The organism is Pseudomonas farsensis, assembly GCF_014268805.2.
GTDB lineage: Bacteria > Pseudomonadota > Gammaproteobacteria > Pseudomonadales > Pseudomonadaceae > Aquipseudomonas > Aquipseudomonas farsensis.
The window spans coordinates 516,688-564,869 of sequence record NZ_JABWRF020000004.1; the positions used below are offsets into that span (position 1 = coordinate 516,688).

General features: G+C 63.6%; 44 protein-coding genes and 1 pseudogene (1 of these 45 running past the window's edge). 28 read left to right on the forward strand and 17 right to left on the reverse strand.

Annotated elements, in window-relative coordinates:
- Nucleotides 1–726 carry the 5' portion of a catalase family peroxidase gene (locus tag HU719_RS21980; RefSeq protein ID WP_186534568.1) on the reverse strand. Its footprint begins 321 nt before the window's first position, so the window shows 726 of its 1,047 coding nt (coding positions 1–726); the start codon lies at nucleotides 724–726; its stop codon lies beyond the left edge, outside the window.
- 128 nt (nucleotides 727–854) lie between these two features.
- On the opposite strand from HU719_RS21980, the gene HU719_RS21985 reads away from it, so the two are divergent.
- Together HU719_RS21985 and HU719_RS21990 are read left to right on the forward strand one after the other, a co-directional pair.
- Nucleotides 855–1,373 carry a sigma-70 family RNA polymerase sigma factor gene (locus HU719_RS21985; RefSeq protein ID WP_186516448.1) on the forward strand — a complete coding sequence of 173 codons (519 nt, stop codon included), beginning with the start codon at nucleotides 855–857 and terminating at the stop codon, nucleotides 1,371–1,373.
- Entirely contained in the window at nucleotides 1,370–2,122 is a 753-nt protein-coding gene (locus HU719_RS21990; RefSeq protein WP_186534569.1) for an anti-sigma factor family protein, read from the forward strand. The genes HU719_RS21985 and HU719_RS21990 overlap by 4 nt, the downstream gene beginning before the upstream one ends.
- A gap of 383 nt (nucleotides 2,123–2,505) precedes the next feature.
- Here the strand turns inward: HU719_RS21990 and HU719_RS21995 are convergent, their stop codons facing one another.
- Nucleotides 2,506–3,354 carry a shikimate dehydrogenase gene (locus HU719_RS21995; RefSeq protein WP_186536938.1) on the reverse strand — a complete coding sequence of 283 codons (849 nt, stop codon included), beginning with the start codon at nucleotides 3,352–3,354 and terminating at the stop codon, nucleotides 2,506–2,508.
- Nucleotides 3,351–3,800 carry a type II 3-dehydroquinate dehydratase gene (aroQ, locus tag HU719_RS22000; RefSeq protein WP_186536937.1) on the reverse strand — a complete coding sequence of 150 codons (450 nt, stop codon included), beginning with the start codon at nucleotides 3,798–3,800 and terminating at the stop codon, nucleotides 3,351–3,353. The genes HU719_RS21995 and aroQ overlap by 4 nt, the downstream gene beginning before the upstream one ends.
- 228 nt (nucleotides 3,801–4,028) lie before the next feature.
- Between aroQ and HU719_RS22005 the strand changes: the two genes are divergently transcribed.
- The 3 genes from HU719_RS22005 to HU719_RS22015 are packed head-to-tail and all read left to right on the forward strand — an operon-like array spanning nucleotide 4,029 to nucleotide 9,651.
- Nucleotides 4,029–5,231 (forward strand): TolC family protein, encoded by a 1,203-nt coding sequence (locus HU719_RS22005; protein ID WP_186536936.1) that lies wholly within the window; start codon nucleotides 4,029–4,031, stop codon nucleotides 5,229–5,231.
- A 41-nt stretch (nucleotides 5,232–5,272) separates the two neighbouring features.
- Nucleotides 5,273–6,481 (forward strand): efflux RND transporter periplasmic adaptor subunit, encoded by a 1,209-nt coding sequence (locus tag HU719_RS22010; protein WP_186536935.1) that lies wholly within the window; start codon nucleotides 5,273–5,275, stop codon nucleotides 6,479–6,481.
- 14 nt (nucleotides 6,482–6,495) lie between these two features.
- Entirely contained in the window at nucleotides 6,496–9,651 is a 3,156-nt protein-coding gene (locus HU719_RS22015) for a CusA/CzcA family heavy metal efflux RND transporter (protein WP_186536934.1), read from the forward strand.
- A gap of 6 nt (nucleotides 9,652–9,657) precedes the next feature.
- On the opposite strand, the gene mrdA is transcribed toward HU719_RS22015, so the two are convergent.
- Together mrdA and HU719_RS22025 are read right to left on the reverse strand one after the other, a co-directional pair.
- On the reverse strand, nucleotides 9,658–11,550 hold the full coding sequence (gene mrdA / locus HU719_RS22020; RefSeq protein WP_186536933.1) for a penicillin-binding protein 2: 1,893 nt from the start codon (nucleotides 11,548–11,550) through the stop codon (nucleotides 9,658–9,660).
- A 183-nt stretch (nucleotides 11,551–11,733) separates the two neighbouring features.
- Complete coding sequence (locus tag HU719_RS22025) at nucleotides 11,734–12,681, reverse strand: endonuclease (RefSeq protein ID WP_186536932.1); 948 nt, start codon at nucleotides 12,679–12,681, stop codon at nucleotides 11,734–11,736.
- Between the two features lie 291 nt (nucleotides 12,682–12,972).
- Between HU719_RS22025 and HU719_RS22030 the strand changes: the two genes are divergently transcribed.
- The 12 genes from HU719_RS22030 to HU719_RS22085 all read left to right on the forward strand — a co-directional run bounded on the left by HU719_RS22030 (nucleotide 12,973) and on the right by HU719_RS22085 (nucleotide 24,011).
- On the forward strand, nucleotides 12,973–13,971 hold the full coding sequence (locus HU719_RS22030) for an ATP-grasp domain-containing protein (RefSeq protein WP_186521172.1): 999 nt from the start codon (nucleotides 12,973–12,975) through the stop codon (nucleotides 13,969–13,971).
- Between the two features lie 70 nt (nucleotides 13,972–14,041).
- Nucleotides 14,042–15,169: a trypsin-like peptidase domain-containing protein gene (locus tag HU719_RS22035; RefSeq protein ID WP_186521173.1), complete on the forward strand. Its 1,128-nt coding sequence runs from the start codon at nucleotides 14,042–14,044 to the stop codon at nucleotides 15,167–15,169.
- A gap of 68 nt (nucleotides 15,170–15,237) precedes the next feature.
- Entirely contained in the window at nucleotides 15,238–16,374 is a 1,137-nt protein-coding gene (locus tag HU719_RS22040; protein WP_186521174.1) for a phosphoribosyltransferase domain-containing protein, read from the forward strand.
- The gene (locus tag HU719_RS22045; RefSeq protein WP_186536931.1) at nucleotides 16,364–17,122 is read left to right on the forward strand and encodes an HAD family hydrolase; all 759 of its coding nucleotides are present in this window, start codon (nucleotides 16,364–16,366) and stop codon (nucleotides 17,120–17,122) included. The genes HU719_RS22040 and HU719_RS22045 overlap by 11 nt, the downstream gene beginning before the upstream one ends.
- Nucleotides 17,115–18,206, forward strand: a complete 1,092-nt coding sequence (locus HU719_RS22050) for a cysteine protease StiP domain-containing protein (protein WP_186536930.1) — start codon at nucleotides 17,115–17,117, stop codon at nucleotides 18,204–18,206. The genes HU719_RS22045 and HU719_RS22050 overlap by 8 nt, the downstream gene beginning before the upstream one ends.
- On the forward strand, nucleotides 18,206–19,150 hold the full coding sequence (locus tag HU719_RS22055; RefSeq protein ID WP_186521177.1) for an HpcH/HpaI aldolase/citrate lyase family protein: 945 nt from the start codon (nucleotides 18,206–18,208) through the stop codon (nucleotides 19,148–19,150). The genes HU719_RS22050 and HU719_RS22055 overlap by 1 nt, the downstream gene beginning before the upstream one ends.
- The gene (locus tag HU719_RS22060) at nucleotides 19,147–19,902 is read left to right on the forward strand and encodes an HAD-IB family hydrolase (protein WP_186521178.1); all 756 of its coding nucleotides are present in this window, start codon (nucleotides 19,147–19,149) and stop codon (nucleotides 19,900–19,902) included. Before HU719_RS22055 ends, HU719_RS22060 begins: the two co-directional genes overlap by 4 nt.
- Before the next feature lie 2 nt (nucleotides 19,903–19,904).
- A complete protein-coding gene (locus HU719_RS22065) occupies nucleotides 19,905–20,492 on the forward strand; it encodes a TerD family protein (RefSeq protein ID WP_186521179.1) in 588 nt (195 codons plus the stop codon).
- On the forward strand, nucleotides 20,489–21,670 hold the full coding sequence (locus HU719_RS22070; protein ID WP_186521180.1) for a TerD family protein: 1,182 nt from the start codon (nucleotides 20,489–20,491) through the stop codon (nucleotides 21,668–21,670). Before HU719_RS22065 ends, HU719_RS22070 begins: the two co-directional genes overlap by 4 nt.
- Before the next feature lie 93 nt (nucleotides 21,671–21,763).
- The gene (locus tag HU719_RS22075) at nucleotides 21,764–22,798 is read left to right on the forward strand and encodes a TerC/Alx family metal homeostasis membrane protein (protein ID WP_186521181.1); all 1,035 of its coding nucleotides are present in this window, start codon (nucleotides 21,764–21,766) and stop codon (nucleotides 22,796–22,798) included.
- Nucleotides 22,799–22,828: 30 nt separating this feature from the next.
- Nucleotides 22,829–23,404: a TerD family protein gene (locus HU719_RS22080; RefSeq protein ID WP_186521182.1), complete on the forward strand. Its 576-nt coding sequence runs from the start codon at nucleotides 22,829–22,831 to the stop codon at nucleotides 23,402–23,404.
- A 28-nt stretch (nucleotides 23,405–23,432) separates the two neighbouring features.
- Nucleotides 23,433–24,011, forward strand: a complete 579-nt coding sequence (locus tag HU719_RS22085; RefSeq protein ID WP_186521183.1) for a TerD family protein — start codon at nucleotides 23,433–23,435, stop codon at nucleotides 24,009–24,011.
- 89 nt (nucleotides 24,012–24,100) lie between these two features.
- On the opposite strand, the gene HU719_RS22090 is transcribed toward HU719_RS22085, so the two are convergent.
- Entirely contained in the window at nucleotides 24,101–25,348 is a 1,248-nt protein-coding gene (locus HU719_RS22090; protein ID WP_186536929.1) for a VWA domain-containing protein, read from the reverse strand.
- A 76-nt stretch (nucleotides 25,349–25,424) separates the two neighbouring features.
- A complete protein-coding gene (locus tag HU719_RS22095; RefSeq protein ID WP_186536928.1) occupies nucleotides 25,425–25,970 on the reverse strand; it encodes a DUF1523 family protein in 546 nt (181 codons plus the stop codon).
- Nucleotides 25,971–26,305: 335 nt separating this feature from the next.
- Here HU719_RS22095 and HU719_RS22100 point away from each other — a divergent pair, with 335 nt between their 5' ends.
- Nucleotides 26,306–27,550, forward strand: a complete 1,245-nt coding sequence (locus tag HU719_RS22100) for a TerD family protein (RefSeq protein ID WP_186521186.1) — start codon at nucleotides 26,306–26,308, stop codon at nucleotides 27,548–27,550.
- 159 nt (nucleotides 27,551–27,709) lie between these two features.
- Here HU719_RS22100 and HU719_RS22105 read toward each other — a convergent pair whose 3' ends face one another.
- A complete protein-coding gene (locus tag HU719_RS22105; protein ID WP_186536927.1) occupies nucleotides 27,710–28,510 on the reverse strand; it encodes an AraC family transcriptional regulator in 801 nt (266 codons plus the stop codon).
- Between the two features lie 82 nt (nucleotides 28,511–28,592).
- Between HU719_RS22105 and HU719_RS22110 the strand changes: the two genes are divergently transcribed.
- The gene (locus HU719_RS22110; protein WP_186521188.1) at nucleotides 28,593–29,600 is read left to right on the forward strand and encodes a bile acid:sodium symporter family protein; all 1,008 of its coding nucleotides are present in this window, start codon (nucleotides 28,593–28,595) and stop codon (nucleotides 29,598–29,600) included.
- Between the two features lie 503 nt (nucleotides 29,601–30,103).
- Nucleotides 30,104–32,932 carry an HD domain-containing phosphohydrolase gene (locus tag HU719_RS22115; RefSeq protein WP_186537338.1) on the forward strand — a complete coding sequence of 943 codons (2,829 nt, stop codon included), beginning with the start codon at nucleotides 30,104–30,106 and terminating at the stop codon, nucleotides 32,930–32,932.
- Between the two features lie 14 nt (nucleotides 32,933–32,946).
- Here the strand turns inward: HU719_RS22115 and HU719_RS22120 are convergent.
- Nucleotides 32,947–33,375 (reverse strand): annotated as a pseudogene (locus HU719_RS22120) (multidrug/biocide efflux PACE transporter); the annotation flags it as partial.
- A gap of 92 nt (nucleotides 33,376–33,467) precedes the next feature.
- Here HU719_RS22120 and HU719_RS22125 point away from each other — a divergent pair.
- A complete protein-coding gene (locus HU719_RS22125; protein WP_186537340.1) occupies nucleotides 33,468–34,322 on the forward strand; it encodes a LysR family transcriptional regulator in 855 nt (284 codons plus the stop codon).
- A 190-nt stretch (nucleotides 34,323–34,512) separates the two neighbouring features.
- On the opposite strand, the gene HU719_RS22130 is transcribed toward HU719_RS22125, so the two are convergent.
- Nucleotides 34,513–35,097: a TetR/AcrR family transcriptional regulator gene (locus HU719_RS22130; protein ID WP_186537341.1), complete on the reverse strand. Its 585-nt coding sequence runs from the start codon at nucleotides 35,095–35,097 to the stop codon at nucleotides 34,513–34,515.
- Between the two features lie 134 nt (nucleotides 35,098–35,231).
- Here HU719_RS22130 and HU719_RS22135 point away from each other — a divergent pair, with 134 nt between their 5' ends.
- A complete protein-coding gene (locus tag HU719_RS22135) occupies nucleotides 35,232–36,419 on the forward strand; it encodes an MFS transporter (protein WP_186537342.1) in 1,188 nt (395 codons plus the stop codon).
- On the opposite strand, the gene HU719_RS22140 is transcribed toward HU719_RS22135, so the two are convergent.
- The 3 genes from HU719_RS22140 to HU719_RS22150 form a co-directional block, all read right to left on the reverse strand.
- Nucleotides 36,416–37,642: an MFS transporter gene (locus HU719_RS22140; protein WP_186537343.1), complete on the reverse strand. Its 1,227-nt coding sequence runs from the start codon at nucleotides 37,640–37,642 to the stop codon at nucleotides 36,416–36,418. The two genes, HU719_RS22135 and HU719_RS22140, sit on opposite strands and share 4 nt — an antisense overlap.
- A 262-nt stretch (nucleotides 37,643–37,904) precedes the next feature.
- Nucleotides 37,905–38,930, reverse strand: a complete 1,026-nt coding sequence (locus tag HU719_RS22145; protein ID WP_202883371.1) for an LLM class oxidoreductase — start codon at nucleotides 38,928–38,930, stop codon at nucleotides 37,905–37,907.
- A gap of 22 nt (nucleotides 38,931–38,952) precedes the next feature.
- Entirely contained in the window at nucleotides 38,953–39,588 is a 636-nt protein-coding gene (locus HU719_RS22150; protein WP_186537345.1) for a glutathione S-transferase family protein, read from the reverse strand.
- 122 nt (nucleotides 39,589–39,710) lie between these two features.
- Here HU719_RS22150 and HU719_RS22155 point away from each other — a divergent pair, with 122 nt between their 5' ends.
- Both HU719_RS22155 and HU719_RS22160 read left to right on the forward strand, forming a co-directional pair.
- The gene (locus HU719_RS22155; RefSeq protein ID WP_186537346.1) at nucleotides 39,711–40,601 is read left to right on the forward strand and encodes a LysR substrate-binding domain-containing protein; all 891 of its coding nucleotides are present in this window, start codon (nucleotides 39,711–39,713) and stop codon (nucleotides 40,599–40,601) included.
- A 78-nt stretch (nucleotides 40,602–40,679) separates the two neighbouring features.
- The gene (locus tag HU719_RS22160) at nucleotides 40,680–41,222 is read left to right on the forward strand and encodes an AAA family ATPase (protein WP_186537347.1); all 543 of its coding nucleotides are present in this window, start codon (nucleotides 40,680–40,682) and stop codon (nucleotides 41,220–41,222) included.
- 10 nt (nucleotides 41,223–41,232) lie between these two features.
- Here the strand turns inward: HU719_RS22160 and HU719_RS22165 are convergent, their stop codons facing one another.
- Complete coding sequence (locus tag HU719_RS22165) at nucleotides 41,233–42,573, reverse strand: DUF7256 domain-containing protein (protein ID WP_186537348.1); 1,341 nt, start codon at nucleotides 42,571–42,573, stop codon at nucleotides 41,233–41,235.
- A gap of 132 nt (nucleotides 42,574–42,705) precedes the next feature.
- Nucleotides 42,706–43,215, reverse strand: a complete 510-nt coding sequence (locus tag HU719_RS22170; RefSeq protein WP_186522955.1) for a ProQ/FinO family protein — start codon at nucleotides 43,213–43,215, stop codon at nucleotides 42,706–42,708.
- A 453-nt stretch (nucleotides 43,216–43,668) separates the two neighbouring features.
- On the opposite strand from HU719_RS22170, the gene HU719_RS22175 reads away from it, so the two are divergent.
- A complete protein-coding gene (locus HU719_RS22175; protein ID WP_186536567.1) occupies nucleotides 43,669–44,124 on the forward strand; it encodes a methyltransferase family protein in 456 nt (151 codons plus the stop codon).
- On the opposite strand, the gene HU719_RS22180 is transcribed toward HU719_RS22175, so the two are convergent.
- The gene (locus HU719_RS22180; protein ID WP_186536568.1) at nucleotides 44,121–45,017 is read right to left on the reverse strand and encodes a LysR family transcriptional regulator; all 897 of its coding nucleotides are present in this window, start codon (nucleotides 45,015–45,017) and stop codon (nucleotides 44,121–44,123) included. The genes HU719_RS22175 and HU719_RS22180 overlap by 4 nt on opposite strands.
- Nucleotides 45,018–45,169: 152 nt before the next feature.
- Here HU719_RS22180 and HU719_RS22185 point away from each other — a divergent pair, with 152 nt between their 5' ends.
- Nucleotides 45,170–46,372, forward strand: coding sequence for an MFS transporter (locus tag HU719_RS22185; RefSeq protein ID WP_186536569.1), 1,203 nt, complete (start codon nucleotides 45,170–45,172; stop codon nucleotides 46,370–46,372).
- Nucleotides 46,373–46,394: 22 nt separating this feature from the next.
- On the opposite strand, the gene HU719_RS22190 is transcribed toward HU719_RS22185, so the two are convergent.
- On the reverse strand, nucleotides 46,395–46,793 hold the full coding sequence (locus HU719_RS22190; RefSeq protein ID WP_202883368.1) for a lysozyme inhibitor LprI family protein: 399 nt from the start codon (nucleotides 46,791–46,793) through the stop codon (nucleotides 46,395–46,397).
- A gap of 169 nt (nucleotides 46,794–46,962) precedes the next feature.
- Between HU719_RS22190 and HU719_RS22195 the strand changes: the two genes are divergently transcribed.
- A complete protein-coding gene (locus tag HU719_RS22195; protein WP_186536570.1) occupies nucleotides 46,963–47,511 on the forward strand; it encodes a chalcone isomerase family protein in 549 nt (182 codons plus the stop codon).
- Nucleotides 47,512–47,513: 2 nt separating this feature from the next.
- Nucleotides 47,514–48,038 (forward strand): DUF3833 domain-containing protein, encoded by a 525-nt coding sequence (locus HU719_RS22200; protein WP_186520702.1) that lies wholly within the window; start codon nucleotides 47,514–47,516, stop codon nucleotides 48,036–48,038.
- Nucleotides 48,039–48,182: the final 144 nt, after the last annotated feature.

The window sequence follows — 48,182 nt, forward strand, 5'->3', positions numbered from 1 at the left end:
CTGAAGCAGCAGCTTGTCGTCCACCTGGGCGGGCAGGGCAGTGAACGGGGTTTGCGGCTCCAGCGTCCAGCGCACTGGCTGGGCCTGGCCGTTGGCGTCGATCAGGCGGAAGGCGTTGATGCTGTTGTAGGCGGTGCTGGCAAAGCTGTCGCTGGGTTTGTAAGCCGCGGCCCATTGGCGAAACGCCGCACTTTCAGGGTGGGCTGCAAAAAACGCTTGCAGCCTGGCTGGGTCGGGTTTGCCGGTGGCCGGGTCTGGCGTGGCGGCCAGCACTTGCGCGTAGAACGCCTCGGGGGTGCTGACGGCCAGTACCGGAGGGTTGTTCATGCCGGTGCGCCACACTTGGCCATCGTCGCTGCTCAGTTGCAGCGCCAGGCTGCGTACCGGCACGGCGGTATCGGGGGCGAAGGGGTTGGCGCCGCCGATGGCGAAACGGCCAAACACGGGCACCTTCTTCTGGCTGAACACCCGCGCGCTGGAAAGCGCTGCAGCCTGGCCACTGCTTTCAAAGTAGCCGCTCACACACAGGCCTTTGGCGTGGTTCTTGCGATAGCCGGGGTGGTGCCCGGCCTGGGCCTCGAAGGTGTCGATGATGCGCTGCGGGGTAAGCTTGCTGGCGCCGACCCAGCCAGCGGCATAGGCAAAGCCTGCGCCCAGCGCCGCAACGGCGGCAGCGATGGCGGCCAGGCGCAGGGCCTTGGCGGAGCCGTTCAGGGGAGCGTTCATCAGGTCATCCATCATGCGGGTTGTGAGCCAGTACGACGGGTGGGCAATGGGTTTATTCCACCGCCATGGAATAGATTGCCTGCCGGTGCGTCTGTGCCTTTACACTGACTGCCCACCGGGGCCTGAACATGCATGATCTGGACGACCACCATTGGCGTGAGCTGCTGCAGCGGCTGCGCCGCTTCGCCTTGTGGCTGTGCCGCGACCCCGGCAGCGCCGACGACCTGGTGCAGGCCACGGTCGAGCGGGCGTTGAGCCGTTGGCGTCAGCAGCACAGCGAAGACGGCCTGCGCCCGTGGCTGTTCACCATCCTGTATCGGCTCTACCTGGACGGCAAACGCCGCGAGCGCCTGCACGCACGCTGGCTCAGCCTGTTTGGCCGTAGCCAGGCCGAGGAGCCGATCGGCGATAACGTCGAGAGCATCGTGCTGGCCCAGGTTGACTTGCAGGCGTTTGCGCGGCTGTCCACCGAACAGCGTGCGTTGCTGTTGCTGGTCAGCGTCGAAGGCCTGAGCTACAAGGAAGCCGCCGAGACCCTCGGCATCCCCATCGGCACAGTGATGTCACGCCTGTCGCGCGCGCGCGCCGCCCTGCGTGACCTGACAGAAGGCAACCCCGCGCCACCGGCCTTGCGGAGACTCAAATGACCCAGCTGATCCCCACTGAAGACGAACTTCACGCCTTCGTCGACGACCGTTTGCCGGCTGCGCGCCGGGCCCAGGTCCAGGCCTGGCTTGCGGCCAACCCGCAGGAAGCGGCGCGCCTGGCTGCCTGGAGCGCCGATGCCCGGCGCCTGCGCGCAGCATTGGCGGGGTTGGCCGAGGAACCCGTGGACCCCGGGCTTGAACTTGCGCCGTTGCGCAGGCGTTTGCGTCAGCGTCGCCAGCGCCGGCTGGCCAGTGCGGCGCTGCTGCTCTTGGCGGTCGGGCTGGGCGGGCTGGGGGGCTGGCAGGCGCGGGAGGTTACCTTGGCCGCACGCGAGTTGCCGATGGCCGATGCGGTACAGGCCCACCGGTTGTTTGCCGACACCCGCGCGCTGGACATCCAGGCCAACGACCCGGCGCGGTTGCAGGCGTGGTTGGGTCAGCATTTCAATCGTGTGGGGCGGTTGCCTGATTTGAGCGGCTATGGCTTGCAGCCGGTGGGGGCACGGTTGCTGAGCAATGAAGCGGGGCCTGCTGCCTTGTTGGTGTTCGAGGACCGCGAGGGGTTGCGCATCAGTGTGTTCCTGCGCTCGCCGGGGCAGCACTTTGAGCGCATGCCCACTGGGCAGCGCACCGATGGGCAGTTGGAGGCGCGGTATTGGTCCCATGGGGACTACAATTTTGCCCTGGTCAGTGGGGCGGATGATGCGCGCGGGGAGCCCCTGCGCCAGGCGTTGAACGTGAGTTTGTGAGGTTGGTAGAGCACCCGTCAAACATCGCTATCACGGGCTGGCGCGGTGTTTGTGGGTTTTGTACAACCCTGTTCTGGCCTCATCGCAGGCTGTCGCCAGCTCTCATGGAACAAACGCTAACTATCTGATTTACATGGATAACGTGGGAGCGGGCTTGCCCCGCGATAGCAATAGCACTGCCAACATCGCATCGCGGGGCAAGCCCGCTCCCACGGTGCCCAGTTCTCTGCGCGACAGCGCAGCCCGGAAGGGCTGGGTGATCTCCTACAGAAATCTGTGCCAGGCCTCAATATTGCAGCTGTGCACCGGCCCTGTGGGAGCTGGCGCTAGCCTGCGATGAGGCCAGCAGCCCGACCCGCCCACCCCACGCGCTGCACCCTATCTCACGCAAAACTCGCAAAATGCGCCTGCATCCGCTCGGCATCGGCCTGTCGCCCGCTGAACAGCTCGAATGCCTTGACCGCCTGAAACACCGCCATGGTCCCCCCATCCAGGGTCTTGCAGCCCAACGCCCGGGCCCGGCGCAGCAATTCTGTCTCCAACGGGAAATAGATAATCTCTGCCACCCACAACCGCGCATGCAACAGGTTAGCTGGCAGCGGCATGCCCGGCAGCTTGGCCATGCCCACGGGCGTGGTGTTGACCAGCCCGTCGGCCTCGGCCAGTACATTAGCCAGATCAGTGCCCAGCGACGCGCGACCTGCGCCGAAACGTTGCGCCAGGTTTTCTACCAAGGCCTGGCCGCGGGCCTGATCCACCTCGAACAACACCAAGTGCTCAACCCCGTCCGCCAGCAGCGCATGGGCCACCGCAGAGCCGGCACCGCCGGCGCCAAGCTGCACCACAAGGTGTTTGCTCACCCCCGGCAAGCCCCTGCGCAAGCCCTCGGCAAAGCCCAGGCAGTCAGTGTTGTGGCCTACCCGCTTGCCATCGCGCAGCACCACGGTGTTGACCGCGCCAATGCCACGGGCTTCTTCCGACAGCTCGTCGAGCAGCGGCAGGATCGCCTGTTTGAACGGGAAGGTGATGTTCAGCCCGGTAAAACCGGTCTGCTCGGCGGCGTCCAGCAATTGCGCCAGGGCGCTGTCATCGACCCCCAGTTGGTCGGCGTCGATCAGCCTGTACAGATAACGCAGCCTCTGGGCGTCACCCTCATGTTCATGCAGGGCAGGGGTGCGCGAGGCCTGGATGCCGCGACCGATCAGGCCTGCGAGAATGCCTGGAGTATTCATGCCTGGCCCACCTTGAGGTGTTCGGCGAACCAGTTCAGGGCCATGCGATACCCTTGGCTGCCAAGCCCGCAGATCACCCCCACCGCAATGCTGGAGACGAACGATACGTGGCGGAACGGTTCGCGCTTGTGCACGTTGGACAGGTGCACTTCGATTACCGGCAGCTCCGCCGCGACCAGTGCATCGCGAATGGCCACAGAGGTGTGGGTCCAGGCCGCAGGGTTGATCACGATGCCATGGCAGCGGCCACGGGCGCCGTGGATCCAGTCGAGCAGCTCGCCTTCGTGGTTGGTCTGGCGAAACTCCAACTGCAAGCCCTGCGCTTGGGCGATGTCGGCGCACAGGCGGGCGAGGTCGGCGAGGGTTTCGTGGCCGTACTGGGCGGGTTCACGGGTACCCAACAGGTTCAGGTTGGGGCCGTTGAGCACGAGAATTCGGGGTGTCATGGCGGTGTATCGCTTTGTTGTTTTTGGTTGACCCGAGTTTTGTACCATCCGGTTAGTTTCGTCAAATCCTTGCGTCAGGATATTGGGCGATTATCGAACCATCCCCGCCATTGTTCGCCTGGGTGCTGCATTACAGAATTGTAATTTCACTGCCACCACCTCGATAACCGCGCCTGCCTAGAGTCCCTCGCCAACGCTTTGAGCTGTTTGTCGACGAGGACTTTCGCCGTGCCCATCCCCCGCAAGATCGCCTTGCTGTGCCTGCTGCTGGCAGGCAACGCTGGCGCCGAAACGCTGAGCCTGGCCCAGGCGCTCGACGCCGCTTACGCGCAGAACCCGGAACTGGCCGCTGTGGGCCGCGAAATCGGCATCGCCGAGGGCGAGCGCCGACAGGCCGGGCTGCTGCCGAACCCAGAACTGTCCTGGGAGCTCGAGGACACCCGGCGCAGTACCAGCACCACCACCGTCATGCTCAGCCAGGCGCTGGAGCTCGGCGGCAAGCGCGGTGCGCGCGTAGAGCTTGCCCAAGCTGGCCAGTCGATTGCCCAACTGCAACTGGAGCGCCAGCGAAACGCGCTGCGCGCAGAGGTGATCCAGGCCTACCACGGCGCGTTGCGCGCGCAGACTGCACTGGAGCTGGCGCAGCAATCCCAGGCCCTGACCGAGCGCGGTGTGCGGGTAGCTGAAGGGCGGGTCAAGGCGGGCCAGTCGTCACCGGTCGAGGCCACCCGCGCGCAGGTGCAACTGGCCCAGGCCCAAGCCGCGGTGCGCCGTGCCCAAAGCGGACGCAGCGTGGCCTGGCAGACGTTGGCGCGGTTGACCGGCAACACTGAAAGCCGCGTCGAGCAACTCGATGCCGCCAGCCTGTCGCCGGGCCCGGCGCCGCGTGTCGAGCAACTGCTGGCGCGGGTCGAACAAAGCGCCGACTGGCGCCTGGCCGCCGCGCAGATCGAACAGGGCGATGCCAGCCTGGGTTCGGCCCGCGCGCAGCGCATCCCCAATCTCACCGTCAGCGTTGGCAGCCAGTACAGCCGCGAGGACCGCGAGCGGGTCAACGTGGTTGGTTTGTCGATGCCGCTGCCGTTGTTCGACCGCAACCAGGGCAATGTGCTGGCTGCTGCCCGCCGTGCCGACCAGGCTCGCGACCTGTACACGGCCGTCTCGTTGCGCCTGCACAGTGAAACCCGCAGTGCCGCCGAGCAATGGGCCAGCGCCATGCAGGACGTGCAGGCCTATGACCGCACCATCCTGCCCTCGGCGCAGCAAGCCGTGGACACCGCCACCCGTGGCTTCGAGATGGGCAAGTTCGCCTTCCTCGACGTGCTCGACGCCCAGCGCACCTTGATCGAGGCACGCGGGCTGTACCTGGACGCCCTGGCCCAGGCCAGCGACGCCCGCGCCCAGGTTGAACGCATTTACGGCGAACTCTGAGCCGCTACCCAGCCCCCGACGACTTTCCTGCAGGAGCCCCCATGACCACCCCCCGCAAACTTGCGATCCTCGCCGCAGCCCTGGCAACCCTTGGCCTTGGCGGCCTGGCCTGGACCGGCACTGTCGGCGAGGCCCGCAGCAGTGCCCAGCACGATGATCATGGCGAGGAGGGCCACGGCGAAGAAAGCCATGGCCACGATGAAGAAAAAGCCGAAGGCCACGAAGACGAAGAAGGCCAAGTGCACCTGAGCGGCGAGCAGATCAAAGCCGCCGGGGTGCAATTGGTTACCGCCGGCCCCCAGGCGCTCGGCAGCGCGATCAGTTTTCCGGGCGAGATCCGCTTCGATGAGGACCGCACGGCCCACGTCGTGCCCCGCGTCCCTGGCGTGGTCGAATCGGTGCACGCCGAGCTTGGCCAGGCGGTCAAGCGTGGCCAGGTGCTGGCAGTGATTGCCAGCCAGCAGATTTCCGACCTGCGCAGCGAGCAACAGGCCGCCCAGCGGCGCCTGGAGTTGGCGCGGTTGACCTTCGAGCGTGAAAAGCAACTGTGGCAGGAGCGCATCAGCGCCGAACAGGACTACCTGCAAGCGCGCCAAGGCTTGCAGGAGGCCGAAATTGCCGCCGCCAATGCCCGGCAGAAGGTCGCCGCCGTGGCCCCGGCTGGCCAGGGCAACCGTTTCGAGCTGCGTGCACCTTTCGATGCCGTGGTGGTTGAAAAGCACCTGAGCCTGGGTGAGGTGGTGAGTGAGACCAGCAACGCCTTCACCCTGTCTGACCTGAGCCGGGTCTGGGCGACTTTTGCCGTGGCCCCCCGCGACCTCGACAAGGTGGTCAGTGGCCGCGATGTCACCGTCAGCGCCCCTGACCTCAACGCCCAGGTGCAAGGCAAGGTCAATTACGTCGGCAGCCTGCTGGGCGAGCAGAACCGTGCCGCCACTGTGCGTGCAACCTTGGCCAACCCCAATGGCGCCTGGCGCCCCGGCCTTTTCGTCAATATCGCAGTCACCGTCGAGCGCTTCGATGCCGCCGTAGTAGTGCCCGAAAGCGCGCTGCAAACCTGGGAAGAGCAGACCGTGGTATTCGCCCGCACCGAAGAAGGCTTCCAGGCCCGCCCTGTACAGACCGGCCGGCGTGACGCCGGGCAGGTGGAAATCAGCCAGGGCCTGGGCGCTGGCAGCGTGGTTGCCGGCGCCGGCAGCTTCATCCTCAAGTCCGAGCTGGGCAAAGGCTCGGCTGAACACAGCCACTGACGGGAACGCCTGACATGTTCGAACGCCTGATCCAGTTTGCCATCGAGCAACGCCTGGTGGTCATGCTCGCCGTGGTGCTGATGGCCGCCGTGGGTATCCACAGCTACCAGAAACTGCCCATCGATGCGGTCCCCGACATCACCAACGTGCAGGTACAGATCAATACCGCAGCGCCCGGCTACTCGCCCCTGGAGACCGAGCAGCGCATCACCTATGCCATCGAAACCGCCATGGCTGGCCTGCCTGACCTCAAGCAGACCCGTTCGCTGTCGCGCTCGGGGCTGTCGCAGGTGACGGTGATTTTCGATGACAGCGTCGATATCTTCTTCGCCCGGCAGTTGGTCAACGAGCGCCTGCAAGTGGCCCGCGAGCAACTGCCCGAGGGCATTGAAGCGGCCATGGGGCCAATCTCTACAGGCCTGGGCGAGATCTCCCTGTGGACCGTCGAGGCCCAGGACGGTGCCCTGAAAGACGATGGCACCGCCTACAGCGCCACCGACCTGCGGGTGATCCAGGACTGGATCATCAAACCGCAATTACGCAACGTGCCGGGTGTGGCTGAGGTCAACAGTATCGGCGGCCATGCCAAGCAGTACCTGATCGCGCCCGACCCCAAGCGCCTTGCCGCCTACAAGCTGACTCTCAACGACCTTGTCGGGGCGCTCGAGCGCAACAACGCCAACGTCGGTGCCGGTTACATCGAACGCAACGGCGAACAGTTGCTGATCCGTGCGCCAGGGCAGGTGGCCTCGGCTGACGATATCGCCAACATTGTCATTGCCAGCGTCGAGGGTGCGCCGATCCGCGTCAGCCATGTCGCGCAGGTCGGCCTTGGCCAGGAGATGCGCTCAGGCGCTGCGACCGAAAACGGCCGCGAAGTGGTGCTGGGTACGGTATTCATGCTGATCGGTGAAAACAGCCGCAGCGTGTCCCAGGCCGTGGCGGCCAAGCTTGAAGAGATCAACCGCAGCCTGCCCAAGGGCGTTGTCGCCGTTACCGTCTACGACCGCACCAACCTGGTCGAAAAAGCCATCGGCACGGTGAAGAAGAACCTCATCGAAGGCGCGATTCTGGTTATTGCCGTATTGTTCCTGTTCCTGGGCAATATCCGTGCGGCGCTGATTACCGCCATGGTCATCCCGCTATCGATGCTGTTCACCTTCACCGGCATGTTCAGCAACAAGGTCAGCGCCAACCTGATGAGCCTGGGCGCGCTGGACTTCGGCATCATCGTCGACGGTGCCGTGGTGATCGTCGAGAACGCCATCCGCCGCTTGGCCCACGCCCAGCAACGCCATGGCCGCATGCTGACCCGCAGCGAGCGCTTCCATGAAGTGTTCGCCGCCGCCCGCGAGGCGCGCCGGCCGCTGATCTACGGGCAGTTGATCATCATGGTGGTGTACCTGCCGATCTTTGCCCTCACCGGGGTCGAGGGCAAGATGTTCCACCCCATGGCCTTCACTGTGGTGCTGGCGCTGCTGGGCGCGATGATTCTGTCGGTGACGTTCGTGCCGGCGGCGCTGGCGCTGTTCGTGACCGGCAAGGTCAAGGAAGAAGAGGGCGTGGTGATGCGCACCGCGCGCCGTCGCTATGCACCGGTGCTTGAGTGGGTGCTGGGCCGGCGCAACCTGGCATTTGCCGCTGCGGCCACCGTGGTGGTGCTGTCGGGTGTGCTGGGCAGCCGCATGGGCAGCGAGTTCATCCCAAGCCTCAGCGAGGGCGACTTTGCCTTGCAGGCACTGCGCGTACCCGGCACCAGCTTGTCGCAGTCGGTGGACATGCAGCAGCGCCTCGAACAAGCCATCATTGAGCAGGTGCCAGAGGTCGAGCGGGTGTTCGCGCGTACCGGCACGGCTGAAATCGCCTCCGACCCGATGCCGCCGAATATCTCCGATGCCTATGTAATGCTCAAGGAGCGTAAGCACTGGCCAGACCCAGACAAACCTCGTGAGGCGCTGATCGCCGAAGTGCAACGCGCCGCAGCCGGCGTGCCGGGCAGCAACTACGAGCTGTCGCAGCCGATCCAGTTGCGCTTCAACGAGCTGATTTCCGGGGTGCGCAGCGATGTCGCGGTGAAGGTCTTCGGTGACGACATGGCCGTGCTCAACCGCACCGCGGCACAGATCGCCGCGCGCCTGCAGCAAGTACCGGGCGCCTCGGAGGTCAAGGTCGAGCAAACCACCGGCCTGCCGGTGCTGACCATCGACATTGACCGCGACAAGGCCGCCCGGTATGGCTTGAACGTGGGTGATGTGCAGGACGCCATCGCCATCGCCGTTGGCGGGCGCACCGCTGGCACGCTGTATGAAGGCGACCGCCGTTTCGACATGGTGGTGCGCCTGGCCGAACCGCTGCGCACCGATGTCGACGGGCTGTCCAGTCTGCTGATTCCAGTACCGGCCAATACTGCCAACGGCGCCGGGCAGATCGGCTTCATTGCGCTGGGCCAGGTGGCGACACTGAATCTGGAGCTTGGCCCCAACCAGGTCAGCCGTGAGGACGGCAAGCGCGTGGTGGTGGTCAGCGCCAACGTGCGTGGCCGTGACCTCGGTTCGTTCGTGCAGCAAGCGTCGCAGGCGCTGATCGACCAGGTGCCGATTCCGCCGGGTTACTGGACCCGCTGGGGTGGCCAGTTCGAGCAACTGCAATCGGCGGCCGAGCGCTTGCAGGTGGTGGTGCCGGTGTCGTTGCTGTTGGTCATGGCGCTGCTGCTGCTGATGTTCAACAACCTCAAGGATGGCCTGTTGGTGTTCACCGCTATTCCGTTCGCCCTCACCGGTGGCGTATTGGCGCTGTGGCTACGCGACATCCCGCTGTCGATTTCGGCTGGGGTGGGCTTTATCGCGCTGTCTGGGGTTGCCGTGCTCAACGGCCTGGTGATGATCGCCTTCATACGCAACCTGCGCGAAGAAGGCCGCGGCCTGCGCGCTGCGGTAGAAGAGGGCGCCTTGACCCGCTTGCGCCCGGTGCTGATGACCGCGTTGGTGGCATCCTTGGGCTTCATCCCCATGGCCCTTGCGACCGGCACCGGCGCCGAGGTGCAACGGCCCCTGGCGACCGTGGTGATCGGCGGCATCCTGTCGTCCACGGCGCTGACGCTTTTGGTGTTGCCGGCGTTGTACCAATGGGCGCACAGGCGCGAGGAAGACGCCGAAGCAGAGGCGGGCTAGCTGCCCTCAGCTGTGCGGCACCTGGTGCGTGGCCGGGGTGGCGGCATATTGCCCTTTGAGGTGGCCTTGGTCATCGAGCAGGTAGGCATCCATGATTTCGCGCACCACGGGGCCGGCGACACGACCGCCGGCCTCGCCGTTTTCGATCATCACCGCCACCACCATGGCCGGATGATCAGCCGGGGCGAAGCCGACGAACAGCGCGTTGTCACGGTGCCGCTCCAGGGTCTTGTTGCGGTTGTAGCGCTCGCCCTGCTTGATCGCCACCACCTGCGCGGTGCCGCTCTTGCCGGCAATGCGGTACTGCGCGCCGGCGGCTGCGGCGCGGGCAATGCCGCGCGGGTCGTGCATGACCATCTGCATGCCCTGGCTGACTTGGTCCCATGCCCGTTTGTCGTGCAGCACGATGTCCGGCATCGGGTTGGGGTCCTGCGGCTGCTCGCCGCCAATGGTCATCGCCAGGTGTGGCCTGTGCCAGGCGCCCTTGCTGGCCAGCAGGCTGGTGGCCTGGGCCAGTTGCAGCGGGGTGACCTGCATGTAGCCTTGGCCAATGCCGAGGATCAGCGTTTCGCCCGGGAACCACGCCTGGCGCCGCGTGGCGCGCTTCCAGGCCTGTGATGGCATCAGCCCGGCGGCTTCCTCGAACATGTCCAGCGAGACCTTCTGGCCCAGGCCGAACTCGGCCATGTAGTCATGCAGGCGGTCGATACCGAGCTTATGCGCGAGGTCATAGAAGTAGGTGTCGTTGGAACGCATGATGGCGGTGTACATGTCTACCCAGCCATCGCCGCTGTGGTTCCAGTTGCGGTATTTGTGGTCGTAGTTGGGCAGCTCGTAGTAGCCGGGGTCGAACACTCGGCTGGCGGGGTTGATCACGCCGCTGTCGAGCCCAGCGATGGCCACTTCCGGCTTGACCGTCGAGCCCGGCGCGTACAGCCCGCGCAGCACGCGGTTGAACAGCGGCCGGTCGATCGAATCGCGCAGCGCTGCGTATTGCTTGAAACTGATGCCCTTGACGAACAGGTTGGGGTCGAAACTGGGGTTGCTGACCATCGCCAGCACGTCGCCGTTGGCCGGGTCCAGCACCACCACGGCGCCGCGCCTGTCACCCAGGGCTTTCTCGGCGGCCTGCTGCAGGTGGGCGTCCAGGCTCAGCACGATATCCTTGCCCGGCACCGGGTCGTGATGGCGCAGCACGCGCATCACCCGGCCCTGGGCGTTGGTTTCGACTTCTTCATAGCCCACATGGCCGTGCAACTGCGCTTCATAGAAACGCTCGATACCGGTCTTGCCGATCGACTGGGTGCCGCGGTATTCGGTGCTGTCGAGCACCTTGGCTTCCTTTTCGTTGATCCGCCCCACATAGCCGACCGAATGGGCGAAATGCTCTGCCAGTGGGTATTCGCGGATGAACTGCGCCTCGACTTCCAGCCCCGGCAGACGGAACTGGTTGACCGCCAGCAGGGCGATCTGCTCCTCGCTCAGGCCAAACATCAGGGTGACCGGCTCGAATGGCTTGCGGGCGCGGCGCAGGTCCTTGTCGAATTGCAGGCGGTCGTCTTCGGACAGGCCCAGAATCTGCGTCAGGCTGTCCAGCACCTGGGCAGCGCTGCCGGCACGCTCGCGGGTCATGGTCAGGTTGAAGCTGGGCTTGTTGTCGGCCAGTACCACGCCATTACGGTCGTAGATCAGGCCGCGTTCCGGCGGAATCGGCAGCACATGCACGCGGTTGTTTTCCGACACAGCCGACTGTTGGTCGTGCTGCACCACCTGCAATACATACAGCCGGCTTACCAGCACAGTCACCAGGCTCAGAACCAGCAAGGCGCAGGCCAGCAACCGGCGGTTGACTAGGCTTTTTTCGGTCTGGTGGTCTTTGAGGGGTATGGGTTGCGGCATCGGTAGCTCGGCGAGATCAGGCGCGGGAGCGGCCGGCTCCCTGCGCGCACAGACAAGGGCCGGGGATGCTACCCAAGCCCTTGCCGGGGCTCAACCTGCCGGCAACGCCGAGGCCGGCCTGAGCCTGCATGGGGCCCGGTATCAGGGCGATACGGGCTACATGAAGATTCGTTCATCCGGCCATTATCGGCAGTTGCCGGCCTTGCGGTAGCCCGCAGCCAGGGCCTGGGCTTCGGAATCGAACGGCACCTGGTTTTTTGCCGCCACCTGGTTGTAGCCCGGGCAGCCGTTGGCCAGGTGGTAGATGTGGCTGTTGCGGTTGCCCAGCACCGCGCCCTGGGCGGCAGCGGGGGCCGGGGCAGGGCTTGGTGCGTTGCTGGCCACGCTGCTGGCGGCACCTGCCGGCTTGTAGCCCGGCGTCCAGCTACGCTCGCCGGTGACGAACGGGTTGCTGTGCCCCATCACCGCGGCGATACGGCGGTCGCGCACCTTTTCCCACTCGGTGACCGGGTACTGCTTGTTCCAGGCCATCAGCAGCTGCTGTTGCTGGCGCGACATGTTCAACTGGTAGCGATCGAACATGTAGAACGTGGTGCGCGCTACCAGGCCTTTCACCGCGTCGCGCGGTTCCGCGGCTTTCTGCACGAAGTCGACCTTGGTCGGGCATTGCCCGTATTGCGCAGGCACGCCGCTGACCATGCCGTAGTTGAAGTTGCTGCGGTCACCGTTGACCTCGCCGACGGCGGGGTAGAGGTTGAACAGGTCGGCTTCCATGGCGCGGAATACCGGGTCCTTGTCGACGCAGGCTTCACGGCCGCCATTTTGCCAGCACTGGCGCTGGTGGCCGAAGGTCCAGGCCGGGACGATGTGTTCCCATTCAGTGCGCTCGGCGCGGTTCTGCTGCTTGCGCGCTTCAAGGCCGCACGAGCCCGGATCGATACGCCCGCCCGACTTGCCGACCCACGTCCATTTGCAGCCGCAGTACAAATCGCCCTGGGCGCTGCTGGCCTGGTCGAGGTAGACCTTCTGCTTGGCGACTACCTTGGCTTCGGTGAAAGTGGCCGGGGGCGTGGCAAAGGCACAGGGCACCAGGCTGAGGAACAACGATGCGGCATACAACAGTCTTTTCATTGGGCGTAGATCAACGTCGGAAAAAACGCGATTATACGCAGGAAAATCATACGGTTGAGGCTGGATTGGCCGCTGTTGAGGGGCGCCACAGGTGCAACGGAATTTTGGCCGCGCCACGCGCTCTCATTCGGAAATATATCCTGTAATACACTTTTTTCCCGTAAACAGTGGGGTGAGCGCCGTTTACAGCGGTGCAGCGCTTGAATCCATTGTTGACCTCGTTACTATCTCCGCTTGGTTCTGGGGCGCGCATCGATGCGTGGCCCCGCCACACTCTCAAGGTATTGCCCCATGATTTGGTTTCTGGAAGGTCAGGCTTCGCAGCGTGATGTAATCCTCGGTGCGCGGGAGGCGCTGCCGGCCGATGTGCAGGTGTTCGCCTCGCATGCCGGAGACCGCCCTGAGATTACCGGCGTCGCCGATGTTGGCCTGCGCGAGCCGCAGGCCACCGAAGAGCGCCTGGCCTGGGTCATCGACACCGCCAAGCGCCACGGCATCCAGCTGGTGGTCGCCGGGCGCAATGGCGCGTTGTACGAACAGCACCGCGCCGACTTCGCCGCTGCCGGCATCACCCTGGTAACGGGGGGACTGAGCATGCGCACCTTCGATCAGGTCGACCACAAGGACCAGTTCACCGCCGAAGCCGAGCGCGCCGGGCTTGCCTGCATTCCGGCCATCACGGTCAACGACGCCGCGCAACTTGAAGCTGCCTATACCCGCCTGGCCAGTGCCGGCGAGGTCTGCATCAAGCCCGCCGTGGGCATTTATGGCCAGGGTTTCTGGCGCTTCAAGGCCAGCGCCGACCCGTTCCGCTGCTTCGCCAACCCCGACGCCCGCGAGGTCGACTTCGCCACCTATCACCGCGCCTACGCGGCGGCAGAGCCGCACAAGCCGATGCTGGTCATGCCTTACCTGCCCGGCACCGAGTGCTCGGTGGACATGGTCTGTGAGGGCGGTGAGGTTGTAGCCTGGGTGGGCCGGCGCAAGGCAGGCGTTCATCAAACGTTCGAGCGCGACTCGGCAGCTACGGCGCTGGCCATTGCTGCGGCGCGGCACTTTGGCTGTGACGGCATCGTCAACGTGCAGACCCGCGACGACGCCCACGGCCAGCCGCATCTGCTCGAAATCAACCCGCGTTATTCCGGTGGCATCGGTTACACCCGCGCTACGGGTATCAACCTGCCGGGCGTGTTTGCCACCCGCCGTCTGGGCCTTGTACCACCCGTCGGCGAATGGCTGGAGGGTGCGCGGGTCAAGGCGATCACGGTAGCCGTGGTGCTTCCCGCTTGATGTCAAAAAGGCCGACATTCTGTTACATTTCGGTTCTTATTGGAGAACCATGTCATTCAGGGAGCGAGACATGCTGACGCCGGGCGCGAACATTGCACTGAGTTCGCCTAAAGCCTCATGGACACTTGAAACCTCACTGCACGAAGCCTTCGGCAATTCCACCGCAGTGGCCCTGATTCCAGTCGATGACAAGCGCTCCCCGAAGGGCAGCGCCGCCCTGTTGCATGCCGAGCAAAGCGCCTGGATGCGCTGGAGCGGTGACCGCAGCAAGATCATCTGCGACCTGCAACTGGACACCTTGCCCGCGGGCAGCGACCGGGTGCTACTTGTGGTGTACCGCTACTCCAATATTGGCCCCATCGACCAACTGGGCACGCTGCGTGTGCGCCTTGAAGGCGGCGCCAGCTATGACCTGGATGTCTCTGGCAATGGCGAAAGCGCGCTGATCTTCGGCGAGTTCTACCTGCGGGCAGGGCAGTGGAAGTTCCGCGCCCTGGCTGAAGGCTCGGCCTATGGCCTGAGCGCACTGGCCCGGCGCATGGGCATCGAAATCGACGACGCCCATCCAGAACGTGCGCCGTCTGGCGGCGGCAACCCGCGTTGCAGCGCTGCAACCGGCACCGGCTTTGCCGTGGCAAGCGGCGCGCTTTTGACCTGCGCCCATGTCATCGAAGGCATGTCCCATATCGAAATCAACTCCTTCACCGGGCGCCACCGTGCAGAGCCGGTGATGGTCGATACCACCAACGACATTGCCCTGCTTCGGGTTGAAGGCGTGCAGCTGCAGCCGGTGCGTTTTGCCAGCCGCGGCGGCAGCTCGCTGGGCGACCCGGTCACCGCCGTAGGCTTTCCCATGGCCGGTTTCGCAGGCGGCGGTGCCCACGTTACCCAAGGCGGCGTTTCGGCGCTGTTCGGGCTGCGCAACGATGCCAGCCTGCTGCAGTTCACCGCCGCCATCCAGCCAGGCTCCAGCGGCAGCCCGCTGTTCGATGCCGGCGGTCGGGTGGTGGGCATGGTCACCTCCACGGTGCCGGATGCGCAAAACATGAACTTTGCGGTCAAGTCGCACCTGCTTTGCGCCTTTCTCGAGGCTTGTCACATCGGCATCGACCACGACGACAGCAACCTCACGCAGACCCCGGCGCAGATCGCCAAGGGCGTGCAGCCGTCGCTGTGGAAGGTCGAAGCACGCAACTGATGCCAGTCATTCATTGAAAACACACGTGCGCAGCGTAGCGTCGACGCGACCTGGCACAGGATTGAAGTATGGAGCAACACCTAGTGGATCAAGCGGTTACCAAACTCAGCGCAACGCTCAAGCGTGGAGTGCTGCAGGTCGATGTCGAACAGGCCTCGATCGCACCGCAGTCGCTGTTCGGCTTTGCCGAGCGGCGCAACCCCAAACGCGCGTTTCTGTTCGTATCGCGCGTGCTCGGCAAGCACATTCCGGTCAAACCCTCGGTCATGGAATTCACCTACCAGGCGCTGGCTGAAAAAATCCCCGCCGACCTGCCGGGCCCCGTGCTGGTTGTCGGCATGGCCGAAACCGCCGTAGGCCTTGGCGCCGGGGTGCACCGTGCCTACGCCCGCAGCCGCCCGGACAGCCTGTATATCGTCAGTACACGCCACCCGGTCGGTGACGCCATCTTTGCCCGCTTCGAAGAAGAGCACAGCCACGCCAGTGCGCACCTTGTGCACGAACCTGTAGACGCCGAACTGGCGCGCATGATGCGTGAAGCGCGGTCGCTGGTGCTGGTCGACGACGAAGCCTCCACTGGCAAGACCTTCGTCAACCTGCACCGTGCGTTGGTCGATGCTGGCCTTGGTCGCATCGAGCGTGTGGTCACCTGCGTGCTGACCGACTGGTCGGCGGGCGCGGTATCGGCGGGCATTGGCCAGCATGCTGACCAAGTGTCGCTGCTCAGCGGTGCCTACCAGTTCATCGAGGATCCCCTGGCGCCGCTGCCGGATATGCCGCAAACCGGCACCGTGGCCGTTGGTTCATGGCCGATAGACCCAAGCAACGACTGGGGGCGGTTGGGCACCCGAGCGGTTGCCGACACCCTTGGGCTGGACATCCAGGCGAACCCGGGCGAGCGCATTGCTGTGATCGGCACCGGCGAGTTCGTCTGGAAGCCGTTCTTGCTGGCCGAGCGCCTGGAGCGCGCAGGCGCCGAGGTGTACTTCAGCTCGACCACCCGTTCACCGATTGCCCTGGGCCACGCCATTGAGCACGCCCTGAGCTTTGCCGACAACTACGGGCTGGGTATCGTCAACTTCCTTTACAACGTGGCGCCCGGTCAGTTCGACCGTGTGCTGATCTGCAGCGAGACAGACGCCCAGGCCATGCCTGTGGAGCTTGTCCAGGAACTGGATGCGCAGGTGATCGTCGATGGCCGCTAATCGCCCGCTGGTACTTATCGACCTGGACGACACGCTGTTCCAGACCGCCCGCAAGATGCCGCCAGGCACGCCGCGCCACCCGGCTTCATACGATGTCGAAGGCGGCGTCAGCGGCTATCAGACCACCGTGCAGAAATCCTTCGTCGAGTGGCTGCTCGCCTGCACCGACGTGGTGCCGGTAACCGCGCGCAGCGCCGAGGCATTCTCCCGCGTACGCCTGGGTTTCAGTGGCGCCGCCATCTGCTCCCACGGTGGCCTGATGCTCAACCCGGATCGCAGCGTCAACCTGCACTGGCACGGTGTCATGGGCCAACTACTCCGCGGCTTCCAGGAGCGCCTGCCGGTGCTCTGCGAAACCGCGCTGCAAATCGGCGAGGAGCACGGCGTGTCGCTGCGGGGCTGGGTCGTGGAAGAGGCTGAACAGCGCCACTACGTAGTCATCAAGCATAACGACGGCAGCGATGCCGACCTGCTGATGGTGCTGGGCAAGCTGCGTGATGCTGGCCTGCTCGAAGGCATGCATACCCACGCCAACGGCAACAACCTGGCGCTGCTGCCCCACGGCCTGTCCAAGGCGGCGGCGGTGCAGCACTATCTGGAACTGGACCGCGCCCAACACGGCGAGCGGCCAGTGCTGGGCTTTGGTGACAGCATCACCGACCTTGGTTTCATGAACCTCTGCCATTTCTGGTCGACGCCGGTGAACAGCCAGCTCGCCAAATGCCTGGACGGGGTGCTGCATGTTTGATCGCCACCTGCTTGAGCAGACCGTCGGCAGCGGCAGTTATCTGCCCGAAGATGTCCAGTTTTTGCTGCGCCCGGTCAGCATCGGCCTGACCGATGTGCTGGAGAAGGAGCGCCTGATCCAGACCCAGCAGAAACACTACTCCGAGATGATCAGCCAGGAAGATGCACCGTCCGCGGCGCACATGGCACTGTTCGAGCGTGCGCTGGCGCAAAATGGCCAGCGCATGGCGGCCGACGTGCAGGCGCTGGCGCTGGCGTTGCACGCGCATTATCAGGGGCCTGAGATCGTGCTGGTGTCCTTCGTGCGTGCCGGGCTGCCGCTGGGTGTGCTGCTGCGCCGCGCATTGAACGGGCTCGGGCGTAAGGCTCATCACTACGGCATCAGCATCGTCCGCGACCGCGGCATCGACAAGGTGGCCCTTGAGGCAATCATCGCTGCCCACGGCGCCGAAAACATTGTCTTCGTCGATGGCTGGACCGGTAAGGGCGCCATCTGCGGCGAAATCGTCCGCAGCCTTGGCGACGACCCGCGTTTCCCAAGCAAACCGCGCCTGGTGGTGCTCGCCGACCCCTGTGGGCGCGCCTGGCTGGCCGCCTCGGCCGAAGACTGGATCATCCCATCGGGCATCCTCGGCGCCACGGTGTCGGGGCTGGTGTCGCGTTCGATCTGGCCCGCCGACGGCGGTCTGCATGGGTGCGTAGTCTATGATCACTTGCGCGCCTGCGACGTGACCCGCTCGTTCATCGAGCAGATCGAAGCCCTGCGCGCCGGCATTACCGCAAGCCCGGCGCAGCCGTGGAGCGACGAGCAGGCTGCGGGCTTGCAGCGTGACGCGCAAGGCGTGGTGCAGAGCCTTGCCGAGCGTTTTGATATCAGCAACTTGAACCGCATCAAGCCGGGCATCGCCGAGGCGACCCGCGCGGTGCTTCGCCGGGTGCCGGACCAAGTGCTGGTGCGCGACCGCAGCGATGCCGATGTGCAACTGCTGATCCACCTGACTGACCGCGCCGGCCTGCAAGTGCAGCAGGTGGGTGATGTGTTGGGGCCGTATCGTGCTGTAACCGTTATTCGAGGGGTTAGCTGATGGAGCGTGTATCGCCCTATGCCCTGGGGGCCACGTTGTACATGCCGGCAACCCGCGCCGACATCCTTGAGGTGATCGCCGGGCACAAACTCCCAGGCCTGCGCTCGCTGGTGATCTGCCTGGAGGACGCGGTGGCTGCCATCGACGTCGACAGCGCCTTGAATTCGCTGCGCGCCGTGCTGCGCGGCATGTTGCTGGAAGGGCGTCGTGCCGACGGGCCGCTGGTGTTCGTGCGCCCTCGCGACAGCGAGATGGCCGCAGCGCTCAACGACTGGCCGGAAATCGCCGCCGTCGATGGTTTCGTCGTGCCCAAACTCACCTTGGCCAGCCTGCCATTGTGGGCGCGCGCGGTCTCGCGTGCGGAACTGCTGCTGATGCCCACGCTCGAAACCAGCGAGGTCTACAACCCGACCGCGATGGCTGAGCTTGGCTGCGCACTGCGCCAGTCGCTCGGCGGCCGCATCCTGGCGTTGCGCATTGGCGGCAACGACCTGATGGGCTGCCTGGGCCTTCGTCGAAACCCATCAACCACCCTGTACCAGACGCCCATGGGCTATGTCATTCCAATGCTCGCCGGGGTGCTGGGTTCGCAGGGGTTCGCGCTTACCGCGCCGGTGTTCGAGCAGCTGGCCACCCCTGGCCTGCTCGATGAGGAGCTACAACTGGATATCGCCCATGGGCTGGTCGGCAAGACCGCCATTCATCCCTCGCAGATCGCGCAGATTCACGACAGTTTCCGCGTCACGCTGGACGACCTGAACTGCGCCAGGCTGATTGTCAGCGAGCAGGCGCCGGCGGTGTTCCGCCACAACGACGCCATGCTCGAGCCTGCCACCCATCACAACTGGGCGGTCAATATCATCGAACGTGCGCGCTGGCACGGCGTGAAGGCGGCCGAGGCCAGCCTTGCCGAGCCGGTGCGGCTTGCGGAGGTGGCTCGATGACCCAGGACATGCTTGAAGCGGGCCCGGCAACGGCGCCAGTGCTGTCGGTGTTTGACTTCGATGGCACGCTCACGCACCACGACAGTTTCGTACCCTTCCTGCTGTTTGCCTTTGGCAAGCGCGGGTTTGCCGCGCGGGTGTGGCGCATGCTGCCGGCATGCGTGCGCTATCTGGGCAAAGGGTTGACCCGTGATGAACTCAAGGCGGTGTTGATCGCAACCTTTCTGGCCGGCACCGACGAGCACTGGATCCGGCAACAGGCCAAGGCCTTCGCCGAGGCGAATTTCAAGCGCCTGATGCGCCCGACGGGTGTCAAATCGGTAGCCGCCGAGGTTGCCAGTGGCGCCCAGGTGACCATTTGTTCGGCTTCGCCGCGCCTGGTGCTGGAGCCATTTGCCCAGCGCCTTGGCATCAAGCTGATCGCCACCGAGCTTGAAGTCGTCGAAGGCCGCTTGACCGGGCAGATCAGCGGCAGCAACTGCCGCTGCGAAGCCAAGGTGCTGCGCCTGGAAGCGGTTTACGGCTCGCTCGATAAATACCGCCTGCGGGCCTGGGGTGATACCCGTGGCGACCACGAATTGCTGGCTGCAGCGCAAGAGCCGCACTGGCGCCATTTCCACCCACGCTGGCAGCGCCGGCGGTTGAATATCGCAAAAATCGGTGCACGCTTGCAGCCAGGCGAAGCGACCACACATTCCGTAACGGGTGTCGATGACGGCACCACGCAGCATAACGATCAAAAAGGAGCGTAACGATGGCACTGACCCTCTCGAAGAACCAGAGCATCTCTCTTGAAAAGACCGGCGGCGCCGGCCTGACCAAGGTTACCCTCGGCCTTGGCTGGGACCCGGAAAAAACCGGTTTCATGGGCAAGCTGTTCGGCCAGGGCGACAGCATCGACCTGGATGCCTCGTGCATTCTGTTCGATGCCAACCTGCAGCCGGTCGACCTTGTCTGGTTCCGCCAACTGCAATCGCGTGACGGCTCGATCCGCCACTCCGGCGACAACCGCACCGGCGAAGGTGACGGCGACGACGAGTCGATCTCGGTAGACCTGAGCGCGCTGCCAGCCAGCGTCACTCACTTGGTGTTCACCGTGAACTCGTTCACCGGCCAGAGCTTCGAGCGGGTCAAGAACGCCTACTGCCGTATCGTCAATGCCGCCAACAAAAGCGAGCTGGCCCGCTTCAACCTGACCGAGCAGGGCAAGCACACCGGCGTGGTCATGGCCAACTTGTCGCGCGGCGCGTCGGGCTGGGAATTCAAGGCTATCGGCCAGACCACCTCGGGCCGCACTGCGGACGACCTGGTCAGCCTGGCAGCCCAGGCGGTGCGTCCATGACCACCCTTGGCCCGGGGGCCAACGCTGCTGTCGGCAGCGGTAACCTGCGGGTCGAGGTGGTCTACACCCCGATTCCTGGCGTCGACCTGGACGTTTCGGCCTTCGCCCTTGCCGCCACTGGCAAGGTGCGCAGCGACAACGACATGTGCTTCTACGGCCAGCCCAGCGTGCTGGGCGGTGCCGTGCAACTGCTCGACTCGGCTGCCGGGCGTGCTGCGTTCAGTATCAACCTGGCGAACCTGGATGCGTCGATCGAGAAAATCGCACTGACGGCCACGCTGTACGAGAACAAGGCCAGCTTCGACCGGGTGTCGAGCCTGAGCGTGAGCGTAAGTGGTGGTATCGAAGCGCAGATCCCCACCGCAGGCATGAAAGAAACCGCGTTGATACTCGGTGAGTTCTATCTGCGCCAGGGCCAGTGGAAGTTCCGCTGCGTCGCCCAGGGCTTTGCCGGTGGCCTTGCGCCGCTGGCGACCCACTTTGGCGTCGACGTTGCCGCGCCGGCTCCTTCAGCGGCGCCTGCTCCAGCACCCGCGCCGGCCCCGGTGGCAACGCCTGCGCCGCCACCTGCGCCAAAGCCGAGTGTCAGCCTGAGCAAGGTGACCCTGGACAAGACCCGGACCTCGATCAGCCTGGAGAAGTCTGCAGGCGGTTTTGGCGAGATTCGCGTCAACCTGAACTGGAACAAGGGCAAGGCCGGCTTCTTTGGCCGTGGCAAATCCATCGACCTGGACGTGGGCTGTCTCTACGAGCTGCAGGATGGCGAAAAAGGCTGTGTGCAGGCGCTGGGCAATGCGTTTGGCGCGTTGAACCACGAGCCGTTCGTGCAGTTGATGGGTGATGACCGCACCGGCGCGGTGGCCGGAGGTGAATGGTTACATATCAATGGCAGCCAGTGGAACCGTATTCGCCGTATTCTGGTCTACGCGTTCATCTACGAAGGCGCGCCGAACTGGCGTGAAACCGACGGCGTGGTGACCATTTTCGTCCCCGGCCAGGCAGAGATCGAAGTGCGCCTGAACGAGGAGGGCGGCAGCCTGGGTTGCTGTGCCATTGCCTTGCTCGAAAACGACAACGGTAGCGTCAAGGTGACCCGTCGTGTGGACTTCCATCGCTCGCAAAAGCCGATGGATGAAGCCTACCGCTGGGGCATGAACTGGGGCCGCGGCTCGAAGTAATCGGGCAGCGGCAGGGAAACCGGGCGGCGTGCCGCCCACTGTGTTGGTGGCCGGGGCTGTCCCCGGCTGGTTTTAACTTTTAGGTAGACAATTGTGGAAGTGACTCATCTCGGTTTCCCCCCGCTGACCATGGCGGTTTTCGTCGGCATCGCCGTTGGCGCATTGCTGCTGGACATGGTTACCCACCGCGGCGACAAGCCGGTATCGCTGATGAAAGCTTCGGTCTGGTCGATCTTCTGGATCGCCATTTCCCTGGCCTTCGCCGGCTTCCTCTATTTCGAGCACGGCGCCCAGGTCGCCAGCCTGTTCGTCACCGGCTATGCGCTGGAGAAAGTGCTGAGCGTCGACAACCTGTTCGTGTTCATGGCCATCTTCGCCTGGTTCAAGGTGCCGGACGGCCTGCGCCACCGTGTGCTGTACTGGGGCATCATCGGCGCCATCGTGTTCCGCGGCGTGTTCGTGGCCATCGGTACCGGCCTGCTGGCCTTTGGCCCATGGGTGGAGGTGGTCTTCGCGATCATCGTTGCCTGGACCGCGGTCATGATGCTCAGAAGCGGCGGTGACGACGAAGAAGAGGAAGACTACTCCAAGCACATGGCTTATCGTTTCGCCAAGAAGCTGTTCCCGGTGTGGCCAAAACTGCACGGCAACAAGTTCTTCGTGCGCCGCAAGGAGCTTGAAGGTGAGCTGCTGAAGCCGGAAAACCAAGGCATGACCCTGGCAGCCAAAGGCGGCCTGTTCGCCACGCCGCTGTTCCTGTGCCTGGTAGTCGCCGAAGTTTCCGATGTATTGTTCGCCTTCGACTCGGTGCCTGCGGTTATCGCAGTCAGCCGTGAACCGCTGATCGTGTACTCGGCCATGCTGTTCGCCATCCTTGGCCTGCGTACCATGTACTTCGTGCTCGAAGCACTGAAACGCTACCTGGTGCACCTGGAGAAAGCGGTTATCGCGCTGCTGTTCTTCATTGCCGTCAAGCTTGGCCTGAACGCCACTGACCACATGTTCCACCACGGCTACACCATTGACCCCAATACCAGCCTCATCATCGTCATGGTGGTACTGGTGATCGGCATTCTGGCCAGCGTCGTCTTCCCGGAAAAGGAAGACAAGTCGGCCGAATCCAACTGATACACAGGCAATTCAACAAGGAGTTATGCAATGGCTTTGTCCCTGCAAAAAGGCGGTAACCTCTCGCTGACCAAAACCGATCCGTCGCTGACCAAGATCATTGTCGGCCTGGGCTGGGACCCACGCGCCACCGACGGCACCGAATTCGACCTGGATGCCAGTGCCTTCCTGCTGGGCGCCGGCGATCAGGTCCGCAGCGAAGCCGATTTCATCTTCTACAATCAGCTGCGCAGCGTTGATGGCTCGGTAGAGCACACCGGCGACAACCGCACCGGCGCCGGCGACGGTGACGACGAGGTGATCAAGGTCGACCTGAGCCGTGTACCTGCCGACGTCCAGAAGATCGTCTTCACCGTGACCATTCACGATGCCGAAGCGCGTAAGCAGAACTTCGGCCAAGTAGGCGGCGCGTTCATTCGTGTCGTCAACGAGGTGAGCAACAGCGAAGTGGTTCGTTACGACCTGGCTGAAGACGCCTCGACCGAAACCGCAATGATTTTTGCCGAGCTGTATCGCAACAATGGCGAGTGGAAGTTCCGCGCTGTCGGCCAGGGTTATGCTGGCGGTCTGCGTGCTGTTGCCACCAGCTTCGGCCTGAAGTTCTAAGTCCCTTACCTAACACAGGAGCGCAACCATGGCTGTAAGCCTGAGCAAAGGCGGTAACGTATCGCTGTCCAAAGAAGCCCCTGGCCTGACCGAGATCGTGGTCGGCCTAGGCTGGGATGCACGCGTTACCGATGGCACCGAGTTCGACCTGGACGCCTCGGTGTTTGTAGTGGGTGAAAACGGCAAGGTCCTGAACGACGCCGGCTTCATCTTCTACAACAACAAGAAGTCTGCCGATGGCGCTATCGAGCACCTGGGCGACAACCGTTCCGGCCAGGGTGATGGCGATGACGAACAAGTCAACGTCAAGCTCACCAGCCTGCCGCAGGACGTCAAGAAGCTGGTCTTCGCCGTGACCATTCACGACGCCGAAGCCCGCAAGCAAAGCTTCGGCCAGGTCAGCAACGCCTACATCCGCGTCGTCAACAAAGCTGACGGCAAGGAACTGGCTCGCTACGACCTGAGCGAAGACGCTTCGACCGAAACCGCGATGATCTTCGGTGAACTGTACCGCAACAACGAAGAGTTCAAGTTCAAGGCTATCGGCCAAGGTTTCGCTGGCGGCCTCAAGCCCCTGGCTGAAGCCCACGGCGTCAGCATCGGCTAAACCCCGCTGTTGAACCAAGCCCCCGTCTGACGTCAGACGGGGGCTTTTTTGTGCGCGGCGCCAAGCAGAAAATTGCCCGCGTTGCGCGGTCAGCCGGTAATGATGCCTTTGTTGCGGGCTTCTTTGAGCCAGGCAGGGAATTCTTCCATCAGGCAGTCATACAGGGCTTCTTCGCTGAGGTCGGACAGGTGGTCCATGGCGAAGAAGTTGCAGTTGTCGACCACACGGCCCGCCATGTCATCGAGCTTTTCCAGGATGCCGTAGTTGCGCCCGCCCAGCCCGACGAACTGCCAGAAGAACGGCTGGCTGGCGGCTTCGACCATAAGCTTGGTGATCGCCCGGTTTTCGTGCACGCCGCCATCGCTGAGGAACAGGATGTACACCGGCAGCTTGCTGCCATTGCGGCGGTAGTGGTCCATGACCATGCGCATGGCCTTTGGCTCGTTGTTGACCCGTGCACCCACCTCCCACTTGCGCCAGCCGCGGTGGTCGGTCTCGATGTAGTTACTGTAGTTGCTTAGGGTTGCCGGCGACAGATGCGCAGGCTTGGCGCCGAAGGCGAACACATCCAGGCTGGCATCGTCATCGAAGGCTACTGCCAGCGGGATCAGGCGGTTCAGTACCTCCTGCACGTAGCCGCCGCTGTACTGGCCATCCATCGAGCCGGAGGCATCCAGCACCACGGCGACCTGCGCTTTTACGTGGGTGAGGTTGTTCTTTTCAAGGCTGATCTGGGCCTTTTTGGCAAGGCTGATCAGGGCCGGGGCTGCGGCGGCGATCTTCTTCTCAAGCGACACGGTGGCCTGTACGGGCGGTGCGGGCGGGGCATCCAGTACTTCGCCACCAAAGTGGCGTACCAGCGCGTCCAGGCCCTCGCTAAAGCCCTGCAGGTTGGCTTGCAGGCGCCATTCACCGTTCTTGCGGTAGATGTCGGCGACCATGATCGCTTTCTCGACGCTGAAGGTGCTGCCGGAAAACGCGCAGTTGGCCCCTGTTGGGTTGCCGGGGGCGGTGATGACGAAGCGGCTGTCGGCGATGTCCTTCATGGCGCCGGCGCCGTCGATGGCAGCGGTGAATACCAGCCGGTCGATGCTGGCCGGCAACGCCGCCAGGTTGATCTCGAACTGCCCGGGGGCGACCAGTTTGACGGCATCGCCTGGCGCGCTGGGTTGGTTGAAAAATACCATGTAGCGGTCGTCGGACAGCTTGGACTGTGCGTCCAGGCCAAAACAGACCATGTCGATGACGTGGCCGGACTGGATGCTGATGCTCAGGTTGGCGCGGTCGGCAATGCCGATGGAGCCCAGCGTCAGGCGCTGACCTTGGGTGATGTTCATGAACTCATGTCCTTATGTGAAAGCCGCCTGGGCGCGGCAGCGAAGGCTGCGCGCCGAGGCTTAGACCTGTTGCGAACTAGGGGCGAGGAGCCAGCGGCTGGTTGCGGCGGCGCAGGGTGCGGCGCACCAGCACCACCAGCACGGCGGCGAGGATCAGCAGCACGCTGAAGAAAATGGTATTGAACACCGGGAACGGCTCGGCTGTGCTGGTGGTGGCCTTGATTTCGGTGACGTTGGGGAACATCGAGAAGATCGTGAAGCGCCAGCCGTAATAGCGGATCAGCGCCAACTGCGAGGGGTCGCGGGAGTAACCCTGAGCGCGGGCCTGGACGTCCGCCGAGTCGAACTTGAAGTACCACGGGAAGCCCCAGCCGGTGTCCTCGTTGCGGTACACGGTGACTTCACGGGTGACCGGGTCTTCGGTGTTGATGAAGTACACGTCGCGGGTCGGGCCATCGGCCGGGTTCTCGGCGCTGATCACGCCATCGGCGTCCATCCGCTTGACCTCAACGCCTGTGACGTGAACCACCTCTTGGCGCGGCAGGTAGTGATGCAGGCATACGCCAAGCACCGCGATGATCAGCAAGCTGATGATGACAATCGAACGTTTCACCCAACGCATCGGGCATTTCTCCGGAAAAAAGGGCAAATATGCCGACAGCCAGCAGCCGCCGCATTGCTGAAGTGTTGCAAGGTGCTTCAGCGGCGTTAAACCGCCGCTCACGGGTGCTTGATGATAGTGCTGGGTGGCCGCCAGGGGAAGCGTCGCAGGCCTGTGGACGGTGTTTGCAGCGGTTGCACTGCGTGAAAAAACTGGCAGAGTAGTGCCGGTTCTGCACGACGCTTTTCAGGCGTGACTCAGTGCTGAAACAAGGTCGGGGTGGATACTCCCGGTTAGCGTGCCTTGCGCCAGGCCAGCGCCCGCGCAAGGCCTTCCCCATGGAAAAGGCGAATACAGTGAACCTCCCTCTCTCCCCCGGCGCCAACACCAACCTCAGCCTGGCCAAAGGCCTGGTGCGCGTGACCCATGCAGCTGGCAATGGCCTGGACGTCAACCTCACGGCGTTCCTGCTCACCGACAGCGCTAAGGTGCGCAACGACGGCGACATGGTGTTCTTCAACGCCCCTGAACACGCCTCTGGCGCGGCTGCGTTCAGCGCGCCGGTTACCGCAGGCGAGCGGGTCACCCATAGCATCAGTTTTGATCTGGACCGCCTGCCAGCGGGCATTGGCAAGATTGCCATCACCCTGACTCAGGATGGCCCGGCGGGTGGCTTTGCCCAGGTCAAGGACCTGCGCGCGCAGGTGCTGGTAGGCGATCAGGTGCTTGACCTGCAACCGGGCAGTTTCGACCAGGAAACCGGCATTACCGTACTGGAGTTATATGTGCGCAACGGCCAGGCCAAGGCGCGGGCGGTGTGGCAGGGCTTTGCTTCCGGGTTGGCCGGGTTGTGTGGGCTGTACGGGGTTGAGGTGGAGGAGGCGCCAGTTGCAGCCCCCCCTCCTGCACCCGCAAAGCCTGTGAACATCGGCAAGTCGTTGATCACCCTCGACAAGCCCGGCACTGCGCACAAGGTGACCCTGGAGAAGGGCGCCTCGGCGCCTAAAGTCATCAAGGTCAGTGCCACTTGGGTGGACAACGGCGACGGCCAGGACAACGACGACCTGGACCTGCGCATCGGTATTCTGCGCCCGGACGGGCGCATGTCGATCATCCAGGCGCCAGACAAGCGCGGTTCGCTGACCGAAGATCCATACGTTTTCCATACCGGTGATGTGGTGGCGGCCAGTGTCTCGGCGCCCGGCATCGAGACGGTGGAGATCAGTACCGAGATTTCCCAGCGCATGGGCGGCAAGGTGGCGTTGGTGTGCAGTGTGTATTCGGCAGTGGACAACGGCGCGGTATCGGTGGCTTCACTCAAACCGAAGATGCGCATGGAGTACGGCGACCAGGTGGTCGAGTGTGCATTCGAGTTCAAAAAGGGCTTTTTCAGCAGTGCGGTCTACACCTATGTGCTGGGCACGGTTGAGATCGACGGCGATGAAATCCGCATCAGCCCGAGTGGCGTGACCTCGCGGGCCGGCTCTGAATCCACGCCTTGGCTGACGCGCAAGGGGGCGGAGTTGGTACTTACCATGGACGGGCCCTATGTGTTCAAGGGCGAGCCCATTGAGGCCAAGGGTAACAAGCGCTATTGGTGACTGGCTGGCACCGGCTTTGCCGGTGTTCGCGACACAAGGCCGCTCCTACCCCCAGCCGCGTACTAGCTTGTACCGTGGTCGGGGTAGGAGCGGCCTTGTGTCACGATGGGCCGCAAAGCGGCCCCAATACCCGAACTCCGATACATACCACGCAAACAGCTACCCACCCGTTACGCTAAAAAAATCCCCAGGCGTCACGCCAAACAGCTCTCGAAACGCCGCGATAAACGCTGAGGTGCTTTGATACCCCGCGCTTAACGCCACCTGGGTCACCGATGCCCCCCGGCCCAGTGCCTCCAGCGCCCCCAGCAGCCGCATGCGCTGGCGCCAGGCTCGGAAGCTCAGGCCGGTCTCGCGCAGCAGTATCCGCCGCAGGGTTTTTTCGCAGGCGCCAAGCGCCTCGCCCCATTCGGCCAGCGTGCGGTTGTCGTCCGGGGCGTCCTGCAAGTTACGGCACAGTTGCAGCACCCGTGGGTCTTGGGGCAGCGGCAGCGACAGGCTGACTTCTCGGGCGGCGCGCAGTTGGTCCACCAGGACCATGGCCAGGCGGCCATCTTCCCCGCTTTCGTCATATTCAGTGGGGCAGCGCGCAAATTGTTTGATCAGCTCATGGGTCAGCGGCGAGATCTCGATCACCCGGCAATGGTTGTGCGCCGCGCCAAACAACTGCGGCGCCAGGTACAGGCTGCGCATTTCAGTACGGGCGAAACTGAATACCTCGTGGTTCATGCCCGGTGGCATCCACACCGCGCGGCGGGGCGGGGCGACGAAACTCTCGCTGGCGGTATGCACATGCAGCACGCCGGAAATGGCATACGACAGCTGCACCCACGGGTGGCTGTGCATGCGCGTGCGTTCGGGCAGGGCCAGTGACTCGGTGCGCACGTACACCGCCCGTGGCAGTGCGGTGAGTGCCGGGACGATGCGCTCCTGCACGTCGTATTGTCCGTTTGTCGACATTTGTTGCCCTCATCGCGTTAGCCGGTTACCGCCAACAAGGCTAAGGTAGCCCGGCAACCAAAACAACACAGGATTCGTGCGTATGGCCCGTTCGCGTTTCATGCCGGACAACTTCACCCTCACCTTGATCGCAGTGGTCGCCATGGCCACGGTGCTACCGGCTCGCGGCCAGGTGGCGGTGGCGTTCGACTGGATCACCAACATTGCCATCGGCCTGCTGTTCTTCCTGCATGGCGCCAAGTTGTCGCGCGAGGCCATTTTTGCCGGCGCCGGGCACTGGCGCCTGCATTTGCTGGTGTTTGTCTGCACCTTCGTACTGTTCCCGCTGATTGGCCTTGCCTTGAAACCAGTACTGCTGCCGCTGGTGGGCGATGAGCTGTACCTGGGCTTCCTGTACCTGTGTGCCCTGCCAGCCACCGTGCAGTCGGCAATCGCCTTTACTTCGCTTGCACGCGGCAACGTGCCGGCTGCTATCTGCAGCGCGGCGGCGTCCAGCCTGATTGGTATCTTCATCACGCCTGCGCTGGTGGCGCTGCTGATGGGCGTCCATGGCGACAGCGGCTCGACCCTTGAGGCGATCCGCAAGATCAGCCTGCAATTGCTCGTCCCATTCGTGGCGGGTCAGATTGCCAGGCGCTGGATCGGCGAGTGGGTAGGGCGTAACAAGAGCTGGCTGAAATTCGTGGATCAGGGCTCGATTTTGCTGGTGGTCTACTCGGCCTTCGGCGCTGCGGTGATTGGCGGGCTGTGGCAGCAGGTGCCGCCGACCATGTTGGCGTGGATCGTGCTGGGCTGCTGTGTGGTGCTGGCGTTGTCGTTGGGTATCACGGCGCTGCTGGGCAAGTGGTTGGGCTTCAGCCTTGAAGACCGCATCACCATCTTGTTCTGCGGCTCGAAAAAGAGCCTGGCGACCGGCGTACCGATGGCTCAGGTGTTGTTTGCCGGCAGCACCATTGGTTTGTTGATCCTGCCGCTGATGATTTTCCACCAGATCCAGTTGATGGTCTGCGCGGCGCTGGCCCAGCGCTATGCACGCCGGCCGGAGGCGCCCGTTTCGCCAGAGCAGGCGTCAGTAGCTGCCGGGAAGTAACGTGGCGTTGGCACCGGCTTCATCGCAGGCTGGCGCCAGCTCCCACAGGCGTTGAGCCAGCCCTCCATATCGCACCTGACGCGGTCCCTGTGGGAGATTCTATGGTTTTGTACAACCCTGTTTTCGCCAGACACATCTCCTTGTGGCGAGCGGGCTTGTCCCGCGTTGGGCTGCGCAGCAGCCCTGAAAACCCAAAGGGCTGCTGAGCAGCCCAACGCGGGACAAGCCCGCTCGCCACAACTCTCTATCATTCCCCACAGGATTGGGTCCAACCACATGGCCTCTGTGGGAGCTGGCGAAGCCTGCGATGAGGGCGGCGCAGGGACCACGCTTTAACCCAGCAACGCTAAAGCTTTCACCCGCGCGGGGCCACTATGTGGCCAGCCGCGCTGCAGGTTCTCCCAGGCTGATTACACTGTTCAAACCGCCACACATGGAGTACCTGGGATGGGCTGCGTGTCGATGGACCTTTTAGCAGTCGATGCTGCCGTGAGCATCCGGCAATGAAACGTGGCATATCACTGCAACTGGTGGTGGCACTGGCCATTGTGCTGGGCATGCTGCTGCTCGGCAGCGTGCTGGCCTGGCAGGGCTATCGCGGGCTGCGCCAGACCTTGGTCACCGCAGCAGGCGATGGCGCCCAGCAGGTCGGCAAAACCATCGAGGAACGCGCCAGGCGCCTGCTCGAGCCGGCCCAGAGCAGCATTCGCCTGCTGGCGTTCAACCCGCCGGCCAGCGACCTGCAACAGCGCCTGCAACGCTTGCCGCAACTGGTCGAAACCCTTAATGCCAACCGCATGCTCAGCGCCGCCTACCTGGGTTACCCCAGTGGCGATTTCATGCTGGTGCGGCGTCTGCGCGACCCGCAACTGCTCGAACGTTTCGCAGCGCCTGCCGGCACCGTCTTTCTGGTGCAAAGCGTAAGTCATGGCGCCGACGGCTCGATACTGGGCGAGTGGCGCTTCTACGACCGTGCACTGAACCTGCTTGCCACTCTGCTCAAGCCCGACTACCGCTACGACCCACGCACCCGGCCCTGGTTCAGCCAGGCCAATGCGCAAGCCGGCACGGTGCTGACCCGACCCTATGTGTTCTTCACCACCGGTGAAATCGGCCTGACCATGGCCCAGCGTAGCGCCGATGGTGCCTCGGTGATCGGCATGGATGTCTCGGTCAACGACCTGGCCAGCGAAAGCCGTGACCTGCGCATCACCCCTGGCACTGAAATCGCGGTGGTGGACGGGCAGGGCAGTGTGGTGGCCTACCCGGAACTTGAGCGGGTGATCGTGCGTGACGGCCGCGCGGTGCGGCTGGCAAATATCAGTGCGCTGGGTATTCCCAGCCTTGCGCAGTTGTACGCCAACCCACCCCAAGGCTCCCGGCCACGGCCCTTTGAAGTGAACGGCCAGCACTGGTACGGCATGCGCGTGCCATTGAACCTGGCCGGGCAGGACCTGCAGGTGCTGATTGCGGTGCCTGCGCACGAACTGCTGGCCGAGGCGCGCAAGGTGCTGCTGGACCAGTTGCTGTGGATTGCGGCGCTGATCGCCGTGCTATTGATGCTCGGTGGCCTGCTTGGCCAGCGCATAGGCCGGCCGCTGCGGCAATTGGCCGACCAGGTGCGGGGCGTTGCCGGGTTCGATTTTGCGCGCCAGGTTGGGGTGGTATCGCGGGTCAGTGAGGTCGGGGAACTTAGCCAGGCGCTCGGGCGCATGTCTGCAACCATTGGCAGCTTCCAGGCCATCACCCTCACGCTGAGCCGCGAGAGCCATCTGGAACGCATGCTCGACGGCGTGCTCGGGCATTTGGTGACGGCTGCCGAGGTGAGTGCGGGCGCGGTTTATCTGCTCGATGACGATCACGCCCAGTTGCGCCTGGCCGCCGCCTGCCATGGCGATGGCTACCCCAGCGAACTTGCCGTTTGCCAAGGCGCGCAACACGATCTGCCGGCGTTGGTCAGCGAGGCGCTGGGGCTGCAAGGGCGCAGCCTTGCTGTGGTGCTCAACGACCGTGACCAGGCCTTGCTCGGCATCCTGATTCTGCAACTGGAAAACGGCGCGGCGGTGGGTGAGCCGTTCCGACGCTTTGTCGAAGAGCTGTCCGGTGCAGCCGCCGTGGCCATCGAAACCCGGCAACTGGCCGAAGCCCAGCAGCGCCTGCTGGACGCCCTGATCAAGCTGCTGGCCGATGCCATCGACGCCAAGAGCCCCTACACGGGTGGGCACTGCGAACGCGTGCCACAACTGGCGCAGATGCTGTTGGACCAGGCAGTGCAGGCCGACAGTGGCCCCTACGCAGGCTTTGCCATGACTGAGGCCGAGCGCTACGAATTCCATGTCGCCGCCTGGCTGCATGACTGCGGCAAGGTCACCAGCCCCGAGTATGTGGTGGACAAGGCCACCAAGCTCGAAACCCTCTACAACCGCATCCACGAAGTGCGCATGCGCTTCGAGGTGCTCGGCCGCGATGCGCAGATCGCCTACTGGCAGGGCGTGGCGGGCGGCGCCGATCAGGCCGCCTTGCAAACCACGTTGCAGCGCTGCCAAGCCCAATTGCAGGCCGACTTTGCCTTTGTCGCCAATGCCAATATTGGCGGCGAGTTCATGGAGCAGGCGGATATCGAGCGCCTGCAGCAGATCGGCCAGCGCTGCTGGCTGCGCCATTTCGATGATCGCCTGGGGCTTTCCCGTGACGAGCAGGCGCGCCTGGCCGAGCTGGCGGTGATGCCATTGCCTGCTACCGAGCTGCTATTGGCCGACCGCCCCGAACACCGCGTGCCGTGGGGCTCGCGCAAGCCGCCGGTTGCGGCGGACGACCCGCGCAATATATGGGGGTTCGACATGCGCCTGCCGGCTTATGCCAGCGATGCCGGCGAGCTGCACAACCTGTCGATTCGGCGCGGCACACTCACTGACGAAGAGCGGTTCAAGATCAACGAACACATCGTGCAAACCATCATCATGCTCAGCTCGCTGCCGTTCCCTCGCCAACTGCGGCGAGTGCCGTCAATTGCTGGCAACCACCACGAGAAGATGGACGGCAGCGGCTACCCCAGGCGCTTGGGTGAAGAGGCGTTGAGCATCCCTGAACGGGTAATGGCGATTGCCGATATCTTCGAGGCCCTGACCGCAGCTGATCGCCCGTACAAGGCACCAAAAACCTTGTCGGAGTCGGTGAAGATCATGGCCTTCATGGCCCGCGACCGGCACATCGACGGCGAGTTGCTGCGGCTGTTCCTCAGCAGTGGCGTCTATCGCCACTATGCCGAGCGGTTTCTGCACCCCGAGCAGATCGACGAGGTGGATGTGGCGTACTGGCTGGGGCAGTTTTGAGCCCCCTCAGGCCCTAGCCTGCGCCGTTGCAGCTGGTAGCGGGCCTTGTCGAAGCCCCAGTTGTAGAGCACCGTGTACGGCAGAATAAATACGAAGAAACCCGCTTCCAGCATGAATGCCTGCACCGCCGATATATCCAGCATCCACATCGCCAGCGGCAGGCACAGGGCGATGATGCCGCCCTCGAAACCCAGCCCATGCAGCAGCCTTGCGCGCCAGGTCCAGGTGTTTCGCTCGCTGTCGATAAAACGGTCGACAAGTGCGTTGTAGAGCATGTTCCAGGCCATTGCCACCAGCGAAATCACCAGCGCCAGGGCGCCAGTGGTTTGCATCGGCTTGTCGAATATCCAGGCCATGATTGGCGCCGACATCACCACGGCACCGATCTCGTAGCCGGTGGCGTGTACCAGCCGCTCAAACAACGACATTGCTTTGTGTTTCATGATTGCACCTGAGGCCATCCAAACGATGCTTCACATGGTCGTTGATTGAATCGATACTGAGCACATAGCAGCCATCGGTTTTATCAATACATATGCGGTACTCTCCCGAATCCCTCGTTGCCTTCACCCAAGCCGCCTGTCTGGGCTCGTTTTCAGCTGCGGCACGCAAGCTGAACAAGAGCCAGTCGACGATCAGTATCGCGATTGCCAACCTGGAGGCCGATATCGGCCTTCAGTTGTTCGACCGCGGCGGCCGCCACCCCGTGCTCAACGAGGCTGGGCGGCTGGTACTGGCGCGGGTCGATGAGATCCTCGCCGCCAGCGAGCGCCTGGATGCCCTGGCCATGCGCCTGACCGCGCAGGTCGAGCCGCTGTTGTCGGTGGTGATGACCGATATCTACAGTTTGGTGTTCTTCGGTGACGTGGCCGCGCGGTTTGCCGATAGATTCCCGGACACCGAGCTGCGCTGCGGGCCCTCGGAAGACGCTGATGTGATCGACCTGATCCAGACCGGCCAGGTGCACCTGGGCATCCTGGTGGCGCAAAAGAGCTACCCCGCTGATGTCGCGGCCGAGCGCCTGGCGGTGCAGGCGCAATTTGCCGTGTACGTGAGCGCCAGCCATCCGCTGGCCGCAACTGGGCAGGCCACACGCCGTGAGCTTGAGGCGCAGCGGCAGCTGTTCATTCGCACCTACGTCGGCGGCGCAGCGCCGTCCAGTAGCCAGGCCTGGTCGGCGCCGGATTACCTGACGTTGATGGAGTTCGCCGCCCGCGGTTTTGGCTGGGCGGTGCTGCCTCGTGAACTGGTGGCACGGTTTGGGCAGGGGCTGGTGGAGCTGAACGTGCGGGGTTATCCGCGTAGCGTCGATATTGACGTGGCCTGGTCGCGGCGCAGCCCGTTGGGGGTGGCGGGGCAATGGTTGGTGGGGGAGGTGATGGGGAGTTAAAACCAACCCGTTCGCATAAAGCCAGAAAACAGGTGTGGGAGATACCTTGGTGCCGCGCTGGCCTGTTCAGACCTCATCGCAGGCTATCGCCAGCTCTCATAGAACAAACGCTAACTAACTGATTTTAATGGAACCGTGGGAGCGGGCTTGCCCCGCGATGAGGCCTTAACAGACCTGCACAAAACGGGCTTCAATGCTCGCGCAACCCCCGCAGCAGCAACCCCAACGCAGCAATCGCCTGCTCAAGCCGCGCCGCCCCATGCTCGCCGTCGGCAATCCATACCGCAGCCTCGGACAAACTGCCATAAACCAGCGCCGCCAAGGCCTCTGGATCGGCCTGGGCAACCACGCCCTGGGCCATCAGTTGCTCAAGCAACCGCCGCAGCGACTCCACACACTGGCGCTGCGCCTCAGGCGTCACACCGCCCAGTACGGCCTTGGCATCCCGTAGAACCAACCGTTGGATATCCGTCTCCAGCGCCATCTCAAGATAGGCTCGGCAGCGCGTGACAAAGCCTTCCCAGGCGCTGGCAGCGGTGTCTGAAATAGCCTGCAAGCGTGCATCCATCTCGGCATCGATCTGCTCGACCACGGCGGCCAGCAGGCCCTTCTTGTCACCAAAGTGGTGATACAGCGCACCACGGGTCAGGCCGGCCTGGGCTGTCAGGTCGTCCATCGAGGTTTCTGCATACCCGCGTTCGCTGAACACCTTGCGGGCGGTGGCGAGCAAAGCGGCTCGGGTTTCTTGCATCTCTGCACGGGTGCGACGAGCCATTGGCTCACTCCTTGGACTGGCAACTTGGCGATTTACATACGGGGCGTATGAATATACGCTGGCATTCATACGCAGCGTATGTATTTTCCATCTCAGCGCAACGTCCTTGCAAGCTGGCAGTTCAGGAGATTCAGATGGCCACCCCTTATCGCGCGCTGTTTCGCGCACCCGGCAGCAAAGCCTTTTGCCTGGCTGGCCTGGTTGCCAGGCTGGCGTTGCCGATGACCGGCATCGGCATCATCACCATGCTGTCGCAGTTGCAGGGCAGCTATAGCCTGGCAGGCAGGGTGGCGGCCACATTCGTGCTCACCTACGCGCTGCTGTCGCCGCAGCTGTCGCGCCTGGTCGATCTATATGGCCAGCGCCGCGTGCTGCCAGTAGCCACGGCCATCAGCGCGCTTGGCTTGCTGCTGCTGGCGGCAGTTTCCTGGTGCAAGGGGCCTGCCTGGGGCCTGTTCATTGGCGCCGTGCTGGCTGGGTTCATGCCCAGCGTGTCAGCCATGGTGCGAGCGCGCTGGACGGTGCTCTATCGCGGCCAGCCGTGCCTGCAGACCGCCTATTCACTGGAGACGGTCCTGGATGAGCTGACCTTTATCGTCGGGCCGCCGCTGGCCGTCGGGCTGGCGGTGGCGGTGTTGGCGCAGGCGGCGGTGCTGGGTGCTGCCGTGTTGTTGCTAATCGGTGTTTGCGCCTTGCTGGTCCAGCGCAGCACCGAGCCTGCTGTCGAGCCTCGGCAAGCCGCCAGTGCGCGCCCAGCCTCGGTGATCGGCCTTGCCAACGTCAGGCTGCTGGCGCTGCTGATGGTTGCGATGGGGGTGATCGTCGGTACCGTAGACATCACCAGCGTAGCGTTCGCCGAGCAGCTTGGCCGCCCGGCTGCTGCCAGCCTGGTGCTGTCGGCTTACGCGGTGGGTTCTTGTGCCTCGGGCCTGCTGTTCGGGGCACTGGTGCTCAAGGCCCCTTTGCCCCAGCAATTGCTCTGGGGCAGCGTGGCCACTGCCTTGACCACCTTGCCGCTGATGCTGGTGGGCAGTATTCCAACGCTGGCCAGCGCAGTGCTGATCGCCGGGGTGTTCTTTGCACCGACCATGATCGTGGCGATGACCGTGATCGAGCGCTTGGTCCCTGAGCAGCAAGTCACCGAGGGCATGACCTGGCTGCTGGCGGGGCTGAATGTCGGCGTAGCGCTGGGTGCAGCGCTATCCGGTCAACTGGTCGATCATGCGGGTGTGCGGGCGGCCTTCAGCCTGACGCTGGGCGGCGGCGGCGCGGTGCTGCTGATGGCGCTGCTGGCGTGTCTGCGCCTGCGCAGGCTTGTTTAGCAGGGCTGGGCGGCAAGGCTGTTGGTGACCTTGCGGCCCAGTACCAGCACCGTGGCAAAGCCGCAGCCGACCAAGGCCGTGGCCAGGCTCAGCAGTACCGCGCTGCCCATCTGGTCGACGATCTGCCCGCCGAAGAACGAGCCCAGCGCGATAATCACCTGGAACAGCGCCACGAACAGCGGCATGCCGCGCTCGACATCCTTGGGCGCGACGATGAACATCCAGATGCTTGCGCAGGCCGGGAAAGCGCCAAAGGCAAAGCCCCACAAGGCGATCAGCATCGCCGCGCCGGTCATGCTGGTTGCGTAGTAGGGGAACAGCGCGGTGCTGATGCCGATCATCAGCGCCACCAGCATCAAGGTATGGCGCACGCTGCGGTTGGCGGCGAAGCCTGCGAAGATATTGCCGATCACCCCGGCAACGCCGTACAGCAGTAACAGCGAGCCGATGGTCGGCCCGTCAAAGCCTGCGCTCTGCTTGAAGAACGGCGCCACGTAGGTATACGCGGCAAAGTGCGCAAGGCCGATCAGCAACACTGCAATCAGCCCGACGCGAGCTTGCGGGTTGATGAACAGCGCGGGCAGGTCACTGACGCGGATGGCCTTGTCCGGGGTCAGCCGCGGCAACAGGAAGATCTGCGCCAGCAACACTGGGATGCCCACCAGGGCTGTGACCAGGAAGGTCATGCGCCAGCCCATCAGGCCACTCAGCCAGGTGCCGACCGGCACACCGAGCACGGTGGCCAGGGTCACGCCGACCATGATGATCGAGGTAGCCTGTGCCACCCCTACGCCGTTGGGCGCAAGGCGGCCGCTGAGGGCGATGGCAGTGGCCCAGAAACCGCCAATGCTGACGCCCAGCAATACCCGCCCGAGCAACAGCAGGTTGAAGTCGCTGGCATAGGCCACGGTCGCGTTGGCGATGATCATGATCAGCGTCAGGCCGATCAGCAGGTAGCGCCGGTCCATCGCACCGATGCCGACCGACAGCAGCGGGGCGGCGAGGGCGGCCATGATGCCGGGCAAGGTGACCATCAGCCCGGCATGCCCGGCACTGATGCCAAGGTCGCGGGCGACGTCGTTGAGTACGCCCACGGGCAGAAATTCGCTGGTAACGAGGGCGAAGGCGCCCACGGCGACCGAAAGAATCGCCAGCCACTGCTGGCTGACGCTCTGTTGATCATGTTGGGGACGGCCGTGTGTGGCCTGGCTGGCGCTTGGCATGGTACTGGGTTCCAAGGAGGGACTGTCGCCTGAAGCAGGCGCAAGAAGCGGGGGAGGAAAGTTGACGGCGATTATAGAGGCCGGTTTTGCCGGCCCGACAGGCGAGCCGTTCGATAGTAATCATCGATGGCATCGATAGAAATGTGCACCTAGAGCCCGATGGCTTGCCCGGTTTGGCCCTTGAGTCGTACGGCGGGGCTGGCTGCCATCAACGCAGGCCAACCCCCTCGGCACGCTGCCAACGCATGCCTTGCCGCGTCCTCTACCAGGCTTGCGCATGCGGCTCTGGCCCTGCCAGCGACGGAAACAGCGGTAACACCTCATCAGCGAGTTCTTGAATGATCTCCATCGGTGCACGTTGCGCCATCTGGATACCCAGCGCCGCGTGGTTGACGCCCGCCGAGCGCCACTCGTTCAGCAAGTCGATCAGGCCGTTTCGGCCAGTGCGTAATACGTAGCCGCCCTGCAGGGGGGTACGCGGGAAGTTCGGATTTTCATCCAGGTCGATCCATTCATTGGTGACATGGGGCCGGAAGCCTTCTGCGGGGATGTTGGCGCGCCACGCCTGGATTTTTTCGGCCAGGCGCCGGGGGCCGAGGCTGTTGTGGGTCGCATCGGGGTAGGTAATCCAGCCATCGGCCTGCTCGCCCAGCCACTGCAAGGACTGGCGAGACGAGCCGGTCACCAGTAGCGGTACGCCGCCGGCAACGGGCTTGGGCAACAGCTCGGCGCCCTCAAGTTGGCCCAGCGGCGAGCTGATCGGCGCCGGTCGCGCGGCCAGCAACTGGCGGAAGTAATCCACGCTTTGCGCAAAACGCTCGCCACGGCTGCCGTGGTCCAGGCCATAGGCTGGAAACTCGACAGGGCGATCACCCGAGGCAATGCCCAGCACCAGGCGCCCACCAGAAAGGCAGTCGAGCGTGGTAGCGGCTTTTGCCAGGTCTATCGGATGGCGCAGGGCGAAGATCGCGCTGCCGGTGGCGAGGCTGATCCGTTGGGTATGGGCGGCCAGGTACGCCAGGTAGGTAAAGGGGTCGAACACCTGGCCTGCATCCCCGAACGCAGGGTCGTACAGCGGCACATCACGCACCCAGGCCGCCGCGAAGCCCAACTGATCGATCTTGCCGACCAGTTCAGCCTGCCTGGCCAGCACGCCCATGTCACCGTCATAGAAGCGCAGCGGCATGAACAAGCCCAAGGTCAACTGACCTTGGCCGAACATGCGTCGATAGCCCGGATGCTGGGCGAAGGCATCGGCGTTGGCGCCTTTGGTATTGAAAGAGGTCATGTCCATTCCTTGGGGGTGGGGCTCAGGGGCCGGTGGCGGGGGCAGGCAGACGAATGCCGCGCTGCACCGCGGGGCGCTGTTCAACTTGCCTGAACCAGCGGGAGAGGTGGGCATGGCCACTGAAGTCAAAGCCCACCAACGCTGCGATATGCAACCAGGCGAAGCTTGCGATATCTGCAATGGAGTAGGTGTCGGCGGCCAGCCAGGAGCGGCCGGCAAGCCGCTGGTCGAGAATGCCGAAAGCGTGTTCGGTCAGGTTGCGGTAACGCTGTTGCGCCGAAGGGTCAGGCTGGGTTTCGAAGCAGTCGAAGTGCACGCGCTGGCCAAGCAGCGGGCCCATGCTGGCGCTGTGATACATCAGCCAGGTAATCGCCTCCCAACGAGCCTGCGGGGCTTGTTCAAGCAACTGGCCGCTGAGCTGCGCCAGGTACAACAGGATCGCCGCTGATTCGAAGAGCACGATATTGGCGCTCTGGTCCACCAGAACCGGTATCCGGCCCGCTGGGTTGAGCGCGAGAAAGTCTGCGTGGTGGTGGTCACCATGGTCGATGTTTACATGGACGAGGCGGTAGGGGAGTCCCATTTCCTCAAGTGCAATGGTGATCTTGAAGCCATTGGGGGAGCTGTCGGTATAAAGGACAAGTGTGGGGTCGTGCATCGGTCACCTCAAAAAAACTAAACCAGTGTTGTACAAGCTCCCGCTATGCTATTGGCCATATAAGGGCCTGACTAACGATCCTTTCAGGCGCTAGGTTTAGTTTTTCTAAGGTTGGTAGCGTTATGGGTGCAGTACTGCCATTGCTCGCACTGCGGGCCTTCTGTGAAACTGCTCGGCTGGGCAGCCTTAAAGCCGCCGCCGAGCGCATGGGCGTGACTGCCGGCGCCGTCAGCCAGCAGATACGCCTGTTGGAGGAGCGCCTGGGCGTGATCCTGTTGACCCGCAACCGCTATGGTGTGCAGCTCACCGAGGCCGGGGAGGTGCTGTACCCGGGCTTGTCGCGTGGTTTTGGGCAGATCGAAAGCGCGCTACTCGACCTTGATGCGCTGACGCGCGCCGCCGCCCTGACCATCACCACCCAACCCTCATTCGCCGCCAGTTGGCTGGTGCCCCGGCTGGCGGCGTTCAAAGCCCTGTACCCCGAGATCGAGGTGCAGGTGCAGGCAACGGCCGAGCTTGTCGACCTGCACCGCAGCCAGGTGGATATCGCGCTGCGTCATGGCCTGGGTGAGTACCCAGGCCTTGAGTCGACGAGGCTGCTGGCGCCGGTGCTGCTGCCGGTTATCAGCCCTCGCTTGCTCGCAGAAGGGCCGGCGCTGCAGGCCCCGCAGGGCTGCCTTGAGTACCCGTTGTTGCAAGATGCCGAGCGTGCCGACTGGACGCTGTGGTTGCAGGCCCATGGTGTTCAGCCCGACAGTCGAAGCCGTCGGGGGCCGAGCTTTGACGAAGATATGCTGTTGTTGCGTGCGGCGGCCGATGGCCAAGGCATCGCGCTGGTCCAGGCGCAACACGCTGAAGATGACCTGCGCAGCGGCAGGTTGGTGGTGGCTGTGGATCGCCCATGGCCGTCACGCTTTGCCTACTACCTGGTTGCGCGCAAGCAGAGCCTGCAGCGGTGGCCCGTTCAGGTGTTTGCCCAATGGCTTGGCACGCAGGTCGCAAGCGAGTCATAGCGTGCTGGTTGACGCAAGCAATCCCTCCCGTACAATCGCGCCCCCCAAAATCAGTACGCATGGCTAGAGGGAGCATCAATGCAACGGGTGATGATTGTGGGTCAGCCTGGCTCTGGAAAAAGCACCTTGGCACGCCAGTTGGGCGAGCGCACGGGCTTGCCGGTGGTGCATATCGACACCATTCATTGGCAACCGGGTTGGGTCGAGCGTAGCCCGGATGAAAAGACGCGGCTTTGCCATGAAGTCGAAGCCCGCGAGCGCTGGATTTTCGAAGGCGGGCATTCAACGACCTGGGATAACCGCCTGGCCCGGGCTGATACGTTGATATGGATCGACCGTTCGGCGCCGCTGCGGTTCTGGCGTGTCTTGCTCAGGACCGCGCTGAACCGTGGCCGTTCGCGGCCGGACTTGCCGAGCGATTGCCCGGATCGGCTGAGTAGGCTGCCGGAGTTCTACGGCTTCATGTGGCGTACCAGAACCTCGGCACGGGCAAAAATGAAGCAACTTGCGGAACAGGCGCCGCGGGGCTGCCGGGTAATCCACCTGCGCTCGAACCACGATGCCGAGGCGTTTCTGGCAAGCATTGGCGCGTCAGCAGACCCGGTTCGGCAACCTCGATAGCGGCCTCTTATCAGCCGCAGGCCCAATCCAGCTCCATCTTCAGCAGATCAAGTTGCGCGTTGCCGCTGCCAAAATTGAACCCGCCAAAATGCTCCTCGAACTCAAGGTAGAAGGGGCTGAACTGCGGGTAGCTTTGTATCGGGAACATGGTGCCGCCCAGGTGATTGCGGCCGTCGAACTGTGACAGGCCAAGCGCATTGCCTTGCTCGGTGAAGGCGGGTATGTAGCCGCTGTCCTTGCAGTCGTCTTCCCATTCACGCGGCGGCTTGCCGACATTCGGGTCACCTTCGCGCAGCTGTGCGCTGATGGCAAAGGCGCTGTCAATTCCTGCTGCCGGGCCATCACCGGGCAACCAGTCAAACGCAGGGGCGCCTGGGTTGCGCACCTTGTCGTAGCCCAAGTACTGGGCGTAGCTCTGTTGCAGCCAACCCGGCGGCGGGCCGAGCAAAGGGTTATCTGCCAGTGCCGGTGGCTGGCAGATATCGCCATTGAACTGCGCCTCGGTCAGCCATATGGCGGCGTACTGCGTGCCGAGGATATCGACCATGTCGAAGCGCATGGGGTGGCGGGCGCGGCGATGCTCCCAGAACGGCAGCAAGGCGGGGTCGCGTACAGGCTCGTCCGACAAGTCGCTGGCGAAGAACGCCTCGACTGCCGCGCTGCTGGACAGCTCTTCGAACTGGTCATCGACGAACATGCTCAGCGCCACGTATTCCTCGCCTTGAACGCGGTACTGCACGGGTATTTTCAGCGTAAAGGCGTGGCGCAGGGGGTAACCGTAGTGCTTGCTCAACGGCCATTGCTGCTGGCTGATGCCTGGCGGCAAGCCCAGGCTCCAGCCGCCCGGCCACTGTACGCCGCAAGCACTTTTGGGCTGTAGGCACTGCGATGCGCGTAGCAAGTCGTAAGCAGTGTTCAGGTGAGGGTCCGCCAGCAGCTTTTCCGGCTCTGGGTAGACGGCATCCGGTTGGCTGAGCTGCAGGGCGCCGATGTGCTGGTCGATTATTCGCACCAGCAGGTCAAAGCCTTCGCTCGTCTGGTCGGCGTATTCGGACCACTCGCCGAGTTCGGGGTGGTGGGGTAACGGGCGCAGGGTTGGGCGTGCCGCCATGGCAGCGGCCAGCGACATGCCGATGTGCAACCCTTCGATCATGACCGTTGGCGCAAGGTTTCTGTTGAAGCTGACTTTGCCGAGCTTGCCGGTGACATCGACCTGCGCGCTGAACCCCTGTCGGTGCGTGCCTGGTACACAGCCGTAGCCGTCCGGGGCTGCCCATTTCTTACCCATCGCAGTGGCGAGGGCCTCGACGGGCAGCAGAGGGCGTAGGGCGGCGATTCGGGCGACTTTCATGGGGCTGCATCCTTGAAATTCAGGCAGCGCTAGGCCTTATGGGTTCATCCATGGAGAGGTTGTGCAGGCGCCGCGATGGGGCCGGGCGGTGCGCCCAGCGCCATCGTTCGGGCTTTTAGCTGCGCGACTGTATTAGTCGCAAGCGGGTTGCGCAGCAGCATCGGCGGCCGGCGCGGCAACACTTGCCTTGGCTTTGGCGCGATTGCGGCGGTCTTGACTGCGCTGGCGCGAGGCCTGTTGCTTGGCGTGCAGCGCTTGTGCCGCAGTGACGCTGCCAACGGGTTGGCCGTTAAGGTCCAGACGCGGCGCGTCTTCTACCATGCTTGCCCAGTAACGGCTGCCGCGGCACCAGGTCGAGATGCCCAGTTTGAGCTGCTCGCGGGTGATGCCGAGCAGTTCGAGGTGTTGCTCGGCATCTTTGAAAATGCCTTCTTTGAGCGGTACCTTGGGCGCCGGGTTGACCGGGAACGCCAGGGGGAAATGCTTCTGCAAAGGCCAGATTGCAGCGACCGCCGGATCTTGCTCACGGGGCTTGGCCTGCGGCGCGGGTTTGCGCTTGGGAGGCTGCGGGCTAACGGCCTTTGCCTGGTCTTTTTCAGCCCGCAGGCGGTCACGTAGCTCAGCTAGTTGTTCAAAACCCATCGTTCAATTCACTGCTTCGAAGTTGTTTGCGTGGCGCAAGGATATGCCATACAGCGCTTCTGAGCAGCTTAAACAGGACGAATCGTTGTAGTTTTCGTGACACGCCGTGACTTGGGGGCGGTGAAAACGGCTTGTGGCCGGCGTGGGCCGGGCCTGGGCCAGCGCCCAAAAACTCACCAGGCCGCTCTCATAGAACAAACGCTAACTGACTGATTTACATCGAAACGTGGGAGCGGGCTTGCCCCGCGATAGCGATAGCACTGCCAACATCGCATCGCGGGGCAAGCCCGCTCCCACGTTGCGCAGTTCTCTGCGCGGCAGTGCAGCACGGAAGGGCTGGGTGATCTCACACGCCGAGTTTTGGGGGGGGCACCCTTCGCTTCAAACAGCTTGACCCTGAAGTGGCTACAGCCCTCACAGTTCCTCAACGTTCATCGCTAAAGGGAATTGACCATGGACAACCGCATCCCTCCGCCGCTGGTCGCTACCTTGTTCGGCCTGCTGATCTGGCTCGCTGCGAGCTCCCTGCCGGGTACCTTGGATCTGGCTGTAGAGTGGCGGACTGGCCTCTCGCTGGTGGTGTTATTCGCGGGCGCAGCAATTTGCCTGGCGGGGCTGATGTCGTTCCGTCGCGCACATACCACGGTCAACCCACTAAAGCCGAAAACCGCCTCGGCGCTGGTCCGCTCGGGCGTCTACCGATACACACGCAACCCCATGTACCTGGGCTTTGCGACAGCCCTGACGGCCTGGTCGATCTATCTCGCCTGGCCGCCAGGGTTGCTGGGGGTGCTGGGCTTCGTGGTCTACATGAACCGCTTTCAGATCGGGCCTGAAGAGCGAGCCCTGGGCGGCCTGTTCGGAGCGGATTTCACGCAGTACTGCAGCCAAGTCAGGCGTTGGCTCTAAAGGTGCCGTTGGGCGAAAACCGTTTCGACCATAAAGTCGATGAACACGCGCAGTTTCGGCGCCAGGTGTTTGCTCGATGGCCACAGTAAGCGGAAGGTCCCTTGATGCTCGGTGTAGTTCTCCAGCACAGGCACCAGCTCATCCCGGGCCATGGCGTGCTTGACCATGAAGTCCGGCAGGCACGCCACGCCAAGGCCTGCTATGGCAACCTCCAGCAGCGCTGACGATGTGTTGCACGTCATTGAGGCAGGTATCAGCACGTCGGGCTCGCCTGCGCGGCCGCGAAGCGGCCAGGGCTCAAGCTTGCCGGACGTGGGGAACTTGTGTTGCAGGCAACTGTGCTGCGCCAGGTCAGCGGGAACCTTGAGCGGGCCGCTGCTGGCAAGGTAGGCGGGCGATGCGACAAGTTGTAGCCGGAAACTGCCAAGCGAACGTGACATCAGCCGCGAATCGGTTTGCTCACCGGTACGCATCACCACATCGAAGCCTTCCTCGATGACATCAACCAGCCGGTCCGAGAAGTCCACGTCCAGGTCGATAGCGGGGTAGCGCTGCATGAACGCCGTCAGCGCCGGCATCACCAGCGTTTGCACCAATGGCAGGCTGACCCGCAGCCGACCTTTCGGCGCTTGCTGGGTTTCGGACAACTCCAGCTCCGCGGCCTCCACCTCGATCAGGATGCGCCGGCAGCGCTCCAGAAACAGCGCGCCCTCGGCGGTCAAGGTAATGCTGCGGGTACTGCGGTGAAACAGGCGTACGCCCAGGCGATCTTCAAGCCTGGATACGCTTTTACCCACCGCCGACGAAGACACCCCAAGCGCGCGCCCAGCTTCAGAAAAACTGCGGGTATCCGCCGCCTGGACAAAAAACTGCAAGCCGCCAAGTGATTCCATGACCCTGCCATTAAAGAATATTTGTCCGATATGTTGCGAACACTAGCATTATTGTCCTGCATCCAGAACGCTCACATCATCCATGCCTCCATTCACCCCGTGCCGGCTCGCGCCAATTGCGCGTCACGTCGGCACCTGAGAAGGCAAAGCGCATGGCCAGTACCCCTTCAACGTTTGCTCTCGAAACACCCCGTACACCGCTACCTTTGTCGTCATTGCTAGCCTTGGCGCTGGCCGGTTTCGTGACCATCCTGACCGAGGCACTGCCGGCCGGGCTGCTGCCTCAGATCAGTGCCAGCCTTGGGGTGTCCGAAGCCATGGCCGGGCAATTGGTGACGGTTTATGCGCTGGGCTCGCTGCTCGCGGCCATCCCGTTGACAACGGTTACCCAAGGCCTGCGCCGGCGGCCTTTGCTGCTGGCGGCTATCGCCGGGTTCATGGTCGCCAATACCGTTACCACACTGTCCAATAGCTTTGTATTGACCATGGCTGCGCGTTTCGTTGCGGGCGTATCGGCTGGCTTGCTGTGGGCGCTGCTCGCCGGCTATGCGGCGCGCATGGTGCCTGAGGCGCAAAAGGGCAAGGCAATCGCGATTGCTATGGTGGGCACGCCATTGGCGCTAGCCCTTGGCGTGCCGGCGGGTACATTTCTGGGCAACGCAATAGGTTGGCGGGCGTGCTTTGCAACCATGAGCCTGCTGGCGCTTGTGCTAATGCTCTGGGTGCGTATCAAGGTGCCGGACTTCGCCGGCCATGCTGCAAACAAGCGGATGCCGCTCAGGCAGGTATTCACCCTGGCGGGTGTGCGCCCGGTGTTGTTGGTGGTGCTGGCCTTCGTGCTTGCGCACAACATTCTGTACACCTACATCGCTCCATTCCTTGCCGCTGCCGGCATGGCCGAACACACAGGTTTGATGCTGCTGGTATTCGGCGTCACTTCCGTGTTGGGGATCTGGATCATTGGCACGTGGGTCGACCGTTACCTGCGTACCTTGACGCTCGGCAGCACGGTGTTGTTCGGCCTGGCGGCGGTATTGCTCGGCGAAGCGGCGCACATGCCGGTGATGGTGTATGTGGCGGTGGCGAGCTGGGGTTTGGCCTTTGGCGGGGCGGCAACCCTTTTTCAGACCGCTATGGCCAACGCGGCACGCCAGGCGGCAGATGTGGCGCAGTCAATGCTGGTCACTGCCTGGAACCTGGCGATTGCCGGTGGCGGCCTGATCGGCGGGGTGGGTGGGTTTGGCGTTACCGCGTTCCCCGCAGTACTGCTGGTTCTACTGGTCACGACACTGTTGGTTGCATGGGCGGCGAGCAAACATGGCTTTCCAGCAGCAGTAAAGGTGCCGGTGGCCTGAGCCGGCCTGCAGTAACGAGGTCTTATTGCCCCGGCACCTGCCCGTAGAACGCCTCCAGCTCCGCCACCCGCGCAATGTTCAGGTTCATCCGGCAGATGCTGAAGTACGGCGTACCAATGGACCGCGACTGGCTGTCACACCAAGCCTCGCGGTATTGCAGCCAGGCTTTCTGCGCGGCTTCGAAGCCGGCTGCATCTTCTTCGCCCAGTTTGCGCAGCGCCAGGTAGGTCTTCTGATACACCCGGTTCATGTCTTTTCTGACTGCATCCGACGCCTGCTCGGCGCAACCCATCACCACGCTGTTATTCAACTGCCCCATCTCTTCGCGGCATTGGCGTTCGATAGCGGCGTAGTCGCTGGCAAATGCTGACGAGGCAGTAGCGGCAAGCAGGGCGAGCAGGTAGAGGCGGGGCGGGCGCATACGGCTGGCTTTCCTTGGCGGTAGAAGGGCGCAGCATGCTAGCGACCTTTGCATCCGCTAGATAGAGCGCGGTCGGACACTGGATGCAGATAGTTTCCGACGGCTGCCCCGCAAAATCTGTACATGCAAATATACTTGTACAACATTCACGGTGTTTCGGTACTCAGCCATGGTCAAGCGCACCTCTCTCATCGCCGTGTTCAGCCTGATCATGCTGCTGGCTCACCTATCACCCGCCATGGCGCAGTGGCAGCCGGCGTTGCCAGGTGCGCGGCAGGTCGGGGCCGGCGAATTCACCTGGTTCGGCATGCGCCTGTACACCGCGCGCTTGTGGAGCGCCAATGCGGTGCAGGGCTGGAAGCAGCCGTTCGCGCTGGAGCTCATCTATCACCGAGCGCTTTCCCGCGACACGCTGGTGAAGGCCAGCCTTGAGGAAATGCGCCGCCTGGCCGAAACGCCGCTGCCGGCGGCTACCGAACAGCGCTGGGCGCAGGCGATGCGCGCCGCGTTCGTCGATGTGCAAGCGGGCATGCGGGTGACCGGGCTCTACCTGCCGGGCCAGGGCTGCCGCTTCTATGTCGACGGTGTGCTGCGCCACGAAGTGGCGGACGCCGCCTTTGCCCGTGCCTTTTTCGCGATCTGGCTCGACCCGCGAGCCCGTGATCCCCAACTGCGCCAGCGCTTGCTCGGGCTGGGTGCAGACAACTCAGGAGGTTGAACATGTACAAGGCTTTGCTGATTATCGGCTGCCTGTTGCTGGGCAGTTGCGGCAACGTGGGGGTGGAGCGCTACGCCGCCGAGCAGCCGACGCTGGACCTGGCGGCGTTCTTCTCGCAACCGGTGCAGGCGTGGGGCATGGTGCAGAAGCGCTCGGGCGAGGTGGTCAAGCGCTTCCATGTGCGCATCGACAGCCGCCGTGAAGGCGAGCGGTTGATCCTTGATGAGCAGTTTGTCTACAGCGACGGCACCCGCCAGCAGCGCACCTGGACGCTGACCCCGGACGGGCCCAAGCGCTGGCGCGGGACGGCCGGCGACGTGATCGGCGAGGCGCGTGGCGAGCTTGCCGGCAATGCGCTGCGCTGGGCATACCAGTTGGACCTGGTGGTGGATGGCCGGCATTGGGCGATAGACCTGGATGATTGGATGTACCTGGTCGATCAAGACACGCTTATCAACCGGTCGAGCATGCGCAAGCTGGGGGTGGAGGTAGGGCAGGTGACGTTGTTCATGCGGCGTATGCCGTAGCGTGTTCCTACAGGTACTTGGTAGCTCTTGATTTTGTGGGAGATCACCCATGCACTGCCGCGCTGAGTACTAGGCACCGTGGGAGATTCTATGGTTTTGGGCAAGTCGCTTTGGTTGTGTAGGAGCGGCCTCGTGCCGCGAAAG

Bases quoted from the DNA above. Each gene is read 5' to 3' on its own strand.
- HU719_RS22175 (WP_186536567.1), top strand. From the start codon at position 43,669: ATGGACAACCGCATCCCTCCGCCGCTGGTCGCTACCTTGTTCGGCCTG.
- HU719_RS22015 (WP_186536934.1), top strand. From the start codon at position 6,496: ATGTTCGAACGCCTGATCCAGTTTGCCATCGAGCAACGCCTGGTGGTC.
- HU719_RS22090 (WP_186536929.1), bottom strand. From the start codon at position 25,348: ATGAACATCACCCAAGGTCAGCGCCTGACGCTGGGCTCCATCGGCATT.
- HU719_RS22055 (WP_186521177.1), top strand. From the start codon at position 18,206: ATGGAGCGTGTATCGCCCTATGCCCTGGGGGCCACGTTGTACATGCCG.
- HU719_RS22130 (WP_186537341.1), bottom strand. From the start codon at position 35,097: ATGGCTCGTCGCACCCGTGCAGAGATGCAAGAAACCCGAGCCGCTTTG.
- HU719_RS22110 (WP_186521188.1), top strand. From the start codon at position 28,593: ATGGCCCGTTCGCGTTTCATGCCGGACAACTTCACCCTCACCTTGATC.
- HU719_RS22195 (WP_186536570.1), top strand. From the start codon at position 46,963: ATGGTCAAGCGCACCTCTCTCATCGCCGTGTTCAGCCTGATCATGCTG.
- HU719_RS22145 (WP_202883371.1), bottom strand. From the start codon at position 38,930: ATGACCTCTTTCAATACCAAAGGCGCCAACGCCGATGCCTTCGCCCAG.
- HU719_RS22040 (WP_186521174.1), top strand. From the start codon at position 15,238: ATGGAGCAACACCTAGTGGATCAAGCGGTTACCAAACTCAGCGCAACG.
- HU719_RS22045 (WP_186536931.1), top strand. From the start codon at position 16,364: ATGGCCGCTAATCGCCCGCTGGTACTTATCGACCTGGACGACACGCTG.
- HU719_RS22125 (WP_186537340.1), top strand. From the start codon at position 33,468: ATGCGGTACTCTCCCGAATCCCTCGTTGCCTTCACCCAAGCCGCCTGT.
- HU719_RS22115 (WP_186537338.1), top strand. From the start codon at position 30,104: ATGAAACGTGGCATATCACTGCAACTGGTGGTGGCACTGGCCATTGTG.
- HU719_RS22060 (WP_186521178.1), top strand. From the start codon at position 19,147: ATGACCCAGGACATGCTTGAAGCGGGCCCGGCAACGGCGCCAGTGCTG.
- HU719_RS22200 (WP_186520702.1), top strand. From the start codon at position 47,514: ATGTACAAGGCTTTGCTGATTATCGGCTGCCTGTTGCTGGGCAGTTGC.
- HU719_RS22155 (WP_186537346.1), top strand. From the start codon at position 39,711: ATGGGTGCAGTACTGCCATTGCTCGCACTGCGGGCCTTCTGTGAAACT.
- HU719_RS22150 (WP_186537345.1), bottom strand. From the start codon at position 39,588: ATGCACGACCCCACACTTGTCCTTTATACCGACAGCTCCCCCAATGGC.
- HU719_RS22190 (WP_202883368.1), bottom strand. From the start codon at position 46,793: ATGCGCCCGCCCCGCCTCTACCTGCTCGCCCTGCTTGCCGCTACTGCC.
- HU719_RS22050 (WP_186536930.1), top strand. From the start codon at position 17,115: ATGTTTGATCGCCACCTGCTTGAGCAGACCGTCGGCAGCGGCAGTTAT.
- HU719_RS22085 (WP_186521183.1), top strand. From the start codon at position 23,433: ATGGCTGTAAGCCTGAGCAAAGGCGGTAACGTATCGCTGTCCAAAGAA.
- HU719_RS22140 (WP_186537343.1), bottom strand. From the start codon at position 37,642: ATGCCAAGCGCCAGCCAGGCCACACACGGCCGTCCCCAACATGATCAA.
- aroQ (WP_186536937.1), bottom strand. From the start codon at position 3,800: ATGACACCCCGAATTCTCGTGCTCAACGGCCCCAACCTGAACCTGTTG.
- mrdA (WP_186536933.1), bottom strand. From the start codon at position 11,550: ATGCCGCAACCCATACCCCTCAAAGACCACCAGACCGAAAAAAGCCTA.
- HU719_RS22170 (WP_186522955.1), bottom strand. From the start codon at position 43,215: ATGGGTTTTGAACAACTAGCTGAGCTACGTGACCGCCTGCGGGCTGAA.
- HU719_RS22065 (WP_186521179.1), top strand. From the start codon at position 19,905: ATGGCACTGACCCTCTCGAAGAACCAGAGCATCTCTCTTGAAAAGACC.
- HU719_RS21995 (WP_186536938.1), bottom strand. From the start codon at position 3,354: ATGAATACTCCAGGCATTCTCGCAGGCCTGATCGGTCGCGGCATCCAG.
- HU719_RS22105 (WP_186536927.1), bottom strand. From the start codon at position 28,510: ATGTCGACAAACGGACAATACGACGTGCAGGAGCGCATCGTCCCGGCA.
- HU719_RS21990 (WP_186534569.1), top strand. From the start codon at position 1,370: ATGACCCAGCTGATCCCCACTGAAGACGAACTTCACGCCTTCGTCGAC.
- HU719_RS22010 (WP_186536935.1), top strand. From the start codon at position 5,273: ATGACCACCCCCCGCAAACTTGCGATCCTCGCCGCAGCCCTGGCAACC.
- HU719_RS22095 (WP_186536928.1), bottom strand. From the start codon at position 25,970: ATGCGTTGGGTGAAACGTTCGATTGTCATCATCAGCTTGCTGATCATC.
- HU719_RS22030 (WP_186521172.1), top strand. From the start codon at position 12,973: ATGATTTGGTTTCTGGAAGGTCAGGCTTCGCAGCGTGATGTAATCCTC.
- HU719_RS22185 (WP_186536569.1), top strand. From the start codon at position 45,170: ATGGCCAGTACCCCTTCAACGTTTGCTCTCGAAACACCCCGTACACCG.
- HU719_RS22080 (WP_186521182.1), top strand. From the start codon at position 22,829: ATGGCTTTGTCCCTGCAAAAAGGCGGTAACCTCTCGCTGACCAAAACC.
- HU719_RS22070 (WP_186521180.1), top strand. From the start codon at position 20,489: ATGACCACCCTTGGCCCGGGGGCCAACGCTGCTGTCGGCAGCGGTAAC.
- HU719_RS22180 (WP_186536568.1), bottom strand. From the start codon at position 45,017: ATGGAATCACTTGGCGGCTTGCAGTTTTTTGTCCAGGCGGCGGATACC.
- HU719_RS22035 (WP_186521173.1), top strand. From the start codon at position 14,042: ATGCTGACGCCGGGCGCGAACATTGCACTGAGTTCGCCTAAAGCCTCA.
- HU719_RS22135 (WP_186537342.1), top strand. From the start codon at position 35,232: ATGGCCACCCCTTATCGCGCGCTGTTTCGCGCACCCGGCAGCAAAGCC.
- HU719_RS22160 (WP_186537347.1), top strand. From the start codon at position 40,680: ATGCAACGGGTGATGATTGTGGGTCAGCCTGGCTCTGGAAAAAGCACC.
- HU719_RS22165 (WP_186537348.1), bottom strand. From the start codon at position 42,573: ATGAAAGTCGCCCGAATCGCCGCCCTACGCCCTCTGCTGCCCGTCGAG.
- HU719_RS22025 (WP_186536932.1), bottom strand. From the start codon at position 12,681: ATGAAAAGACTGTTGTATGCCGCATCGTTGTTCCTCAGCCTGGTGCCC.
- HU719_RS21985 (WP_186516448.1), top strand. From the start codon at position 855: ATGCATGATCTGGACGACCACCATTGGCGTGAGCTGCTGCAGCGGCTG.